This is a genomic window from Flavobacterium sp., assembly GCF_044361015.1.
Taxonomy (GTDB): Bacteria; Bacteroidota; Bacteroidia; order Flavobacteriales; family Flavobacteriaceae; genus Flavobacterium.
In genome coordinates, this window is record NZ_JBIKJL010000002.1 from 56,597 (window position 1) to 114,267 (window position 57,671).

The 57,671-nt window shown below is 32.9% G+C and carries 55 protein-coding genes and 1 tRNA gene (2 of these 56 running past the window's edge); 18 read left to right on the forward strand and 38 right to left on the reverse strand.

Annotated features, from left to right (window positions below):
• The 3 genes from gldK to topA all read right to left on the reverse strand — a co-directional run.
• Positions 1 to 76: the 5' end (the start) of a gliding motility lipoprotein GldK gene (gene gldK / locus ACIQ2Z_RS01365; RefSeq protein ID WP_396182371.1), read on the reverse strand. Its footprint begins 1,346 nt before the window's first position; only the first 76 of its 1,422 coding nucleotides appear in the window; it begins with the start codon at positions 74 to 76; its stop codon lies off the left edge, out of view.
• 204 nt (positions 77 to 280) lie between these two features.
• Positions 281 to 1,423 (reverse strand): formimidoylglutamase, encoded by a 1,143-nt coding sequence (locus tag ACIQ2Z_RS01370; RefSeq protein WP_396182372.1) that lies wholly within the window; start codon positions 1,421 to 1,423, stop codon positions 281 to 283.
• A gap of 3 nt (positions 1,424 to 1,426) precedes the next feature.
• On the reverse strand, positions 1,427 to 3,943 hold the full coding sequence (topA, locus tag ACIQ2Z_RS01375) for a type I DNA topoisomerase (RefSeq protein WP_396182373.1): 2,517 nt from the start codon (positions 3,941 to 3,943) through the stop codon (positions 1,427 to 1,429).
• 177 nt (positions 3,944 to 4,120) lie between these two features.
• On the opposite strand from topA, the gene miaB reads away from it, so the two are divergent.
• From miaB to groL, 8 genes are all read left to right on the forward strand, one after another.
• Positions 4,121 to 5,569 carry a tRNA (N6-isopentenyl adenosine(37)-C2)-methylthiotransferase MiaB gene (gene miaB / locus ACIQ2Z_RS01380; RefSeq protein ID WP_396182374.1) on the forward strand — a complete coding sequence of 483 codons (1,449 nt, stop codon included), beginning with the start codon at positions 4,121 to 4,123 and terminating at the stop codon, positions 5,567 to 5,569.
• 115 nt (positions 5,570 to 5,684) lie between these two features.
• Entirely contained in the window at positions 5,685 to 6,944 is a 1,260-nt protein-coding gene (locus ACIQ2Z_RS01385; protein WP_396182375.1) for a sigma-54 interaction domain-containing protein, read from the forward strand.
• A 6-nt stretch (positions 6,945 to 6,950) separates the two neighbouring features.
• On the forward strand, positions 6,951 to 7,457 hold the full coding sequence (locus tag ACIQ2Z_RS01390) for an LptE family protein (protein ID WP_396182376.1): 507 nt from the start codon (positions 6,951 to 6,953) through the stop codon (positions 7,455 to 7,457).
• 79 nt (positions 7,458 to 7,536) lie between these two features.
• Positions 7,537 to 8,529, forward strand: a complete 993-nt coding sequence (locus ACIQ2Z_RS01395; protein WP_396182377.1) for a tetratricopeptide repeat protein — start codon at positions 7,537 to 7,539, stop codon at positions 8,527 to 8,529.
• A gap of 2 nt (positions 8,530 to 8,531) precedes the next feature.
• Positions 8,532 to 8,879, forward strand: coding sequence for a preprotein translocase subunit SecG (gene secG / locus ACIQ2Z_RS01400; RefSeq protein WP_396182378.1), 348 nt, complete (start codon positions 8,532 to 8,534; stop codon positions 8,877 to 8,879).
• Between the two features lie 157 nt (positions 8,880 to 9,036).
• Entirely contained in the window at positions 9,037 to 9,312 is a 276-nt protein-coding gene (gene groES / locus ACIQ2Z_RS01405; RefSeq protein WP_396182379.1) for a co-chaperone GroES, read from the forward strand.
• 47 nt (positions 9,313 to 9,359) lie between these two features.
• The gene (locus ACIQ2Z_RS01410; protein WP_396182380.1) at positions 9,360 to 9,695 is read left to right on the forward strand and encodes a four helix bundle protein; all 336 of its coding nucleotides are present in this window, start codon (positions 9,360 to 9,362) and stop codon (positions 9,693 to 9,695) included.
• Between the two features lie 65 nt (positions 9,696 to 9,760).
• The gene (gene groL, locus ACIQ2Z_RS01415; protein WP_396182381.1) at positions 9,761 to 11,392 is read left to right on the forward strand and encodes a chaperonin GroEL; all 1,632 of its coding nucleotides are present in this window, start codon (positions 9,761 to 9,763) and stop codon (positions 11,390 to 11,392) included.
• A 66-nt stretch (positions 11,393 to 11,458) separates the two neighbouring features.
• On the opposite strand, the gene ACIQ2Z_RS01420 is transcribed toward groL, so the two are convergent.
• The 8 genes from ACIQ2Z_RS01420 to xrtF form a co-directional block, all read right to left on the reverse strand.
• Entirely contained in the window at positions 11,459 to 12,193 is a 735-nt protein-coding gene (locus ACIQ2Z_RS01420) for a DUF2490 domain-containing protein (protein ID WP_396182382.1), read from the reverse strand.
• 15 nt (positions 12,194 to 12,208) lie between these two features.
• Complete coding sequence (locus ACIQ2Z_RS01425) at positions 12,209 to 12,553, reverse strand: heavy-metal-associated domain-containing protein (RefSeq protein WP_396182383.1); 345 nt, start codon at positions 12,551 to 12,553, stop codon at positions 12,209 to 12,211.
• Between the two features lie 141 nt (positions 12,554 to 12,694).
• Positions 12,695 to 14,941: a TonB-dependent receptor domain-containing protein gene (locus tag ACIQ2Z_RS01430; RefSeq protein WP_396182384.1), complete on the reverse strand. Its 2,247-nt coding sequence runs from the start codon at positions 14,939 to 14,941 to the stop codon at positions 12,695 to 12,697.
• Positions 14,942 to 15,003: 62 nt separating this feature from the next.
• Positions 15,004 to 15,453, reverse strand: a complete 450-nt coding sequence (locus ACIQ2Z_RS01435) for an HYC_CC_PP family protein (RefSeq protein WP_396182385.1) — start codon at positions 15,451 to 15,453, stop codon at positions 15,004 to 15,006.
• A 21-nt stretch (positions 15,454 to 15,474) separates the two neighbouring features.
• The gene (locus ACIQ2Z_RS01440) at positions 15,475 to 16,830 is read right to left on the reverse strand and encodes an MBL fold metallo-hydrolase RNA specificity domain-containing protein (protein WP_396182386.1); all 1,356 of its coding nucleotides are present in this window, start codon (positions 16,828 to 16,830) and stop codon (positions 15,475 to 15,477) included.
• A gap of 2 nt (positions 16,831 to 16,832) precedes the next feature.
• A complete protein-coding gene (locus ACIQ2Z_RS01445) occupies positions 16,833 to 17,666 on the reverse strand; it encodes an ATP cone domain-containing protein (RefSeq protein WP_396182387.1) in 834 nt (277 codons plus the stop codon).
• A 39-nt stretch (positions 17,667 to 17,705) separates the two neighbouring features.
• Positions 17,706 to 18,149 (reverse strand): exosortase F system-associated membrane protein, encoded by a 444-nt coding sequence (locus ACIQ2Z_RS01450; protein ID WP_396182388.1) that lies wholly within the window; start codon positions 18,147 to 18,149, stop codon positions 17,706 to 17,708.
• Positions 18,130 to 18,681, reverse strand: a complete 552-nt coding sequence (gene xrtF / locus ACIQ2Z_RS01455) for an exosortase family protein XrtF (protein ID WP_396182389.1) — start codon at positions 18,679 to 18,681, stop codon at positions 18,130 to 18,132. Before xrtF ends, ACIQ2Z_RS01450 begins: the two co-directional genes overlap by 20 nt.
• 71 nt (positions 18,682 to 18,752) lie before the next feature.
• Here xrtF and ACIQ2Z_RS01460 point away from each other — a divergent pair, with 71 nt between their 5' ends.
• The 6 genes from ACIQ2Z_RS01460 (at position 18,753) to rpe (ending at position 26,328) form a co-directional block, all read left to right on the forward strand.
• Positions 18,753 to 19,208 (forward strand): GAF domain-containing protein, encoded by a 456-nt coding sequence (locus ACIQ2Z_RS01460; RefSeq protein ID WP_396182390.1) that lies wholly within the window; start codon positions 18,753 to 18,755, stop codon positions 19,206 to 19,208.
• 94 nt (positions 19,209 to 19,302) lie between these two features.
• Positions 19,303 to 19,572, forward strand: a complete 270-nt coding sequence (gene rpsO, locus ACIQ2Z_RS01465; protein WP_396182391.1) for a 30S ribosomal protein S15 — start codon at positions 19,303 to 19,305, stop codon at positions 19,570 to 19,572.
• A gap of 148 nt (positions 19,573 to 19,720) precedes the next feature.
• The gene (locus ACIQ2Z_RS01470) at positions 19,721 to 21,880 is read left to right on the forward strand and encodes a polyribonucleotide nucleotidyltransferase (RefSeq protein ID WP_396182392.1); all 2,160 of its coding nucleotides are present in this window, start codon (positions 19,721 to 19,723) and stop codon (positions 21,878 to 21,880) included.
• A gap of 141 nt (positions 21,881 to 22,021) precedes the next feature.
• Positions 22,022 to 24,439, forward strand: coding sequence for a TonB-dependent receptor domain-containing protein (locus ACIQ2Z_RS01475; RefSeq protein ID WP_396182393.1), 2,418 nt, complete (start codon positions 22,022 to 22,024; stop codon positions 24,437 to 24,439).
• Positions 24,440 to 24,516: 77 nt separating this feature from the next.
• Positions 24,517 to 25,380, forward strand: coding sequence for an RNA polymerase sigma factor RpoD/SigA (locus tag ACIQ2Z_RS01480; protein ID WP_007804760.1), 864 nt, complete (start codon positions 24,517 to 24,519; stop codon positions 25,378 to 25,380).
• 288 nt (positions 25,381 to 25,668) lie between these two features.
• Positions 25,669 to 26,328, forward strand: coding sequence for a ribulose-phosphate 3-epimerase (rpe, locus tag ACIQ2Z_RS01485; protein WP_396182394.1), 660 nt, complete (start codon positions 25,669 to 25,671; stop codon positions 26,326 to 26,328).
• Positions 26,329 to 26,349: 21 nt separating this feature from the next.
• Here the strand turns inward: rpe and ACIQ2Z_RS01490 are convergent, their stop codons facing one another.
• The 17 genes from ACIQ2Z_RS01490 to mraZ all read right to left on the reverse strand — a co-directional run bounded on the left by ACIQ2Z_RS01490 (position 26,350) and on the right by mraZ (position 44,062).
• Entirely contained in the window at positions 26,350 to 26,769 is a 420-nt protein-coding gene (locus tag ACIQ2Z_RS01490) for a CBS domain-containing protein (protein WP_396182395.1), read from the reverse strand.
• A 105-nt stretch (positions 26,770 to 26,874) separates the two neighbouring features.
• Positions 26,875 to 27,654, reverse strand: a complete 780-nt coding sequence (locus tag ACIQ2Z_RS01495) for a zinc-dependent peptidase (protein ID WP_396182396.1) — start codon at positions 27,652 to 27,654, stop codon at positions 26,875 to 26,877.
• Positions 27,655 to 27,755: 101 nt separating this feature from the next.
• A tRNA-Arg gene (locus tag ACIQ2Z_RS01500) sits at positions 27,756 to 27,829 on the reverse strand.
• Between the two features lie 41 nt (positions 27,830 to 27,870).
• Positions 27,871 to 28,320 (reverse strand): GatB/YqeY domain-containing protein, encoded by a 450-nt coding sequence (locus ACIQ2Z_RS01505; protein WP_396182397.1) that lies wholly within the window; start codon positions 28,318 to 28,320, stop codon positions 27,871 to 27,873.
• 146 nt (positions 28,321 to 28,466) lie between these two features.
• Complete coding sequence (ftsZ, locus tag ACIQ2Z_RS01510; RefSeq protein WP_396182398.1) at positions 28,467 to 30,389, reverse strand: cell division protein FtsZ; 1,923 nt, start codon at positions 30,387 to 30,389, stop codon at positions 28,467 to 28,469.
• Between the two features lie 53 nt (positions 30,390 to 30,442).
• Positions 30,443 to 31,804, reverse strand: coding sequence for a cell division protein FtsA (gene ftsA / locus ACIQ2Z_RS01515; RefSeq protein WP_396182399.1), 1,362 nt, complete (start codon positions 31,802 to 31,804; stop codon positions 30,443 to 30,445).
• A 6-nt stretch (positions 31,805 to 31,810) separates the two neighbouring features.
• Positions 31,811 to 32,536: a cell division protein FtsQ/DivIB gene (locus ACIQ2Z_RS01520; RefSeq protein WP_396182400.1), complete on the reverse strand. Its 726-nt coding sequence runs from the start codon at positions 32,534 to 32,536 to the stop codon at positions 31,811 to 31,813.
• On the reverse strand, positions 32,520 to 33,872 hold the full coding sequence (gene murC / locus ACIQ2Z_RS01525; RefSeq protein WP_396182401.1) for a UDP-N-acetylmuramate--L-alanine ligase: 1,353 nt from the start codon (positions 33,870 to 33,872) through the stop codon (positions 32,520 to 32,522). The genes ACIQ2Z_RS01520 and murC overlap by 17 nt, the downstream gene beginning before the upstream one ends.
• A gap of 18 nt (positions 33,873 to 33,890) precedes the next feature.
• Positions 33,891 to 34,994, reverse strand: coding sequence for an undecaprenyldiphospho-muramoylpentapeptide beta-N-acetylglucosaminyltransferase (gene murG, locus ACIQ2Z_RS01530; RefSeq protein WP_396182402.1), 1,104 nt, complete (start codon positions 34,992 to 34,994; stop codon positions 33,891 to 33,893).
• Between the two features lie 12 nt (positions 34,995 to 35,006).
• Positions 35,007 to 36,326: an FtsW/RodA/SpoVE family cell cycle protein gene (locus ACIQ2Z_RS01535; protein WP_396182403.1), complete on the reverse strand. Its 1,320-nt coding sequence runs from the start codon at positions 36,324 to 36,326 to the stop codon at positions 35,007 to 35,009.
• A gap of 16 nt (positions 36,327 to 36,342) precedes the next feature.
• Positions 36,343 to 37,674, reverse strand: a complete 1,332-nt coding sequence (gene murD / locus ACIQ2Z_RS01540; RefSeq protein ID WP_396182404.1) for a UDP-N-acetylmuramoyl-L-alanine--D-glutamate ligase — start codon at positions 37,672 to 37,674, stop codon at positions 36,343 to 36,345.
• 1 nt (position 37,675) lies between these two features.
• Positions 37,676 to 38,905, reverse strand: a complete 1,230-nt coding sequence (gene mraY / locus ACIQ2Z_RS01545) for a phospho-N-acetylmuramoyl-pentapeptide-transferase (protein ID WP_396182405.1) — start codon at positions 38,903 to 38,905, stop codon at positions 37,676 to 37,678.
• 7 nt (positions 38,906 to 38,912) lie between these two features.
• Positions 38,913 to 40,376 carry a UDP-N-acetylmuramoyl-L-alanyl-D-glutamate--2,6-diaminopimelate ligase gene (locus ACIQ2Z_RS01550; RefSeq protein WP_396182406.1) on the reverse strand — a complete coding sequence of 488 codons (1,464 nt, stop codon included), beginning with the start codon at positions 40,374 to 40,376 and terminating at the stop codon, positions 38,913 to 38,915.
• Positions 40,373 to 42,367, reverse strand: coding sequence for a penicillin-binding protein (locus tag ACIQ2Z_RS01555; RefSeq protein ID WP_396182407.1), 1,995 nt, complete (start codon positions 42,365 to 42,367; stop codon positions 40,373 to 40,375). Before ACIQ2Z_RS01555 ends, ACIQ2Z_RS01550 begins: the two co-directional genes overlap by 4 nt.
• Complete coding sequence (locus tag ACIQ2Z_RS01560; protein WP_396182408.1) at positions 42,358 to 42,705, reverse strand: FtsL-like putative cell division protein; 348 nt, start codon at positions 42,703 to 42,705, stop codon at positions 42,358 to 42,360. Before ACIQ2Z_RS01560 ends, ACIQ2Z_RS01555 begins: the two co-directional genes overlap by 10 nt.
• Positions 42,706 to 43,614, reverse strand: coding sequence for a 16S rRNA (cytosine(1402)-N(4))-methyltransferase RsmH (gene rsmH / locus ACIQ2Z_RS01565; RefSeq protein ID WP_396182455.1), 909 nt, complete (start codon positions 43,612 to 43,614; stop codon positions 42,706 to 42,708).
• Positions 43,589 to 44,062, reverse strand: coding sequence for a division/cell wall cluster transcriptional repressor MraZ (mraZ, locus tag ACIQ2Z_RS01570; protein ID WP_396182409.1), 474 nt, complete (start codon positions 44,060 to 44,062; stop codon positions 43,589 to 43,591). Before mraZ ends, rsmH begins: the two co-directional genes overlap by 26 nt.
• 397 nt (positions 44,063 to 44,459) lie before the next feature.
• Between mraZ and ACIQ2Z_RS01575 the strand changes: the two genes are divergently transcribed.
• Together ACIQ2Z_RS01575 and yihA are read left to right on the forward strand one after the other, a co-directional pair.
• Positions 44,460 to 45,224 (forward strand): alpha/beta fold hydrolase, encoded by a 765-nt coding sequence (locus ACIQ2Z_RS01575; RefSeq protein WP_396182410.1) that lies wholly within the window; start codon positions 44,460 to 44,462, stop codon positions 45,222 to 45,224.
• 38 nt (positions 45,225 to 45,262) lie between these two features.
• Positions 45,263 to 45,880, forward strand: a complete 618-nt coding sequence (gene yihA / locus ACIQ2Z_RS01580) for a ribosome biogenesis GTP-binding protein YihA/YsxC (protein WP_396182411.1) — start codon at positions 45,263 to 45,265, stop codon at positions 45,878 to 45,880.
• A 241-nt stretch (positions 45,881 to 46,121) separates the two neighbouring features.
• Here yihA and gldC read toward each other — a convergent pair whose 3' ends face one another.
• Both gldC and gldB read right to left on the reverse strand, forming a co-directional pair.
• A complete protein-coding gene (gldC, locus tag ACIQ2Z_RS01585) occupies positions 46,122 to 46,454 on the reverse strand; it encodes a gliding motility protein GldC (protein WP_396182412.1) in 333 nt (110 codons plus the stop codon).
• Complete coding sequence (gldB, locus tag ACIQ2Z_RS01590) at positions 46,454 to 47,410, reverse strand: gliding motility lipoprotein GldB (RefSeq protein WP_396182413.1); 957 nt, start codon at positions 47,408 to 47,410, stop codon at positions 46,454 to 46,456. Before gldB ends, gldC begins: the two co-directional genes overlap by 1 nt.
• Positions 47,411 to 47,528: 118 nt before the next feature.
• Between gldB and nadE the strand changes: the two genes are divergently transcribed.
• Both nadE and ACIQ2Z_RS01600 read left to right on the forward strand, forming a co-directional pair.
• Positions 47,529 to 48,344 carry an NAD(+) synthase gene (nadE, locus tag ACIQ2Z_RS01595; protein WP_396182414.1) on the forward strand — a complete coding sequence of 272 codons (816 nt, stop codon included), beginning with the start codon at positions 47,529 to 47,531 and terminating at the stop codon, positions 48,342 to 48,344.
• 110 nt (positions 48,345 to 48,454) lie between these two features.
• Entirely contained in the window at positions 48,455 to 49,084 is a 630-nt protein-coding gene (locus ACIQ2Z_RS01600; protein WP_290860388.1) for a response regulator transcription factor, read from the forward strand.
• Between the two features lie 66 nt (positions 49,085 to 49,150).
• Here ACIQ2Z_RS01600 and ACIQ2Z_RS01605 read toward each other — a convergent pair whose 3' ends face one another.
• The 8 genes from ACIQ2Z_RS01605 to dnaG all read right to left on the reverse strand — a co-directional run.
• Positions 49,151 to 49,333, reverse strand: a complete 183-nt coding sequence (locus ACIQ2Z_RS01605) for a hypothetical protein (protein WP_396182415.1) — start codon at positions 49,331 to 49,333, stop codon at positions 49,151 to 49,153.
• Between the two features lie 42 nt (positions 49,334 to 49,375).
• A complete protein-coding gene (locus tag ACIQ2Z_RS01610; RefSeq protein ID WP_396182416.1) occupies positions 49,376 to 50,125 on the reverse strand; it encodes a hypothetical protein in 750 nt (249 codons plus the stop codon).
• Positions 50,126 to 50,571: 446 nt separating this feature from the next.
• A complete protein-coding gene (locus ACIQ2Z_RS01615; protein ID WP_396182417.1) occupies positions 50,572 to 50,994 on the reverse strand; it encodes a hypothetical protein in 423 nt (140 codons plus the stop codon).
• Positions 50,995 to 51,113: 119 nt separating this feature from the next.
• A complete protein-coding gene (locus ACIQ2Z_RS01620) occupies positions 51,114 to 51,533 on the reverse strand; it encodes a hypothetical protein (RefSeq protein WP_396182418.1) in 420 nt (139 codons plus the stop codon).
• Positions 51,534 to 51,552: 19 nt separating this feature from the next.
• A complete protein-coding gene (locus ACIQ2Z_RS01625) occupies positions 51,553 to 53,256 on the reverse strand; it encodes a T6SS effector amidase Tae4 family protein (RefSeq protein ID WP_396182419.1) in 1,704 nt (567 codons plus the stop codon).
• 460 nt (positions 53,257 to 53,716) lie between these two features.
• Positions 53,717 to 54,049, reverse strand: a complete 333-nt coding sequence (locus tag ACIQ2Z_RS01630; protein ID WP_396182420.1) for a hypothetical protein — start codon at positions 54,047 to 54,049, stop codon at positions 53,717 to 53,719.
• A gap of 14 nt (positions 54,050 to 54,063) precedes the next feature.
• On the reverse strand, positions 54,064 to 55,656 hold the full coding sequence (locus tag ACIQ2Z_RS01635) for a hypothetical protein (protein WP_396182421.1): 1,593 nt from the start codon (positions 55,654 to 55,656) through the stop codon (positions 54,064 to 54,066).
• 167 nt (positions 55,657 to 55,823) lie between these two features.
• On the reverse strand, positions 55,824 to 57,671 hold the 3' portion of the coding sequence (gene dnaG / locus ACIQ2Z_RS01640) for a DNA primase (RefSeq protein WP_396182422.1). The gene runs 141 nt beyond the window's last position; only the last 1,848 of its 1,989 coding nucleotides appear in the window; its start codon lies off the right edge, out of view — the gene reads right to left on this strand; the stop codon is at positions 55,824 to 55,826.

The window sequence follows — 57,671 nt, forward strand, 5'->3', positions numbered from 1 at the left end:
CAAGCTCTCCTTTGTCGCTGGAACCACAACTAACCAATACAACTAAAATAGTTGATAATGCGATAAACTTCTTCATATAAATTTGGGTTATCATATACTCGAATTTTTAAGGCCGTAAACCTATTTATAATTTTTTTAAAATGCAATTATTTCTTCTACTTTTTATTTTCTAGTCAAAACTAATAAGAAACATATTATCTGAAAAGAAAAAAATCGATAAAATACATAAATTATCGACGAAAAGCGCTTTTTTATTAAATATGTAATACTTATCTTTCGTTTAAATTAAGTTCTTTCTTTGAACTTTCCACCATCTATCAGGAATTTCTTGGTCGCAAGCTCGCAAATAATCTTCATGTGTACATGGCAATAACGCATTTTTTTTAAATTTATTATTAAAATTTGTAAAAAAAGGTATTTCAATCCACCATCTTTCCGTTTTAGGACTTTTAAAAAACACAAGTTCTAAATCATCGATAGGAACTATATATTTTAAAAAAGTATTTTGATTTGGAGATTCTAAAGACCTATAATTGTATCCTTCTATAAAATACCAAATAATTTGTGCGATTAACACACTTTCATTTTTTGAATTATGCTGATTAAAAATCCCAAATGATGTTACCTTATCACTTAATCCGGCATATCGGGATAAAGCACAAATTTCTTTCCCATTAAAACCATTCGGCGTAAATATATTGAAATTTCCTGAATCTGATGATTTAACAGCTGTTAAATCTAAAGAAACTAAATCACAATCACGAAAGACCGGCTCTGCAATTGCTGGACTTGTTGAAACTTCTCCTAAACGAAAACAATCAAAATATAATTTTTCAATTAAATCTATTTCTTCTTGCGAATTAAAATAGGTTTGAAATCCTACATTACTGTAATTAAATAAATTTGTTGGTTCATTAATGATAATTTTTGAGAGGAAAGATTCGGAAGTGTTTAATACCTCCTCTTTTCCAAAATCAAATTTACTATCTATTGCTACCAAATTTACCATTTGATCTAACTGATCATAACCTCTATACATGGCATAAGTCAAGTCCTGAGAACCACCTAATATTATTGGTAAAATTTGTTTCTTAATTAATTCCGAAACTATTTTGGCAACTGCATAATAGGTGTCTTCTTGGGTATTCCCTTGCGGTATATCGCCTAAATCTATGATTGATGATTCCCAATTACCTGAAAATAAAGCATAAAATTCTTTCCTAATAAAATCTAAATCTACGTTTAAAGCATTACTATTACCGCGGTTATCCAAAACACCAATTATTGCAATTTTGGCAGTATTCAAATCCGGAAAATCTTCTTTCGTATGAAAAACAACTTTTTTACCAAGTGATTGCATGTTCAGCTTTTTTACAAAATCTAAAACGACAGCAGAAACCGGTTCTAAAAAATCAAATGCCATGAATTATCTCTTTTTAATTGTTGTCTTTTTGGTTACAGCCTTTTTAGTCGCAGTCTTTTTGGCTGATGTTTTTTTGGCGGGAGATTTTTTCTCAATTAATTCATGAACTTGCGTCAACGTCAATTTTTCAGCATCAATGTCTTTACTCAATTCGATTTTTATTTTCCCTTTAGTAATAATTGATCGACCCCAACGTGCTTTCTCTACCTTTATTCCTTCGGCTTTCCAATCATGGATTACTTTATCAATTTCTTTTTGTTGTTTATCTTCAATCAACTCATTTAAATCTGTCTGTGCTAATTTATCAAAATTGTATTTTTTACTTACATTGATAAACATCCCGTTCCATTTAATAAAAGGTCCGAAACGCCCCACTCCTTTTTGAATAGGTAATCCTTCATAGGTTCCAATAGGAGCATCAGCTTGATTTTTTTCATCAATTAACTCTTGAGCTCTTTCCAAAGAGACGTCTAATGGGTCTTCCCCTTTTGGCAAGGAAATAAATATTTTTCCGAAACGAACATAGGGTCCGAAACGACCATTATTCACTTCTAATTCTTCTCCTTTATATATACCCAAATTTTTGGGTAACAAAAACAAGTTCAATGCATCTTCTAGAGTAATCGTTCCGATGTTCTGTTCTGTCCCTAAACTGGCAAATTGTTTATTTTCATCATCGATATCACCAATCTGTGCCATTGGACCAAACTTACCTAAACGAACAGAAACCGGTTTACCTGTTTTTGGATCATTACCCAAAATTCTTTCTCCGCTTTCTCTATCCGCATTTTCTTCTACATCTAATACATTCGGATGAAAATGATTGTAAAAATCACGCATCATTTTTGTCCAATCTTCATTTCCTATAGCAATTTCATCAAAATCCTGTTCCACTTTGGCAGTAAAATTATAATCTAAAATGGTAGCAAAATTTTTAACCAAAAAGTCATTTACAATTATTCCAATATCTGTTGGCACTAATTTTCCTTTATCTGACCCACTATTTTCAGAAAGAACTACTGATTTAATGTCACTTCCTTTTAATGTTATTTGGTTGTATTTTCGTTCTTGTCCTTCAAAATTACCTTTTTCAACATAATTTCTGTTGATAATGGTAGAAATAGTTGGAGCATAGGTTGACGGACGACCAATACCAAGTTCTTCCAATTTCTTCACTAAGGAAGCTTCTGTATATCGAGCACCCGGTCTTGAAAAACGTTCTGTTGCCGTGATTGAATTATTTATCAATTTCTCATTCACTTTCATGGCGGGCAAAATTCCTTCTTGTTCTTCTTCGTCATCGTCGCTACCTTCTAAATAAACTTTTAAAAAACCTTCAAACTTGATTACTTCTCCGGTTGCAGAAAAATGTTCGGAATGATAATTCGCTTCTATTTTAACATTCGTACGTTCCAATTCGGCATCACTCATTTGAGAGGCCAAGGTTCTTTTCCAAATTAAATCATACAACCTTGCTTGATCTCTGTCAATGTTTAAGGTATGCTTCGACATATCCGTTGGACGAATAGCTTCGTGTGCCTCTTGAGCTCCTTTGGATTTATTTGTAAAGTTTCTAGGCTTACTGAATTCTTTTCCATAGGAACGTGTAATTTCAGCCTGTGCAGCAACCATAGCTTCCTGAGAAAGGTTCACACTATCCGTTCTCATATAAGTAATATGTCCGGCTTCATATAAACGTTGAGCTATTTGCATCGTAATTCCAACCGGTAAATATAATTTACGAGCGGCTTCTTGTTGCAAAGTTGAAGTTGTGAAAGGAGCTGCAGGTGTTTTTTTAGTTGGTTTAGTTTCTAATTCCGACAACTTATAAGTAGAACCAATATTTTTTTGAAGAAAATCCTCTGCTTCTTTTTTAGTCGAGAAGTTTTTGGACAACTTAGCTTTTACTATTTTTCCTGCCTCAGTTGAAAATTCAGCCGAAACACTATAGGATGCGAGGGCTTTAAAATCTTGAATTTCACGTTCCCGTTCCACAATAAGTCTCACAGAAACAGATTGCACTCTTCCGGCAGAAAGTCCCCCTTTTACTTTTTTCCAAAGTACAGGCGACAATTCGTAACCTACTAATCGATCTAAAACTCTTCGTGCCTGTTGAGCATTAACTAAATTATAATCTATTCCTCGTGGATTTTCAATTGCTTTTTGAATGGCAGATTTAGTAATTTCATGAAAAACAATACGTTTAGTTTTTTTTGGATCTAATTTTAATTCTTCGGCTAAATGCCAAGAAATAGCTTCTCCCTCGCGGTCTTCATCACTTGCTAACCAAACCATTTCAGCACTTTTAGCTAATGTTCTCAGTTTGCTTACCAACGCCTTTTTTTCTGGAGAAACTTCGTATTTAGGTCTAAAATCATTTTCGACATCAACTCCAATTTCTTTCGAAGGAAGGTCGGCAATGTGACCATAACTGGACTCAACCTGAAAATCACTTCCCAAAAATTTTTCGATGGTTTTTGCTTTTGCAGGTGACTCAACGATTACTAAATTCTTTGCCATGTACGTTTTTGTTTGGTGACAAAAGTATGGTTTTTTTTTAATTATTAATTTTTGAAAAATAAAAACCAAATTTTAACTCGTCAATACAATCAAATTTTTGTTAAACTACAACTGCCATCTTGTCAGATTTTGATTTTTAGTATTATCTTTGCTAACAGATTTTAGACAAATTTGATTATGGGGAAGACAATTGAAGAAAACAAGCAAGGTACAAGCTTAGTTTTAGAACAAAAAGAAAGCAATAAGAAAAAACTATTTATAGAAAGTTACGGTTGTGCGATGAATTTTTCGGACAGTGAAATTGTAGCTTCTATATTAAATGAACAAGGATATAATACAACTCAAAATCTTGAAGAAGCTGATTTGGTTTTAGTCAACACTTGTTCCATCCGGGATAAAGCAGAGCAAACCATTCGCAAACGATTGGAAAAATACAATGCCGTTAAAAAAATTAACCCAAGCATGAAAGTTGGCGTGTTGGGTTGCATGGCGGAACGATTAAAAAGTCAGTTTTTAGAAGAAGAAAAGATTGTAGACATGGTTGTTGGACCAGATGCCTACAAAGATATTCCTAATTTATTGAAGGAAGTAGAAGAAGGCCGAGATGCTATCAATGTAATTCTATCAAAAGATGAAACTTATGGTGATATTTCTCCAGTTCGACTCAATAGTAATGGCGTAAACGCTTTTGTTTCTATCACACGAGGTTGCGATAATATGTGTACGTTTTGTGTAGTACCATTCACTCGCGGTCGTGAACGTAGTCGAGAACCTCAAAGTATTTTACAAGAAATAAATGATTTATGGAGTAAAGGATTTAAGGAAGTTTGCCTTTTAGGTCAAAATGTTGACAGTTACCTTTGGTATGGTGGCGGACTGAAAAAAGATTATGAAAAGGCATCCGCTATGGAAAAAGCCACCGCAGTTGATTTTGCTCAATTACTGGAAATGTGTGCTATACAATTTCCTAAAATGCGTTTTCGTTTTTCTACTTCAAATCCACAAGATATGCATGAAGAAGTTTTGCATGTAATTGCAAAATACTACAATGTCTGCAACTACATTCACCTACCCGTTCAAAGCGGAAGTACAAGGATTTTGACCGCTATGAATCGTCAGCATACCCGAGAAGAATATATTGCTTTGATTGACAAGATTAAAATGATAATTCCAAATTGTTCTATTTCACAAGATATGATAACCGGATTTCCGACGGAAACAGAAGAAGATCATCAAGACACTTTATCATTAATGAAATATGTAAAATATGATTTCGGTTATATGTTTGCTTATTCTGAAAGACCGGGAACATTAGCCGCCAGAAAACTGGAAGATGATGTGCCTGAAGAATTAAAAAAACGGCGATTACAAGAAATTGTTGATTTACAACAAGAATTATCTTTGGAGAGAACAAAGCGATTTGTAGGTCAAACAGTTGAAATTTTAATTGAAAAAGAGTCTAAAAAATCATCGGCTCATTGGAGTGGAAGAAATTCTGAAAATACAGTGGCAGTTTTTCCAAAAGAAAATTACAAAGTAGGTGATTTTGTTTTGGTAAAAATAAACGATTGTACAACAGCAACTTTGATTGGTGAAGCGGTTGGATATTCTGAAGTGATGAATTAATTTTTGTTTCAGGTTTCAGGTTTCAAGTTAATACCAAAACTTGAAACCTCAAACTTGAAACCTCAAACTTGAAACCTGAAACTTGAAACCTGAAACTTGAAACCTGAAATAAAACATGGAATCCGTACAAGCAATAAAACAACGGTTTGAAATTATCGGAAATGATCCGAAACTAAATCGTGCCATTGAAAAAGCTATTCAAGTGGCTCCAACCGACATTTCAGTATTAGTTACCGGAGAAAGTGGTGTTGGAAAAGAAAGTATTCCTAAAATCATACATTCCCTCTCGCACAGAAAGCATGGCAAATATATTGCCGTAAACTGCGGGGCTATTCCGGAAGGAACTATAGACAGTGAGTTATTCGGACATGAAAAAGGCTCGTTTACCGGTGCTACAGGAGCACGCGATGGCTATTTTGAAGTAGCCGATGGTGGAACTATCTTTTTAGATGAAGTAGGCGAATTACCTTTAACCACTCAAGTACGATTACTTCGCGTTTTAGAAAATGGTGAATTTATAAAAGTCGGTTCCTCTCAAGTACAAAAAACAAATGTTCGTATAGTAGCTGCTACAAACGTAAATATGTTTGCCGCCATTGAAAAAGGAAAATTCCGTGAAGATTTATTTTACCGATTGAGCACGGTTGACATCCCTTTGCCCCCTTTACGGGAACGAAAAGAAGATATTCATTTATTATTTCGAAAATTTGCTGCTGATTTTGCTCAGAAATATAAAATGCCCGCCATTAAATTAGATGACAATGCCGTTGATTTATTGCTTAAATACCGATGGAGTGGAAACATTCGTCAGTTACGAAATATTGCAGAACAAATCTCTGTATTAGAAACAAATAGAAACATTTCTTATCAATCGTTATATTCCTATTTACCTCAGGAAGTCTCTAATTTACCGGCATTAGTAAAGGATAAAAAATCTGAAAGTGATTTTAGTAATGAACGTGAAATTTTATACAAAGTGCTTTTCGACATGAAAAGTGACTTAAACGATTTGAAAAAACTCACGTTAGAACTGATGCAAAATGGCAGTTCTAAAGTACAGGAAGCAAATAAAAATTTAATTCAAAAAATTTACGGTCAAAAAGAAGATACCGAAATCGACTTTGAAGAACCCAGAACTGATGTTATTTCGTCACAAAATCTTTCACAACAAGTTGAATTTGATGATGACGACGATCAAAACTATTTATTTGCAGAAACAGTCGAAGAAGAAGAAACATTGCGATTAGATGCAAAAGAAATTGAACTCATCAAAAAAGCCTTAGAAAGAAACAAAGGGAAACGTAAAGCGGCTGCGGATGAATTAGGAATTTCTGAACGAACATTATACCGAAAAATTAAACAGTTTGATTTGTAAAAAAATATGAAAAATTCCATTCAATTTTGTTTATTGATAATTATTTTGTTTTCCATAAACGGTTGCAAATATTATAATTTTACCGGCACAGGAAAAATTGATGCTAATACATTTCAGGTTAATTATTTTCAGAATAATGCCGAATTAATTGAACCTGGAATAGAACGAGATTTCACCTTAGCATTACAAGATTTGATTCAAAATCAAACCAATTTAAGTCTAACAAATTCGGGTGGAGATTTAATTTATGAAGGCGAAATTACCGGTTTTAGAATTTCTCCGATGACAGCTACTGCTGATCAAAAAACAGCTCAAAACCGTTTAACCATGACCGTCAACGTGCGGTTTACCAATACAAAAAAAGAAGAAGATAATTTTGAAAAACCTTTTACTTTTTTTCATGATTATCCGGCAAGTAGTCAACTGGTTGGAAGCACTTTACAAGCTGCTAAAGATGACATTTTTGAACGCATTACACAAGATATTTTTAATGCCTCTTTAGCAAAATGGTAGTTTTTAGTTTTAAATTGCCAGGTATTTTTAATTTTTTCTAACTTTGAATATAAATCTAAAAGTTAACCAATAACAAAATTTGAATTTATCCGAATACACATATCTGCTCAATAACCCGAATGCGGTAAATGAAAAACAAGCCAAGGCATTAGAAACTGTGGTTGACAATTTTCCTTTCTTTCAAAGTGCTCGTGCCTTATATTTAAAAGGCTTATACAACCAAGACAGTTATAAATACAACTTTGCATTAAAGCAAACCGCTGCTCACACAACTGATCGAAGTGTTTTATTTGACTTCATTACATCAGATGAATTTACTATCATTGAAAAAGATATTTATGAGCAAAAATTGGCTCAACTCATGGGTATTGAAGTTGTTGAAAGCAATATTGGTTATGCTATTTTCACTGAAACCAATAACGTCATTGAAATTCAGGATTTTGAAGAATCCACTTTACCGACTATAGAATTTGAACCAATTGCAGATATTGAATTTGTAAAAGTGGAAGAGCTAGAAACTAATGTAAATGATAGCGAACTTGAAGAAAAAATAATACCGGTAGAAATAGTAAATGAGGTAATTTCTGTTGACATAACAAAGGACAAGCAAATTGCTGAAGAAAAATTACAACTTGGAAAACCCATTTCGTTTACTCAAAACGAGCAACATTCTTTTCAGGAATGGTTACAATTAGCAAGTATTAATCCAATTGAGAGAAAAACTGAGGTTACAAAACCTTTATTTTCGGCAAAACCAATAGAAAAAGAAGATCAAAAAGCAGAAAATATTTCAGATAAACAAAAGAAATTAGAAATTATTGACAAGTTTATTGAAACAAATCCCAAAATAACTCCTTCACGAGAAGTTGTTGAAACACCAGTGAAATCTATCGAAATTAGTGATACAACACACTTAATGACTGAAACATTAGCTCGAGTTTATTTAGAACAAAAAAAATTTTCAAAAGCAATTCAAGCTTATGAAATATTAATTTTGAAATATCCGGAAAAAAGTATTTTCTTTGCAGACCGAATTAAAGACATTAAAATTTTACAACAAAATAATCAATAGCAATGGGATTTTCAGTTTTTTTAGTATTAATAACAGTAGTATGTTTTTTACTTATCGTAGTAATTATGGTTCAAAACCCTAAAGGTGGCGGTTTATCATCTACTTTTGGCAGTTCACAACAAATAGGTGGCGTTCAAAAAACAACCGATTTTTTAGATAAAAGCACTTGGACATTAGGCATTATCTTGATTGCATTAATTATGCTTTCAAGTTTAGCTTTTAATGATGGTGATGGAACAGTTAAAATTGACAAAAGTTCTGCACCGGCTACTACAGAAGCAGCAAAACCTGCTACTACTCCGGCACCCGTAGAATCGACACCGGCTGAAACAACACCAAAACCAGAATAATATTATTTATTTATATAGAAAAAATCCCGGTAACTCGGGATTTTTTTTTGAATCTCTTTTATTTGAATTCACTGAAAAAATGTCAGTTACTAGCAATTGGCATAATTTCTGACTAATAGTAAAGCATTAAATTTAATTAAATTAAAAATAAATATTTATGTCAGTAAACATTAAACCCCTTTCAGATCGCGTTTTAGTGGAACCGGCAGCAGCCGAAACAACCACTGCATCAGGAATTATTATTCCGGACACTGCTAAAGAGAAACCTCAACGAGGAACAGTTGTCGCTGTTGGAAACGGCAAAAAAGATTATACCATGACCGTAAAAGTTGGTGACACCGTTCTATATGGCAAATATGCCGGAACAGATTTAAAATTAGAAGGCAAAGATTTCCTAATCATGCGTGAGGATGACATCCTTGCAATAATTTAGCAATAAGCTTTAAGCAGTAAGCCTTAGTCAAAAAAAGCAATGATTAAATGAAAAACTTCAAAAATTACGAAATTTGGGATTTAAGTCACCAGTTTACACTTGATATCTATCAATTAACCTCAACTTATCCGAAAGAAGAAATTTATGGAATTATGAGTCAAATTAGAAGAGCATCGGCCTCAATTCCAACAAACATAAGTGAAGGTTGCGGAAGAGACTCAGATAAAGAATTCAATCATTTTCAAAATATAGCTTTTGGTTTTGCTAGCGAATCGGAATATCTTCTAACATTATCAAGAGATTTGAATTACATTTCTAATGAAACTTTTGAAAGTTTAGACAATCAGATAATTATAATAAAAAAAGTAAAATTTACAAATTAAAAGAAAAACTTAACAGCTAAAACTTAAGCATTAAGCTTAAATCCTATAGCATAAAGAATAAAATTATGGCAAAAGATATTAAATTTGATATAGAAGCACGTGACGGTTTAAAACGTGGTGTAGATGCATTAGCTAATGCAGTAAAAGTAACTTTAGGTCCAAAAGGACGTAATGTAACCATCAGTAAATCATTCGGAGGTCCAACAGTGACTAAAGATGGTGTAACGGTTGCCAAAGAGGTAGAATTAAAAGATCCTTTGGAAAATATGGGAGCTCAAATGGTGAAAGAAGTTGCTTCTAAAACCAACGATTTAGCCGGTGACGGAACAACTACTGCTACAGTTTTAGCTCAAGCTATCGTAAAAGAAGGTTTGAAAAACGTAGCTGCGGGTGCAAATCCAATGGATTTAAAAAGAGGAATTGACAAAGCAGTAGAAGCCATTGTCGCTGATTTAGGCAAACAAGCCAAAGAAGTTGGCAGTTCTACAGAAAAAATCAAACAAATTGCCTCTATTTCAGCAAATAATGACGAAGTAATTGGTGAGTTAATCGCTACGGCATTTGGAAAGGTAGGTAAAGAAGGAGTTATAACAGTTGAAGAAGCAAAAGGAACAGATACTTATGTGGATGTTGTGGAAGGAATGCAGTTTGACAGAGGTTATTTATCCCCGTACTTTGTTACGAACCCTGAAAAAATGAATGTAGAATTAGATAATCCATACATTTTATTATATGATAAGAAAGTTTCTTCCTTGAAAGAATTATTACCTGTTTTAGAACCGGTAGCACAATCAGGAAAACCACTTTTAATTATTGCTGAAGATGTTGATGGGGAAGCACTTTCAACCTTGGTCGTAAACAAATTACGTGGAGCCTTAAAAATTGCAGCAGTAAAAGCTCCGGGATTTGGCGACAGAAGAAAAGCCATGTTAGAAGACATCGCTATTTTAACTGGAGGAACCGTTATTGCTGAAGAAAGTGGATACACATTGGAAAATGCAACGTTGGAAATGTTGGGAACTGCTGAAAAAGTGACTATCGACAAAGACAATACTACCCTAGTGAACGGAGCAGGAAATGGTGACATGATTAAAAATCGTGTCAACCAAATCAAATCACAAATGGAAACAACCACCTCAGATTATGACCGTGAAAAATTACAAGAGCGATTAGCAAAATTAGCCGGTGGCGTTGCGGTTCTTTATGTAGGGGCTGCTTCGGAAGTAGAAATGAAAGAGAAAAAAGACCGTGTTGACGATGCTTTACACGCCACTAGAGCAGCCGTTGAAGAAGGGATTGTTGCCGGTGGTGGTGTCGCATTATTAAGAGCCAAAAATGCCTTAGCATCTTTAAAAGCGGACAATGCAGATGAAGCAACCGGAATTCAAATTGTTTCTCGTGCGGTGGAATCGCCATTGCGAACCATAGTTGAAAATGCAGGATTAGAAGGTTCTGTTGTAGTAGCAAAAGTAGCCGAAGGAAAAGGTAATTTTGGATACAATGCTAAAACTGATGAATACGTTGATATGCTAAAAGCTGGAATTATCGACCCGAAGAAAGTAACTCGTGTAGCATTAGAAAATGCCGCTTCAGTTGCCGGAATGATTTTAACGACCGAATGTGCTTTAGTCGATATTAAAGAAGAAAATGCCGGAGGTGGAATGCCAATGGGTGGCGGAATGCCGGGAATGATGTAGCTTTCTAATTACAATCCAACTATAAATAATCCGTCATGAATTTGTTCGTGGCGGATTTTTATTTTATTAAATACTCAAATTCTGAAAAATTGAAAATGAAACCGTATGATTCATAATATCATTTCCCGCACTTGTGTTGATATACTGATTCAAATAACCCAACTCAATTCTGGTTTGTTCCTTAAATTTTATTCCTAAACCGATGAAAAGTCGGTTCTGATCAAACAATTTGGAATTGATTTTATTTTTTCCAATGTTTAAGAAAACTTCCGATTGAATAACTCCATACAACGCATTATTGGAATTTTTAAAATTCATCAAATAAATCAAATTTCTATTTAAATAGCGAAATCTATTTTGATAATGTGTAGCGACGACATCAGTGTTTTCATTTTCAATTCCTAATCTATCTACAAATCGTTGTTCAAGTCGAAATCGATGATTCATTAAATTTTTATTTTCCTTCCAATTATGATTGTAAATTAGTTGTTGCCATATTCTGTTTTCATTAAAGTAATCATCAAAAGTTGGATTATATGTTGTAATGAAACCATATCCTACAGCTAAATTTACTTTAGAATTAATATGATAAACTGCCCCAACCCGAAATAAATTTTGACGACTTAATTTCAACTCATCATCTAAACGAAATTGTGCTTCTGCATGAATTCCAACTTTTTCCGACATTTTTATTTGTCCTACATATGCAAACCAATTGGCTTGATCCTCCATAGGATTTTGAGAAAATGAATGAATTGAAATTAAACCTAACAAAAGCATGGTTAACTTTTTGCAAATCATAAGACATTTTTAAATTTATTGTTTCCTTTCAAACTTACAACAGCCGTGTAAGTCATTATAAGCTTCGTCCGTTGCTTTTACTTTTTCTGTATCGTGACCTACTTTTGCCACCGCTTCATGAACTTGATCTAGTGTGGTTTTAGTCTCATCTAAAACTAAATGCAAATCTTGGTGATCGATATGCCAAACGGCAGACTTCACTCCTTTGACAGACAAGGCTGCTTTTTCGATACGTTTTTTACACATCGCACAATTACCATTTACTTCAATGTCATATTTAGCATTTTTGTTTTTCTTTTCCTGAGCATTTAGGGAAACCCCTATCATTAAAACCATTAGTGTTACAATTATATTTTTCATTTTTATATTCATTTATGTGATTACTATTTATTAATTATTTTGAAGTGTTTTGCTATTTGGCACTTTTCTGAGAACTATCATTCAGAACGCTGAACACTATAAAATAATGTACTTGCGGTGGGTATAATTTAGAACAAATAATTAATTAATTCTCCACCTCAATCCTGCATAATACATCGCTCCAAATACCGGACCATAAATCATACTACTATCAAAAAAATCACCAAAAGGGTCTGTCGCAGCAATAATGGCATTAGGTTGGCGATAATTATTCATGTTCTCACCTCCAACATAAATTTCAAAATTTGAACTGAATACTTTAGTCACCTGAGCATTTAGCGTAAAAAAAGCTGGAGCCATAGTATTCCACTGAAATTCTGACGGATTTCCGGTTGACACCGGCATACGCTGTTTCCCTAACCAATTATAGGTGGCGTCAAATTTCCATTGATTTCCATTATCCTTTGTATTTGTTTCATATGCCAAATTGGTAAAAAATCGGTGTCTAGGTTGCAATACCCGTTGATCTAATCCGATCGAGTTAGTGTTTCGAACATCATAAAATTTATAAGAATTCCTCCATTCCATATGTTTTGCTGGTGTGATATTAAAATCCAATTGCAAACTCTTGGCAAATGACTTTCCGTTTAGATTATAAAAATTTACTTGTTGTGTGGAAGCGTCTAAATCAATCACCACCTGATTTTGAAAATCGGTTCGATATAAGTCTAAACCAATCTCTGCATCTTTACCGAGAATTTTAAATTTTTGTAAAAAACTCAGCCCATAATTCCAAGCGATTTCTGGATCCAAATTATAAAATCCATTATCCCCTTGAGGCAAAGTGGGTAACACAAAAGTACGATTGGAAGCAAATAAATTTTGATTTTCCATAAATACATTGGCTAATCTTTTGCCTCTTCCTATTGACGCTCTTAGGGTTGTTTGTTCTGCCGGCTGAAATCTAATATGTGCTCTAGGGGTAAAAAAAGCTCCTAATCTGTTGCTATAATCTGCTCTACCCCCAAGCGTATAACTCAAATCATCATTATTATTGTAACTGTATTCAAAAAAAGCACCTGCACCGATATCAGTTCGAGAAAAATCATTAAATTGATATAATTCTTCAAATCGGTCCCACTGAAATGAAGCACCCGTGGTAAATTTATGTAATGTATTACTAATAATAGTGGCAAAAAGCAGATTACTGTACCAACTTTGGTGACGTACAAAATAATCTCTATTGCCATAATATCCATCCTGACGATAATCCGTGAATTGGTTTTGAAAACCGATACTTTGATAATCCATATCAGGAAAAACATACCCGACTTTTGCACTAGCTAAAAACTGACGCGTATTAATTTCAGAACCCCAAAACGGATTGACAGATCTAGGAATACTTGGATCAAACGCTACTTGACCAGATTGTTTCTCATCAATAAAAAAACGCCATTTGAATTCTGCAGAAATACCTTTTTTTCCACAAATACCATACTTCCATTGATTCATTACATTAATTTGACGCATTAATGGATTGTCTAAGAATCCATCTTTATTCATATCGTTTTTTTCATTACGGAAATTACCGTGCACCAAAACACCTGTAGCCCAATGCTCGTTTAAAATAGTGTGATAGTGCGTGTTTAGTTCATAACGACCGCCCATTGCTCCAAAAACATTGATAAAAATGGTAGGTTCTTCAACTGGTTTTAAAAACTCATAATTAATTTGCCCTGAAATACTTTCATAGCCATTGATAACGCTTCCGGCACCTTTAGTAATTTGTATACTATGAACCCAAGGGCCAGGAATATATGAAAGTCCGGAATATTGTGACCCGCCTCTTAATCCAAGAATATTTTCCTCTGTCATGGTAATATAAGGACTGGTTAGACCTAGGATCCTGATTTGTCTGGTCCCGGAAACTGCATCAGAAAAATTCACATCAATACTGGGGTTCGTTTCAAAACTCTCCGAAAGGTTACAACACGCCGCCTTGGTTAATTCCTTGGCAGTCATGGTTTGTACATTGGCTGTAGAGCCAAGATTTCTTTGAAGTGAGCTTTTCAATTTTGTGAGCGTTACTTCATCTAAAGTAGTGTCAAATTCTAAATTTTGAGTAATTGATTTGGGTTCAGTAATTGTTAAGTAAATAGTTTTAAAACCTACATAACTGATTACTAAAACCGAATTTTCGGCAGTAAAAGGAATCGAAAAATTTCCTTTGTCATCTGAAACAGCACCGATTTGTGTGTTTTGCCAATAAATATTTGCTCCTTGAAGCGGTTGATTATTATCGTATATTATTTTACCGGTTACTTTTTCTTGAGAAAAAAGCACTGTAGAAAACAATAAAAATAATGAAATTATAAGTTGTTTTTTCATTAAAAATGATTTTAAATTAAACATAATTTTTTCACTAAATTGAAATTCAGTATAATCTAAAATCAGTCGTAAAAAACAAATTGAGAATACAATTGATAAAGTGGCGGAGCATTTGCATCACAGTAATAATCGAACAATTGCTTGTTGACTAACGCTGCTCTATTTGTATAAAATGGGAATTCAAATGTTGGTAAAACAGAAACATAATCGAAATCAAATTGCAATTGTTTGATTACTACATCATCAAAATCGGCTTGAATTGTTTCATCTGAACAACAACCATCATGATTTTCTAACGAAGCTGCACAACACGATTTTTCCTCCGGATGAACGTCCATTACACAAGTTTCTTCTGTATTAAAAACTGAGGAAACTGAAGCAATCGTATCACCACAATAATGCACATTAAAAGCAAATCCGCTGGAAGAAATCAGCAGATAAAAAGCCATAATTATACTTGTGCATTTTTTGAAATTCATAGTGCAAAGGTACTTTTTATTGATTACTAGCATCCAAAAAATCTGTTAATTGAATTAAATCTCAATAACTTGACCCAAAAGCGGAACGGTTGCATCAAATCCGTATGTGTCAAAAATCTTTGTTCGCAATGCGTCTGCCGCCTCATTTTCACCATGTACTAAAAATATTTTTGCAGGCTTTTTTTCTAATTTATTAAGCCAACTAAGCAAGTCATTCTGGTCGCCATGTGCAGAAAGACCTTCCACTAAAGTTACCTGAGCTTCAACATGGTAATATTTTCCGAAGAATTTGATTTCTTTAGCTCCTTCTAATAGTTTTCTGCCTCGAGTTCCTTCCGCTTGATAGCCAACGAGCATGACCGTGTTTTCTGGTTTATCAATATATCTTTCTAAATAAGACAAAACTCTTCCGCCAGTAATCATTCCGCTTGCCGCAATTACAACCTTTGGTTTTTTATCATAAATTGCACTGATTGAATCTTCAAAATCAGTTATCATCGAGAACATTCTACACATTTCTTCGCATTCATGCGCTGCCAACTTATGCCATTGATGATTATCATTAAACACATCCAATACTTTTATTCCCATCGGTGTATCAATAATATAAGGAATGTCGGGAATTCTATTTTGTTTTTTTAATTGCCACAGTAGAAACATCAAGGTTTGGGCCCGTTCAACAGCAAAACTGGGAATAATAACATTCCCGCCTCTATCAATAGTTTGGTTGATAATCAATTCTAAATCAAAAAGCACATCATTAGTTGGATGAATTCGATTGCCATAGGTACTTTCTAAAAAAACATAATCCGCAGTAGTTGGTTTTTCCGGTGGATACATCAATACATCATCGTCTTGCCCAACATCACCGGAGAACACTAATTCTTTGCCATCAATATGTAATGAAATTGAACAAGCTCCTAAGATATGCCCAGCCTGAAAAAATTTAAAATAACAATTTTCTGTGAGTTCAATTTCAATATCTTTTTCTACTGCTCTAAAAAAAGGAATCACATTTTCAGCCTCAACAACAGTGTATAGTGGCTCTGCCGGTTCGTGTTTAGAATAATGTTCTTGGTTTGCTTTGGATGCTTCTTCCTCTTGAATTTTAGCACTATCTAATAAAATAAGTTTTGCTATTTGCTTAGTAGGACTTGTACAAAATATTTTACCGCGAAAACCTTCTTTTACTAACCTGGGTAACCATCCACAGTGATCCAAATGGCCATGTGTGAGCAATACAAAATCAATACTGGAAGAATCTACTGCTAAGGTTTCCCAATTGAGTTCTCGCAAAGCTTTTAACCCTTGAAACATACCACAATCAATCAGAATCCGAAGTTCGTTATGCTTTACAAGTGTTTTTGAACCGGTTACTGTTCCAGCACCTCCTAAAAATTGAATTTTCATGGTTATTTTATTAAATTACACAATTGATTTGCTTCAAGCAATACGTTTTTAATCCGGCTTGGACTTAACTCAATTTTAGAAAGCCAATCAGCATGTTGAATTAAATCGAGGGCGGTAATTATATCTTGAACTAATAATTTATCTTTTTCAGCCATTGTTAGAGTTGTTAAACAAGTCACAGGATAAATTTGGTTTAAATCAATTTTATTTTTTAAGCTGTTTCCTTTCGGATAATCCCAACTTAATAAACTCAACTTTGAACAATTAGCAAATTTTACAGCATCATCTGTAAATCTATTATTAGTAGTTATCCAGCAATTTTGAATGGAATAATTGTTTTTAAACAGTTGAAAATCTCTATCTTTTAAGTCATTAAATCGGGATAAAATATACATCGGAACTTTCACATCCGTTTTAGCATCTTGACTTCCATGAAATTTACATTCAACCATGGAAACACAATTTTCTTTTTTAAGCAATACATCAACTTCATGTGACACACACTTTCCTTCCAAAATGAGATTTGTTTGGGTTTGATATCCTTCACATTCAAAAACTTTAGCTATAAATTTTTCGAAGAAAAAACCTGCCGGTCCTAACGACTGAATAGCCGTTCTTAGATTATACCGAGCAGCATGAACGTTAGAAAATTTTTTTAAAAGCTGAAAGGCTAATTTGTAGATTTTTTTAGTTGGAATTCCTTCGTATAATTCTCTTTCAATTTCATGAATTACCTGAAAAACTGCTACTTCATTCGCTCCTGATTTTCGTAACGAATGAATTAATTTATCTTTATCAAAGTTGACAATTTCACCTGAAAATTTAGTGACTTTCATACCCTATTCTTTAGTCTTATAAAGATACGAAAAATTGAGCTATAATTGTTTCTTCTGAAAATAAAATGCCGGAATAAAGAGCACTAAAAACAAAGGTTGTATTAGAAATCTTCTAACATAAAAAAGTAAAAAATTACTTTGCTCGTCGAAAAAAGATAGGATACCAAAAAAGAGAAAAATTAAAATAATGAAGAAAAAAAAGTATAAAAATGAGGCAAATTTTGTAAGCTGAAAATCCTTAAACAAAAGAAAAATGATTGCCAATGAAAAGAACGTATTGAAAAAATACCTTAAAATCAAATTTGACAATAATAAGAAATTGTCATATTCAGGAAAAGGTAAATTAAGATAATCATTTTTGAAATAAACTAAAAAAGGATCATAAAAAAGTTGGGTTTCATATAATCTAATAAGTATCAAGGCAACTAAACAGAAACCAACTAACGAATAGACAATCCAATTATTAGTTTGCTTTAGTTGCATAAATTGAAAATTTATTTACCCAAACTATCCATAAAACGAAAACAACACCATATATAATAAGCGGAAAAATGACACCATGAATCAAATGTTCATATGCCGGAAATTTATACAAAGCGATTGAAATTAATGCAATTCGAATAATATTCAATACATAAATCAGAATTGAACCGAGTAACACAAAAAACAACGTTTGCTTTATTTTTCCTTTAAAAGCAATTACAAAAGCAATAAATAAAATAATGACACTGATTGCATTACATCCTTCAACTACCCGAGCCACATATTTTTCTTTGACAAAAAACTTAACAGAACTTTGCTCAAGATTATCCGCAATTTCTGAATGATAACCAAAAAATGTAGTTGTTTGTTGTGCTTGACGGGCAACAATTTTAGTTATTGCATCCACTTCAAACTGAGTTGTGTCATATTTATTAAGGTAAATTTGATACAAAAAAGTAAGAATGGCATAGCTTAAAAAGAATTTAAGCAGAAAAATCAAAAAAGGTTTATACTGTACAAGGTATTTTTTCAACACTTTATTTTTAACAAAAATATAGAATTTTGAGCAGTTGTGATCTTTTACCTTTGTAAAAAAATAATACCATGACCTTAGATGCCCTAAAACCTAAAATTACTGAAATTGTCATTCAATTTGATATTTCCACCGATGAAAAACTGGCAAATATTTGTCAATTACTTCATGATAAAGTTGATTATTACAATTGGGTTGGATTTTATTTTGCCAACCATGAAACACAAACCCTACATTTAGGACCATATGTTGGTGCTGAAACAGACCATACCGTTATTCCTTTTGGAAAAGGCATCTGTGGACAGGTAGCCGTTTCTAATCAAAATTTTGTTGTGCCGGATGTTTCCGCTCAAGACAATTATATTGCCTGTAGCTTTACGGTTAAGTCTGAAATTGTTGTCCCTCTTTTTGTTAATGGTAAAAACATAGGACAACTTGACATCGACAGTCATGTTTTAAATCCGTTCAGTGAAACTGACGAACGCTTTTTAGAATTTGTGAATGAAGAAGTTGCAAAGTTGTTTTAGAAAAAACTTGTACTTTTAAAAAATAAAATTACCTTTGCAACCGAATTAGGAAAACCCTGGTTCATACATAATAATCATTTAATATAATATTGGAATGTATTTAACTAAAGAAACAAAAGCTGAAATCTTCGCTAAACACGCAGGAAAAGCTGAAAACACAGGTTCTGCTGAGGGACAAATTGCATTGTTCACTTTCAGAATTTCACACTTAACAGAGCACTTGAAAAAAAATCGTCACGATTACAATACCGAGCGTTCATTAGTATTATTGGTAGGTAAAAGAAGAAGTCTTTTAGATTACTTAAAGAAAAAAGATATCAACAGATATCGTGAGATTATTAAAGAATTGAATATTAGAAAATAATCAATAGGAAAGAGGTGCGAAAGTGCCTCTTTTTGTTTTATAGATTTTGACAGAAAAAAGTTTGGTTTTTCATTGGGTTACACAACAACTACACACAACAACACAACAACACAACGAAACCTAATATTAATACCAAATTAGAATTTTTATGATTCCAAATGTAACAAAAGAGGTTATCGATTTAGGAGATGGTAGAACCATTTCTATCGAAACCGGAAAATTAGCAAAACAAGCAGATGGTTCTGTGGTGGTTCGTTTAGGCGATTGTATGCTTTTAGCTACAGCCGTTTCTGCCAGAACAGCAAATCCAGCAGTAGATTTTTTACCATTAACAGTAGATTATCGTGAAAAATTTGCCGCAGCAGGACGTTTCCCAGGTGGTTTTTTCAAAAGAGAAGCACGTCCGAGTGATAGTGAAGTATTAACCATGCGTTTAGTAGACCGTGTTTTACGCCCGCTTTTCCCGGATGATTATCATGCTGAAACACAAGTGATGATTCAATTAATGAGTCATGACGAAAATGTGATGCCGGATGCATTAGCAGGTTTAGCCGCTTCTGCAGCCTTAGCCGTTTCAGACATTCCTTTTTACAACTTAATCTCTGAAGTACGTGTAGCACGTGTGGATGGAAAATTCGTTATAAATCCAAGTAGAGCACAATTAGAATTGTCTGATATTGATATGATGATTGGAGCTTCTTTGGATTCAGTTGCCATGGTTGAAGGTGAAATGAAAGAAATTTCAGAAAAAGAAATGGTGGAAGCCATTAAATTTGCTCACGAAGCTATTAAAGTTCAAATTCACGCTCAATTGCGTTTACAGGAAGCTTTTGGCAAAAAAGAAATAAGAACATACGAAGGTGAGAAAGAAGACGAAGCCGTATATGCTAAAGTAAAAGCCTTTGCTTATGATAAATGCTATGCTATTGCTAAAGAAGGAACAGCAAAACACGAAAGAATAGCTCAATTTGCAACCGTAAAAGAAGAAGCAAAAGCATTATTTTCTGAAGAAGAATATGCTGAAAATGCTGACTTAGCAGGTTTAGTTGGAAAATATTTCTACAAAACCAATAAAGAGGCTGTTCGTAACGTAATCCTTGAATTAGGAATTCGTTTAGACGGAAGAAAAACAACTGAAATAAGACCAATTTGGTGTGAAACAGATTATTTACCTTCTGTTCACGGTTCTTCTTTATTTACTCGTGGAGAAACGCAAGCGTTAGCAACCGTAACTTTAGGAACCTCAAGAGAAGCCAATCAAATTGACTCGCCATCTGAACAAGGTGAAGAGAAATTCTATTTACACTATAATTTCCCTCCTTTCTCAACGGGTGAAGCAAAACCGTTAAGAGGAACTTCAAGAAGAGAAGTTGGTCACGGAAACTTAGCTCAACGTGCATTAAAAAATATGATCCCGGCTGATTGCCCTTATACTATCCGTATTGTTTCAGAAGTGTTAGAATCAAATGGTTCTTCTTCCATGGCAACTGTTTGCGCAGGAACAATGGCTTTAATGGATGCAGGTGTTCAAATGGTAAAACCGGTTTCCGGAATTGCAATGGGCTTAATCACTGATGGACAAAAATTTGCAGTTCTTTCAGATATCTTAGGTGACGAAGATCACTTAGGTGATATGGACTTTAAAGTTACCGGAACAAAAGACGGAATCACTGCTTGTCAAATGGATATCAAAATTGACGGTTTACGTTATGATATTATGGAACAAGCATTAGGCCAAGCACGTGATGGTCGTATGCATATTTTAGGTAAAATTACCGAAACCATTGCTACACCAAGAGCTGATGTTAAGAAACATGCTCCAAAAATCATTATGCGTACTATTCCGGGAGCATTTATTGGTGCTTTGATTGGACCTGGAGGAAAAGTAATTCAAGAATTGCAAAAAGCTACAGGTTGTACTATAGTTATCAATGAAGTAGACGAACAAGGTGTTGTTGAAATTCTTGGAACTGATCCGGATGGAATTGCAGCTGTATTAGCTAAAATTGATTCGATTATTTTCAAACCAACTATGGGTGAATCTTACGAAGTGAAAGTTATTAAATTATTAGATTTTGGTGCAGTGGTAGAATATACTTCAGCTCCAGGAAATGAAGTCTTACTTCACGTATCTGAATTAGCTTGGGAACGTACAGAAAATGTAACTGATGTTGTTAAAATGGGTGATGTTTTTGAAGTAAAATATTTAGGAATAGACCCAAAAACAAGAAAAGAGAAAGTGTCAAGAAAAGCACTTTTGCCTAGACCTTCAAGAGAAGAAAATAAAATTGTTCCGAAAAAGGATTAATTTTTTTTTACTATATTAACCAACCCGATTCAAAAACTGAATCGGGTTTTTTTTATAATTTAATTTGTAATTTATCTACTACAAAGCATTGTGGTCTTAACATTTATTTTATATTTGCAGTAGAGCGATTCAAAAAAAAGTATGAGATTTTCAATTTCGAGAATTTTTATAATAATTAATCTATTATTATTAACAACTGTTTCCGGTCAGGAGTTTTCCGTTTCCGGTACCTTAGTCGATGAAAATAAAGTTGCCATTGAATCTTCAGAAGTTATCCTTTTAAAAGATGGAAACATCATCAGTTCAACTTTAACTGATTCCAAAGGAACTTTTAATTTAAAAAGTACAAAAGGAACCTATTCCCTTCGTTTTTATTTTGTAGGCTCAGTCATTTATCAAACGGACTTTATTTTAGACAAAAATATTTCCTTGGGCACATTGACATCCTTTGATAATGCCAACCAATTAAAAGAGGTAGAAGTCACCTCCAAGAAAAAAATAATTGAAAACAAAGTTGATCGTACCGTTTTTAATGTTGAAAACAGTGTTCGGGCTTCCGGAAGTGACGGGCTAGAATTACTAAAAAGTACACCTGGCGTTGCTGTCTCTGCTAATGCTATTGGGATTGTTGGAAAAAGTACGGTAAGTGTAATGATTGACGAAAGAATTATCAATCTGAGCGGAGATGAACTGAACAATTATTTGCGAAGCATCAATTCTGATAACATTAAAAGTATTGAAGTAATTACCACTCCGCCTGCAAAATATGATGCCCAAGGGAATAGTGGATTAATCAATATCAAATTGAAGAAAATTCAAGAAGAATCTTGGTCCAGTACTATTCGGGCAAATTATATTCAAACTACTTATCCATCTATTTCATCTGCTATTAACTTTACTTATAACAAAAATAAATTGAGCTTATTTACCGATTTTGCAAAAAGAGAAGGCTATGATAAAATTGTAGAGAACACAGACACTTACTATGAAAATGAAACATGGGATGGAGCGACAAAACGAAAAGAAAAAGCGGACATTTACAGAGGAATACTTGGTTTTGATTATAAATTATCTGAAAATGCCAAAATTGGGGCAAAATATGTTGGCCTATTTGATAAACCGGATATGACCGACAGTAATACCTCTAAAGTTTTTGATAAAGTCACCGGTAATTTGATTTCTACATTCGAAACAACAGGGAGTAATGATTCCAAAAATATGAATAATACCTTTAACGCCTATTATATCCAAAAGCTAGACACGTTAGGAAAACAATTCACTGTTGATTTAGATTATTTTAATTATGAAGATACTAAAATCAGAGACTTTACTACACAAAACTTCAATCCAACAAACAATCCTATAGGCCCGGCGACTATCGCTCAAAATTCAGGTATTCAAAATATTGAAAATTATAGTGGAAAATTTGATTTTGATTTACCAACAAAATGGGCAACTTATGGTTTTGGCGGAAAATTAAGTTGGATAAAAAACAAAAGTGATATAAGCTATTATGACTTATCAACCGGTGTTCCGTTATTGGACATTAGTCAGACTAATGTTTATGATTACACAGAAAATACTCAAGCAGCCTATATTAATTTTTCTAAAACATTAAGTTCAAAATGGCAAACACAAATTGGTTTGCGTTATGAAAATACACAAGTAGTCGGTATCACAACTTCACCTGATGTTACTCAAAATCAAGAAAATAAATTTGATTACAGCAAGCTTTTCCCTTCTGCTTACCTTTTATATATACCTAATGAAAACAATAGTTTTTCAATTAATTACAGCAAAAGAATTGACCGACCTGTTTTTTGGGATCTAAATCCATTTAAATGGTATTTAAGTTCTTTTATTATCGTAGAAGGCAACCCATATCTACAACCCTCTTTTACAGATAATTTTGAAATTAATTACAGTTATAAAGAAAATTTAACTTTCAAAATTTATTATTCATCCACAACTGATGGAAATCTCCAAATTCCATTTATAGATTTAAATACGGATCCACAAACCATTCGTTATCAAAGAGGCAACTTTTATGACAAAGATCAATATGGAGCTACAATCACCTATTTATATAATACTTTTGAATGGTGGGAAAGTTCTAATACTCTGAATGGTAATTACAATGCAACCACATTCAATCAAGAACTCCCAACTGCGGTTCAAAACGGATTCTTGTATGTTTTTTACACCAACAATACTTTTACCTTGAATAAAAATAAATCATTTTTTGCCGAGTTAAATTATGAATACCACAGTCCGAGAAAAGATTTATTTTATGAGGCCACGCAATATTCAAAACTTGATGCCGGATTACGTTATTCCATCAAGGAAAAAGGTTGGAGTTTCATTTTATTAGGAACCGATATTTTCAGAACATATATGGCCTATATCTCTACAGAAATAAATAACACTCCACAAAGACGTTCACTTTACCAAGATGAACGTATGTTACGAGTAGGAATTACTTATAAATTCGGAAATAAAAAACTCGCTGTGAACCAACGAGAATCGGGCAACGAAGAAGTTCAAGATCGATTAAAATAATTTTTTTGCGATATTTTGTAACTTTTTATGAATGCTTTGCGTATAATTATTCGAACCTATTATTCAAATAGAATTAAATGAGACAACTCAAAATCACAAAGCAGGTAACGAATCGTGAAACTGCATCCCTTGACAAATACTTACAAGAAATTGGAAAAGTTGATTTAATTACAGCCGATGAAGAGGTTGAATTAGCACAACGTATCAAAGCAGGTGACCAACGAGCTTTAGAAAAATTAACTAAAGCAAACTTACGTTTCGTTGTATCGGTTGCTAAACAATACCAAAACCAAGGATTAACCTTGCCGGATTTAATAAACGAAGGAAATTTAGGGCTTATTAAAGCAGCTCAACGTTTTGATGAAACGCGTGGATTTAAATTCATTTCCTATGCCGTTTGGTGGATTCGTCAATCGATTTTACAAGCTTTGGCAGAACAATCACGTATTGTACGTTTACCGTTGAACAAGATTGGTTCAATCAATAAAATCAACAAAATGTACGCTTTATTAGAGCAATCTAACGAAAGACCACCTTCTGCTGAAGAAATTGCAAAAGAACTTGACATGACTGTCAATGATGTAAAAGAGTCCATGAAAAACTCCGGTCGTCATTTATCCATGGATGCTCCGCTAGTGGAAGGTGAAGATTCCAACTTATACGACGTTTTACGCTCAGGAGAATCACCAAATCCGGATAGAGAATTGATTCACGAATCACTTCGTACGGAAATTGAACGTTCGCTAGAAACCCTTACACCAAGAGAAGCAGACGTAGTCCGTTTGTATTTTGGATTAGGTGATCAACATCCGATGACGTTAGAAGAAATTGGCGAAACATTTGATTTAACACGTGAGCGTGTTCGTCAAATTAAAGAAAAAGCTATTCGCAGATTAAAACATACTTCAAGAAGTAAAATATTAAAAACATACCTTGGTTAACCTATAAAAAGTAACAACAGTTAATAACTGTTCGTTTTTTGATTGATGATTGAAACTCCGGCTGATTACCGGAGTTTTGCTTTTTTAGGGCAAGCAAAACCCACGGTCAGTTCGCTACGCTCGGGTTTCCGGAGTTTTGCTTTTTTAGGGCAAGCAAAACCCACGGTCAGTTCGCTACGCTCGGGTTTCCGGAGTTTTGCTTTTTTAGGGCAAGCAAAACTTTTAGTCCTTTAAACTTTTAAACTTTTAAACTAAAATCTATCTTTGCAACCAACAACACCACTCAAAATGAAAAACACGCTTATTGCCCCATCTGTCCTAGCAGCCGATTTTGCCAACCTACAACGCGATATTGAAATGATTAATTCCAGTAAAGCCGATTGGTTTCACATCGACATTATGGATGGTGTTTTTGTACCCAACATTTCTTTCGGAATGCCGGTTTTAGAAGCCATTTCAAAACATGCCAAAAAAACAATCGACGTTCATTTAATGATTATCGATCCGGATCGTTATATTAAAACTTTTGCTCAACTTGGTTCAACCAACCTTACTGTCCATTACGAAGCTTGCACACACTTGCATCGAACACTTCAAGCCATCAAGGCGGAGGGAATGAAAACAGGAGTTGCTTTGAATCCGCACACGCCGGTTAGCTTATTAGAAGACATTATTAAAGATATTGATTTAGTTTGTTTGATGAGTGTAAATCCAGGATTTGGCGGACAATCATTTATAGAGCATACCTATACTAAAGTAAAGCAGCTAAAAGAAATTATTTTACGCAATAACGCTTCAACTCTAATTGAAATTGATGGTGGTGTTACCAATAAAAATGCGCAACAATTAGCAGAAGCGGGTGCAGATGTTTTAGTAGCCGGTAATTATATATTTAAAGCCCAAAATCCAATTGAAATAATTAAAGATTTAAAGAAGATTACACAGTAATTTTTCAGGCGTTTATTTTTCTTAATATTGGTCGATTAAATATTTGATAATATCTGTTGTAGTTACAATACCGACTAATAATTCCCCTTCAACTATAGGAAGTGCGTGAAATTCATTCGTTGCTAATATTTCAGCCACTTGTTTAATTGTTGTATCAGGACTTACGGTGACTAATTTTTTAGCCATCACTTGTTCAACGGTAAACATATTATAAACCGTTACATCAACAACTTCGTCTTCGTCATCAACTGCATCAACAAAGGAAATACGAAGCAAATCAGTATAACTTAGCATTCCAATAATTTTGTTGCTATCTACGACCGGAATATGACGGATATGGTGTTTCTTGAATAGCATTTCAGCCTTTGTCAAATCATCTGAAAGATTTAACTTAATCACATTTTTGGACATTATTGTCGATACAGGAACTTGCTTTTTCATTTCAATAACTTTTAATATATTAAAACAAATTTCACCTCTTTTTAGCTATAATAAGATGACGACTATCAGTAAAAAATTGAATTTATTTTAGTATATTGTGGGTAATTAAAAATTTATCATTTTTCTTACTTTTTGAAACAATTCCGGAAATTCAATTTCAAATTGTTCCGGAGTTTCAAAAAAATGTTCCAGCAAAACGGCTATAAACTCAAAAGAATTCGTGTAAGCATAAATTCTAAAATAATTGGAGGTAATTAGTTTTGTCCGAATTTCCGGTTTGGCAGTATAAGAAATGATTTGTTTATAAGTTTCAGCAAAAATTATGGCACTAACATCCGAAGATTTCAACCCGTGAAGATGATAAGCATGAGCAAATTCATGCAAGCCTAAATTTAAATTATCATTATCATGTTCATAACCTGCTAGAAAATCTTCCCACGAAAACACAATGGCTTTCATTCTTGGGTTAAATTCACCTTTGTGCCATACTTCGTTTACCATAGAATAATATGATTCTGGGTAAATAATAATTTTATCAAAAACCTTAACCAGATAATTTCGCATCCCAAAAGATAATTTAATGGCAGTAGCCGCTATTAAAATTTTCATTTCAGTTGATATTTCAATACCTTCTTTTGGGATAAATTGATAGTTCTGTATAAAAGTAGCTACACGATGTTCAAAATATTTTTTCTTTCGAGGAGATAAATTTGAATAATAGTGAAAATTAGCATTCAATATTTCAAGCTCAAAAGGTTTTAATTTTTTTGGAATAGGGTAAAAATGAATAAACAACGGTTTTCCATAAAAATAGACATAGACAGGTTCTATTGCTTTTCCAACAAAAACACCAAAAAAAACAGATAGAAGAATAAAAGGATTCAATACTTATATTTTATTTTTAAATATAGATAAAAACTACTTCTTATCCGTAATTTCAAAATGAAAATAAAAAAACACCCAAAAATTATTCGGGTGTTTCAAGGTGACCTCGGAGGGGTTCGAACCCCCAACCATCAGAGCCGAAATCTGATATTCTATCCAGTTGAACTACGAGGCCAATGATTGCATCTTCGATGTGCGAAGCTACAATAAAATATATTATGCTAAAAGTTTTTTTACAATTGTTGAAATCGTTTTACCATCAGCACTACCTCCTAATTGTTTTGACGCAATTCCCATTAACTGCCCCATAGAAGCCATTCCGGAAAACCCATTATCAGCAATGATTTGAGCAACTACAACTTCTACTTCATTTTCGCTTAATTGTTTTGGCAAAAACTTTTCGATTACGGCAGACTGAAGTAATTCCGGTTCTGCTAAATCTTGTCTTCCTTGTTGAACATAAATTGCCGCACTGTCTTTACGTTGTTTTACTAAACGCTGTAATAGTTTAATTTCATCTTCCTGTGCTAATTCATCATTTGCTCCACCTTCAGTTAAAGCTAACAAAATAGCTGATTTAACTGCTCTTAACGACTCTAAAGCGATTGTGTCTTTTGCTCGCATTGCATTTTTAATTTCCTCGTTTATTTGGCTTTGTAAACTCATAGTAGTTGTTTTTTTATATAACTATTTATAAAAAGAAATTCTTAATCTATTATCTAAGATTCTTGTTTTAATGGATCGCAAAGATAAAAAAATAACCCGAAAATTAGATTCTAATTTCCGGGTTAAATTACGCTTGTTTGAGTTAGTTAATCCACATTATCATGAAGAAATGAATTGTTAGAACGCAACTGGGTATCGTCGTTGCTATCTGTTCCTAAAGACATCCTGGATTGATTATTTAAAGGTGCATTTGTTGGTAAATCTACACCCATTCTTTTGTATGCCGGTACTTTTTCCATTTCATCTAAACGAGATGAATTGGTATGGAATTTATAATTAAATTCTTTTAGTTTTTTTCTTCTATCATCCGCACGCATTTTTAATGTTTCTTCGATGGTCATTTCCGTTGGATTTATTTCATCGAAGGAAGAAGAAAAAGCAATAGGAGTCTCCACTTTTTTTACAGTAATATTCATTTCTTCATTAACCGGCTCCTCAACAACATTAACCACCGGTTTAGAGTTAAGAAGTTCTGCTTCAACTTCCATGTATTCTTCTAATGAATACCGAATTACACCGGTCTCATTTACTTCAGTCATTGGGATGACTTGCATAGGTTCATTTACAATAATTTCGTTTGTGGCAGTAGGATTGAGGTCAAAAAGGATGGTTTTTTCAGATTCTATAGGTTGATTGATTCCTAAATCAAACGAAAGTGTCACTTGTTCTTTTTCAACAATTACAAACTCAGGATCTTTCACTATAATTTCGCGAACTTCGGGTGTTGTTGCAAACAATTGATTTTCTGTAAAAGGAGCTACAATTTCATAGGTTATTTCAATGTTTTTGATTAACTCAGAAGTAGGAATCAAGTCTGATACCATTTTTGGTTCTACGACTTCCATTTCATCAATTAATTCAAAAACTATTTTATCTTCAATATTACTAGAAGGTGTTTCTTTTTCAATCACAAAATCTAAAATTGGCGAAACCACTTTTTGTGATAAATCAATCGTGTTGGTTTGGTTTTCTTCTAAAGAATGTATGATTTTTTTAGGCTCAGCATTCACGATTTCTTTTTGTTGTTCCACATTAAAACCCGTTGCAATGATTGTTACAGCGATAGAATCTCCTAAAGATTCATCTTCACCAACCCCCATTATAATATTTGCATTGTGTCCGGCTTCAGCTTGAATATGATCATTAATCTCCCCTATCTCGTCAATTGTAATTTCAGAAGAGCCGGAAACGATAAGCAACAATACGTTTTTAGCCCCTGTAATTTTATTATCATTCAACAAAGGAGAATCTAATGCAGAAACAATAGCGTCTTTAGCTCTGTTTTCTCCTTCAGCAGTTGCAGAACCCATTATTGCTGTTCCGCTGTTAGACAGAACCGTTTTAGCATCTTTCAAGTCAATATTTTGTGTATAGTGGTGCGTAATTACCTCAGCTATACCACGAGAAGCAGTCGCTAAAACTTCATCCGCTTTAGAGAATCCGGCTTTAAAGCCAAGATTTCCATACACTTCTCTCAATTTATTATTATTGATAACGATAAGTGAATCAACTTGTTTTCTTAAACGCTCCACTCCTGACATGGCTTGTTCTGAACGAACTTTGCCTTCAAATTGAAATGGAATTGTTACAATACCAACCGTTAAAATATCTTTTTCTTTAGCCATTTGAGCAATTACCGGAGCAGCTCCTGTACCTGTTCCACCACCCATTCCTGCCGTGATGAAAATCATTTTGGTATTGCTGTCCAATAATTTATCAATGTCTTCCATGCTTTCTAAGGCAGATTGTTGTCCTACCTCAGGATTAGCTCCGGCCCCTAATCCTTCTGTCAGGTTTACACCCAATTGAATTTTATTTGGCACAGGGCTATTTTGAAGAGCTTGTGAGTCGGTATTACAAACTACAAAATCTACTCCTTTAATCCCTTGTTTAAACATGTGGTTAATGGCATTACTTCCGCCACCACCTACACCAATTACTTTAATTACATTTGATTGGTTTTTAGGTAAATCAAATGAAATACTTCCAAAATCTGAGTTGCTTATCATACTATTTGGTTTTTCTAATTCATTTATTTTTAAAACTTTACAGAACTTAGGTTCTATTCTGCATTGTCTAAAAATTCTTTAATCTTTTCTACATATTTATCAAAGAAAGAACCTCTGATTTTATTCTCGGTACTTTCATTTTTTTGCTCCGTTGTTTTTGGGGCTTCTGCAATGGGCTCGACTTTAGGTGCTTCTATTTTAGCCTCTTTGTCTTTCGATTGCTCCATTTCAGACATTAAAACAGCACTTTTTGTATTATTATTAATGCTATTCATCATTAATCCAACAGCAGTAGCATATAATGGACTAGACATTTCTTCATCGGAATTTCCGGCTAAATGTTCATTAGGATAACCTATTCGGGTATCCATTCCGGTAATGTATTCTACTAATTGTTTGATATGCTTCAATTGTGAACCACCTCCGGTCAAAACGATTCCGGCAATCAATTTCTTTTTAGGATCATCGTGTCCGTATGATTTAATTTCATCAAAAACCTGTTCAATAATTTCTACCACGCGGGCATTAATTATTTTAGAAAGATTTTTAAGCGAAATCTCTTTGGGTTCACGGCCTCTTAATCCGGGAATAGAAACAATTTCATTGTCTTTATTTTCACCAGGCCAGGCAGAGCCAAATTTTACTTTTAATAATTCTGCTTGTTTTTCAATAATTGAACAACCTTCTTTGATATCATCCGTAATTACATTTCCACCGAATGGAATTACAGCTGTGTGCCGAATGATGCCATCTTTAAAAATAGCTAAATCGGTTGTTCCGCCGCCAATATCAATTAAAGCCACCCCGGCTTCTTTTTCTTCTTGACTCAAAACAGCATCAGAAGAGGCTAATGGTTCCAATGTTAAACCGGATAATTCAATTCCGGCACTTTGGATACATCTTCCTACATTTCTGATTGAAGCAGCGTGACCAACGACCACGTGAAAACTGCTTTCTAATCGTCCACCATACATTCCGATAGGTTCTTTAATTTCAGACTGACCGTCAATTTTAAATTCTTGTGGTAAAACATGAATAATTTCTTCCCCGGGTAACATGGCCAATTTGTGCACTTGATTGATTAACTGCTCAATATCCTTACCGCAAATTACCTCTTCCGGATTACTACGACTGATATAATCACTGTGCTGAATACTTCGAATGTGTTGACCAGCAATTCCAACCACGACATCTTTTATCATGTAGCCTGAATTTTCTTCTGCTTCCGCTACAGCGGTTTGAATAGATTGGATAGTTTGCGTAATATTATTGACAACTCCTCTGTGAACACCCAAACTTTTGGATTTTCCCACACCTAAGATTTCGAGTTTACCATACTCGTTTTTACGGCCAATCATGGCCACAATTTTTGTGGTACCAATGTCTAAACCTACTGCGATGTTTTCGTTTTTCATGTGATTCTATTTTGTGCAAACTACCTGTTGCGTGAACTTCAGATTAATATTTTTGTAACTGTAAATCGAACTATCTAAAACTGCTTTTTGTAAAAATGCTTTATAATTTTTGAATTTTCGCTCCATGTTGATGGTTTTTCCAAATTCAATGTCATATTCAAAATTTCTATTCTTCATAATTAAGCTTCCACTCGGCATAATTTGTATTCCAATGATATTTTTTTTCAAAAACTCATCGTTGTGGATTATTCGAAATAATTCGTCTAATTTTTTACTGTTATTTACATTTATTTCCCCTGAAACCAGCGGTACACGTGCCGTGTGAATACTTGACAATGTCATCTTAGTGCCCTTGTAGTCAATGTAGTAGGAATCATGACTTTCAAACACTCTGGCTACCGGTGTTTTTTGTATAACAACAGCTTTTAAATTCCCATCAATACTCACAAAAACCTCTGCATTTTCAACCATTTCGTGTTGGTTGATGGCATTCTCCAAATTATTCAAATCTAAAGCAACTTTCTGTATACTGGAAGCATCTTTTTTATTTTCTATTAACAATTTATTAACCGTTTCGTGCGTAACAAAAAGTTGTTCCCCGTCTAAAAATTCTACCGTTGCTTTTTGCAATTTTCGATTCTCATTTCTTTTTGACATGAAAGAATACAAAAAGCAAACTACCAGTAAAATCAACAGCAAGCGAATATTTGTCCAACTAAAATACTTTTTCATTCAATCGTTCTTTTAATGGTTTAACCAGTTCACCTATATCTCCTGCTCCGATAGTGACAATCACAGTAGCTGTACTTTTCAAAACTTCATCAATCAATTCATTTTTTAAGACTAATTTTTTATTGGAATTCTCAATCTTTGACAACAACCAAGCAGAAGTAATCCCTTCCATTGGTAATTCTCTAGCAGGATAAATATCCAACAAAATAACTTCATCAAAATGCGAGAGACTTTTTGCAAAATCATCTGCAAAATCTTTCGTTCTACTGAACAAATGCGGCTGGAAAACAGCTAACACATTCTGTTGGGGATACAATTCTCTTACGGCTTGGTGAACCGCATTTATTTCAGTAGGATGATGAGCATAATCATCAATAAAAACCAATTTTTCTTGTTTAATCTGATAGGAAAATCTACGTTTAATTCCTTTAAATGTTCCCAAGGCTCTGACGATACTATTGGATGGGGAACCATAGGTTATAGCCATCGCCAAAGCCATGAGTGCATTCATTAAATTATGTCTTCCCGGTAAATTGAATTGTATATTTTTAATCGTTTCTAATGGTGTTTTAACATCAAAAACGTAAGCACTATTTTCTACTCTAATATTAAATGCTGTAAAATCTGCTTCTACATTAATAGCAATTTTGATTCCTTCCAATGGTAAATTTTTAGGAATGAACAGCAGGTTTTTATTCTCTACTTTATCAGCAAATTCGACAAAAGTTGCTTCGATAGAAGCTTTATCACCGTAAATATCTAAATGATCAGCATCCATTGAGGTAATACAAGCCATATCAGGATACAACTGTAAAAACGAACGATCAAATTCATCAGCTTCAACAACTGTGACTGTTTTTCCGTTCCCAATTAGGTTTGAATTATAATTTTCAACAATTCCACCTAAAAAAGCGGTTACGTCAACCCCAGATTCATAAAGAATATGTCCTAAAATACTGGAAGTAGTTGTTTTTCCATGTGTCCCTGCTACAGCAAAACAATAAGTATCTTTAGTAATTATCCCTAAAACTTCAGCTCTTTTTTTTATAGAATAATCGCGTTCAATAAAATAAATCCATTCCGAATGAGTAATTGGAATAGCCGGAGTGATAATAACCAACGTATTTTCAACATAAAAATCAGATGGAATCAAACTAATGTTATCTTCAAAATGAATCTGCATTCCTAACAATTGTAATTCTTTGGTTAACTCCGTTTCCGTCTTGTCATATCCGGCAACTTTTTTACCTAAGCAATTAAAATAGCGAGCAAGGGCACTCATTCCGATGCCTCCGATTCCGATAAAATAAACATTATTGATTTGATTTAGATTCATATAACTCATCCTAAAATTTTAGGATTTTATCATTTTAATTAAATTAATTATTTCATTTACAATCTCTTTTGTTGCATTAGGCTTGGCTAATTTTTTGATTTGAGTCCCCAATTCATTTTGAAGTTTCTCATTTGAAATCAAATTAGAAAAAGTGGATTGAAATTTTTCATCTAATTCATATTCCTTTAAAAGAATTGCACCTTTTTTCTCGACTATAGCATTTGCATTTTTTGTTTGATGATCTTCAGCAACGTTTGGTGACGGAATAAAAATAACCGGCTTACCTACCAAACAAAGCTCTGAAACTGATGATGCTCCGGCTCTGGAAACAATCACATCTGCCGCAGCATAAACCAAATCCATTCTATCAATAAACGATACTATCTTTACATTTTTCTGTTCATTAAAATGACTATATTCCTCAAAATACAATTTGCCACATTGCCAAATTACCTGTATGTTTTGACTTATTATAAAATCTAATTCTTTTGCGATAAGCTGATTAATTCTTCGAGCTCCTAAACTTCCTCCTAAAACTAATAGCGTTTTTTTAGTAGCATCAAGCGAAAAATAGGTCAACGCATCAACTTTTTTATTATCGATGGAAATCAAATCCTGACGAACAGGGTTACCTGTCAACTTAATTTTATTCTTTGGAAAATATTTTTCTAAATTTTGATAAGCCACACAGATTACAGAAGCTTTATTGCTCAACAATTTATTTGTTATTCCGGGAAAAGAATTCTGTTCTTGAATGACCGTTGGAATTCCCATTCCGGAAGCTGCTTTTAACAATGGTCCTGAAGCAAAACCACCTGTTCCAATTACCACATCCGGCTTAAACGATTTCAAAATACTTCTTGATTTCAACAAACTATCGATGACTTTTAAAGGAAACATTAAATTTTGCAGCGTCAGTTTTCGTCGGAAACCTGCAATCCATAAGCCTTTAATCTGGTAACCGGCTTGAGGCACTTTTTGCATTTCCATTTTGTCTTTGGCTCCTACAAAAAGAATTTCACAATCAGGAAACTGAACTCTCAATTCATTTGCAATAGCAATGGCCGGGTAGATATGTCCACCGGTTCCGCCACCACTAACAATGAATTTTAAATTTGTCATTTTATTTAATTACTAAGATTCTAAAGCATTTAGCTTCTTCATTTTATTTTTTTTCAATACTGCATTCATTGGATTCTCTTCAACCGAACAATCTTCAGAAATTGACTCTTCATCTTCATTAATTTGTTTGTCTATCATTTTTTGAAGAGCAACTTCCCGCTTTGCCTTTTCTACATTTTCAGCAGCAATTTCTTCTTCCTTTTTGGTAACATTCAAGATAATCCCAACCGCTAAACAAGTTACCCAAATAGAACTACCGCCACTACTGATAAGCGGCAATGTTTGCCCTGTTGTTGGTAATAATTCAACCGCAACACCCATGTTAATCAATGCTTGAAAAACAATGGGAAAGCCTAGTCCGACTACCACTAATTTTCCAAATAAAGTATTGGCGTTATGGGCTGCTACAATAAACCGGAGAAATAATAACAAGTAAATCAACAAAATAGCTAAACCTCCGAACAGACCAAATTCTTCCACTATAATTGCAAAAATAAAATCGGAGGAAGATTGTGGTAAGAAATTTTTCTGAATACTTTTACCTGGCCCTAATCCATAAACACCACCAGATGCGATAGCTGTTTTTGCTCGTTCAATTTGATAAACTTCATCTAAATCTGTAACATCATCTTTTACGAAACGTTCAATTCTAGCTTCCCAAGTATTTACACGCGTTGTCAATGGATTTGGAAATGCTTTTGCTATTAAAACAAACAAGGTTAAGGCTACAAGACCAATTCCTAAAACTGTGGCAATATATTTTAAAGGATATTTACCTATAAAAACCAACATCAAAATCATTGCAAATATCAAAGCGGCTGTTGAAAAGTTAGCCGGCAAAATAAACATTAATGTAATACCAACCGGTAGCCATAAATCAATAAAAGAGGATTTAAATGTAATAGGTTCTTCTCTTGTTTTAGACAAATAACGTGCTACAAAAATCATCAATACAATAAAAGCAAATGCTGAAGGTTGGAATGAAATTCCAACAAAAGGAACTTGAATCCAACGACTGGCATTTGCACCAGCTATTACTGTTCCCTTAAATAATGTGTAAGCCAAAAGCACCCAAATAAAGGGCAAAACTATGCGGGATATACTTCTAAAATAGTGATATGGAATTTTATGAACACGATAAATAATATAGAAACCGAGAGCTACATGAACCAAATGTTTCACTAAATAACTAACTGTATTTCCGGTTCCTTTTCCAGCATAAGCCAAATTACTGCTTGCACTAAAAACCGGCATAAAAGAAAAAAGAGCCAATAGAGCAACCAGTGCCCAAATGACTTTATCTCCTTTTAAACTTTTGATTAATGAAAGCATTGTTCTTTATCTAATTTTATAAATTTCTAACAGCTTGTTTAAATTGTCTTCCTCTGTCTTCGTAATTTTCAAATAAATCAAAACTGGCACAGGCCGGTGATAATAAGACGGTATCTCCTTTTTCAGTTAGAAGTTGAGCTGTTCTTACTGCATCATTCATGGAAGAAACCTCTACCATCACATCAACAACATTTCCAAAAGCATCAATAATTTTTTTATTATCTTCACCCAAACAGATAATTGCTTTCACTTTTTCACGAACCATTGCCATCAATTCAGCATAGTCATTTCCTTTATCAACCCCCCCAACAATCCAAACGGTTGGTGTTTTCATACTATCTAAAGCAAAAAAAGTTGCATTTACATTCGTTGCTTTGCTATCATTAACATATTGCACATTTTGAATTTTCAAAACACGTTCTAATCGGTGTTCAACTCCTTGAAAATTAGACAAACTTTCTCTAATGGTTTGCTTTCTGATTCGCATCAATTGAGCAACTGAAGTGGCAGCCATAGCATTTTTCATGTTATGTTTCCCCTCCAGAGCCATTGTTTTGGTTTCCATTGTAAATTCTTCTTCGTTAATGTACATTTCCATAGTGTCGTTGTTTATAAATCCTCCTATCTCATCCTTTTTTGTCAGTGAAAAAGGAATTAATTTTGCTTTTGTTTTGTTGTTTTGTAACCAATTATTAATTGCTTCATCGTCGGCATCATAAATCAAATAATCCTCTTCCGTTTGATTCATTGTAATTCTGAATTTAGAAGCAATGTAATTTTCATACTTATAATCATATCGATCTAAATGATCTGGGCTGATGTTTGTTATTATTGCAATATGTGGCTTGTAATTGATAATTCCATCCAGTTGAAAACTACTTAATTCCAACACATATACATCAAAATCTTCATCAGCCACTTGCCAGGCAAAGCTTTTCCCAATATTTCCTGCTAATCCAACATTTAAACCTCCTGATTTTAGGAGATGGTAAGTAATCATTGTTGTTGTTGTTTTACCGTTACTTCCTGTAATTCCAATTGTTATAGCCTTGGTAAATTGAGATGCAAATTCAATTTCAGAAATTACTGGTATTTGTTTTTCATGTAATTTTTTTACTATTGCAACTTTGTCAGCAATCCCCGGACTTTTCATAACTACATTGGCATTTAAAATCAACTCTTCCGAATGTTTTTCATCTTCCCAAGCAATATCATTTAATACCAGAACTTCTTTGTAATTTTCTTTAATCTTTCCAAAGTCAGACAGAAAAACATCATATCCTTTTTTCTTTCCTAAAATGGCGGTTCCTACCCCACTTTCTCCTCCACCTAAAACAACTAATCGCATACTATCGTAGTTTTAGGGTTACAATGGATAGAATGGCTAACAATATTCCCACAATCCAAAAACGGGTTACTATCTTACTTTCATGGTATCCTTTTTTCTGATAATGATGATGTAAAGGTGACATCAGAAATATTCTTTTTCCTTCACCAAATTTCTTCTTGGTATACTTAAAATAACTGACTTGTAAAACCACTGATAAATTTTCTGCTAAGAAGATTCCACAGATTACGGGAATTAAAAGCTCTTTTCGAATAGCGATTGCAATTACAGCAATAATTCCACCGATGGTTAAACTTCCGGTATCGCCCATAAAAACTGCTGCCGGATAACTGTTGTACCACAAAAACCCGATGAGAGACCCCACAAAAGCAGAAATGAAAACTGTCATTTCACCCGAATTTGGAATATACATAATATTCAGGTAATTAGAGAAAATAATATTCCCGGAAACGAATGTAAAAATTCCTAAAGTGAGCACAGAAATAGCGGACGTTCCGGCTGCGAGGCCATCAATTCCATCCGTTAAATTAGCTCCGTTTGAAACTGCTGTGATTATAAAAATGACGATAGGTATAAAAATTAACCATGCCCAAGTTTCATATCCATCGCCTAAAAAAGACAACATAACTGCATAATCAAATTCATTATTTTTAAAAAACGGGATAGTTGTGGCCGTTGATTTTTCTTCTAAAGGGACTGCAGACAGAACTGTTTCAGTAGTTTGTTGCAATATATTAGTTCGTTGAGTGTCTTTTCGAACGGTAACACCAGGGTGGAAATAAAGTACAGATCCAACTATTAATCCTAATCCGACTTGTCCTATTACTTTAAACCTTCCTTTTAAACCTTCCTTGTCTTTTTTGAAAATTTTGATATAATCGTCTATAAAACCGATTGTTCCCATCCACAGCGTGGTCACAACCAATAAAACAATATAAATATTGTCTAATTTGGCAAGTAAAAATACCGGAACTAAAGTGGCCAAAATTATGATTAATCCACCCATTGTTGGTGTACCTGCTTTTTGCGTTTGACCTTCTAAACCAAGTTCACGAACTGTTTCCCCAACTTGCTGGTTTCTTAAAAATTCAATGATTCTTTTACCGAAAATAGTTGACAATAAAAGAGACAATAAAACCGCCAATCCAGAACGAAATGTAATGTATTGAAACACTCCTGTTCCCGGAACGTCGAGTGATTTGTCTAAATAATCAAATAAATAATACAGCATACCGGTTCTATTTGTTTTGTTCGTCTAACATTTCTTTAACTATTTTCATATCGTCAAAATGATGACGCACTCCTTTTATTTCCTGATACGTTTCATGTCCTTTTCCGGCAATTAAGATAATGTCGTTAGGTTGAGCTAATTGACAAGCAGTTTTAATCGCTTGTTTTCTATCTAAAATTGAAAGTGTTTTGCGGTGATTTTGAGGCTCCACTCCTTTTTCCATTTCCAATAAAATTAATGTTGGATCTTCACTTCTTGGATTATCAGAAGTAAGGATAACTTTATCGCTCAAAGAAGTGGCAATTTTTGCCATAATCGGACGTTTAGTTTTATCTCTATCGCCTCCGCACCCAACAATTGTGATTAATTGCTCATTTTTGGTTCGAATATCGTTGATAGTTCCTAAAACATTTTCTAACGCATCAGGTGTGTGGGCATAGTCAACAATAGCTGTGATTTTGCTGTCAGAGACAATAAATTGAAATCTACCGGAAACGCTTTCTAATTCCGATAACAACCGTAAAACTTCCAAAGTATCAAGGCCTAATTCTACAGCAGTACCGAAGATAGCCAATAAATTATAGGCATTAAAAGTTCCTACTAACTTGACCCAAACCTCATTCCCATTTATTTTTAACAACAATCCGTTTAGTTGATTTTCTAAAATTGTTGCCTTGTAATCAGCATATGATTTTAAAGCGTAAGTGAGTTTTTTTGCTTTTGTATTCTGCAACATTAAAGTGCCATTCTTGTCATCAGAATTGGACAAGACAAAAGCAGTTTTTGGTAAAAAATCAAAAAAAGACTTTTTTACATCACGATATTCTGCAAAAGAGCTATGGTAATCCAAATGATCATGCGAAAGATTGGTGAAAATACCGCCGGTAAAATGCAGAGCTTCTGTGCGTTTTTGATGTATGCCGTGTGAACTCACTTCCATGAAACAATATTCAACTCCTATTTGTTTCATTTCATTCAAATAATGATTGATAGTCAATGAATCCGGAGTAGTATGTGTAGCAGGATATTCCGTTTCATCCACCAAAATCTTCACTGTTGAAAGCAAACCTACTTTAAAACCGGCTTTTTTAAATAATTGATATAATAAAGAGGCAATAGTTGTTTTTCCATTTGTTCCAGTAATACCAACTAATTTTAAATTTTGTGATGGATTATCATAAAAATTAGCCGCTAAAAAAGCAAGTGCTAAATTGGTATCTTTTACCAGAATATAAGTTACTCCATTAACAATAAGTTCAGGAAAAGTATCACACACAATTACGGAGGCTCCTTGATTCAATGCTTTTTCAATAAAATCATGTCCGTTTGAAATTGTCCCTCTAATAGCCACAAAGACATCATTTAATTCCACTTTTCTGGAATCAAATTCGATTTTATTGATAATAGCTTCCGTTGAACCTTTCACTGCTTCAATGTTAACTTTATATAATATGTCTTTTAGCGTGATCACGATAATTCTAAAATAATTGTTGTATTATTTAATAAGGGTTGCCCGGGTTGTATGGATTGTCTTTTTACTTTTCCTATTCCGATAACTTTTACTTTTACTTTCAAATTTTCCAAAAGTGCAACAGCATCCATTCCCGGCATTCCATGAACATTAGGAATAGTTTGCATATTTTTTGATGAGTTTGTAAAATAGGTTTCATAATTTTGATCCTGAACCAGATTACTTTTCTCTAAGTTTTTGATTTCATTGGTGGAAGGAACATCGGTGTAAACTTTTTGAGCAATTCTTTTAAATACCGGTCCAGAAACTTCAGCGCCATAATATCCTTTCGATTTACTTGGTTTATGCACCACAACAATACACGAGTATTTTGGTTGATCTGCAGGAAAATAACCAACAAATGAGGAAGCATAATACAAATTCACTTTGTCTGAATACCCCATCTGAGCCGTTCCGGTTTTCCCGGCCATTGAAAAATCTTTGGAATACAATTTAGAACCAGTTCCCTTTTTAACAACATTTTCTAAAACAGCTTTTAATTTATTAATCGTTTCTTGTGAAGCTATTTTTGGATTAATCACTTCTTTATCAAACTTTTTAATGGTTTTATTCCATTCTTTAATTTCTTTAACAAAAAGAGGTTTGACCATTTCACCGTTATTAGCCACCGCATTATAAAGCGTTAACGTTTGAAGCGGTGTCATGGAAACTCCATACCCGTAAGCCATCCAAGGCAAGGTTGTACCATACCAATTTTTTGCTCCAGGTTGTGGAACAATTGGTTTGCCTTCACCTTTTATTTGTAAACCAAGTGGCTCGTGGAGTTTCATCCGTTTTATGTGATCTACAAATTTTTGAGGATTGCTTTTATAATTGTTATAAACCGCTTGAACTAAAACGGTATTGGATGATAATTCGAATGCTCTTCCAAGTGAAATTTTACCATAACCCCCTTTTTTAGAATCACTTACTTTTCTGTTGTAAAAAGATAATTCTCCCCCTCTTGAATCATAAACACTACTGGTATCGGCCAATTTATCTTCAAAAAGAGCAATTAAATCAATCAATTTGAAGGTTGATCCCGGCTCATGTGATTCGATAACAGCATAATTAACAGTTTCGGTGTAATTCCCATCTTTGTCTCTTCCTAAATTAGATATGGCTTTTACTTCGCCGGTTTTGGTCTCCATTACCACTACACAACCGTGCTCTGCTTCGTAATATTCTAACTGCTTCAACAAGGCATGATGAGCAATATCTTGAATATAAACATCGATGGTAGAAATAATATCATAGCCATCTTGTGGTTCTACTTCATTTTCATCACGAATAGGCTTCCACTGTCCTTTGGCCATTTTTTGCATCAACCGCTTACCGTCTTTCCCTGTCAAATAATCTTTAAAAGCCCATTCAATTCCTTTTCCATCCGGTTTTCCATCCGGTTTAATTCTTTCGTAACCAATAGTTCTTTCTGCTATTAACCCTATTGGATACTCACGAATGGTTCTTTGTTCAGTAATAATTCCACCTTTATAAGCTCCTTTGTTAAACAATGGAAAGCTTTTTATCTTCATGTATTGCGTATAACTCAAATTTCGGGCAACCAAATAATACCTGTTTTTATCCGCCCTAGCTCTCAGCAATTCCGTTTTATAAAATTGGTTGGGTTTTCCTAAAAGTTTGGCTAAAGAATCACAAAGCGGTTGCAAATTTTTATCAAAATCTACTTTATTTGGAGCGATTGCATCAAATCGAACTTTGTAATTTGGAATAGAAGTTGCCAACAAACTACCATCTGAAGAGTATATATTTCCTTTATTAGCTTGAATAACAAAATTTTTAACACTTCTTTCTTTCGCTAATTTTCGATAATATTCTCCTTCTACCCATTGGATATTAGTCAATTTAACAGTAATAGCGATTGCCAACACTAGAATGGCAAATGCTACTAAATAAATTCTGTAAGAGATATGTTTATCTTCTACTGCCATATTTTTTCTGTCAAGGTTTTCTCATTAGGTTTAGCTACTTTTATTTTTGTTGGGGGCACTGTGGAGGGAAAAATTCCTTTTTCTTCCATTTTTTTGGATATGGTGCTTTCCATTTTTAATTTCATTAATTCAGATCGTCGGTCAACGAACTCGGAACGCAATTCCTTCACTTCCTTACTCATTTTAACAATTTGAAATATTTTTTTTTCATACCAATGTATGTTGGCAATCATAATCATGGCTAAAGCAATTAGAAAAACAATGAATTTCCAGTTTTTAGCTGCATCTTCATTGATTAGAAATTTTGCTTTTAGTATGTCATAAATTCCGGCTTTCATTTATTTCTTTTCAGCTAATCGCAACTTTGCACTTCGGGCTCTGTTGTTGATTTTTATTTCTTTGTTATCAGGTACTATCAATTTACCGACGGCCTTAAAGGGAACAGAAAAATTTCCAAAAAAATCACGTTCCGGTTCTCCTTCAAAAAGACCATTCTTCATAAATCGTTTCACTAATCTGTCTTCTAACGAATGGTAGGAAATGACACTCAATCTCCCTTCCGGCTTCAAAACATCTAATGCTTGAACTAAAAACTCTTTCAACACTTCCATTTCCTGATTCACTTCGATACGGATTGCTTGATAAATTTGTGCTAATATTTTATGACTTTTGTGAGCCGGTAAAAACCTTGACAATATTTGTTTAAGCTGTTCTGTATTTTTTATAGGAGAATCTTTTCTGGCATTTACGATGGCATTTGCAATAGCTCCGGCATTAGACAATTCTCCAAACTCCTTAAATATTTTTTTTAATCGAACTTCTTCGTATTCATTGACCACTGTAAATGCATTTAAGCTATCTTTTTGATTCATTCGCATATCGAGTTCCGCATCAAATCGGGTTGAAAAACCACGCTCAGCTACATCAAATTGATGAGAAGAAACGCCTAAATCTGCTAAAATTCCATCCACTTCTTTCACACCATAAAAACGCAAGAACCGCTTAATATTTCTGAAATTCTCATTAATCAACTTAAAACGTTCATCCGGTAGAGCATTGGCTAACGCATCTTCATCCTGATCGAAGGCAAACAGTTTTCCATTAGGCCCAAGATGATTTAAAATTTCTTTAGAATGGCCTCCACCACCAAAAGTCACATCGACATAAATACCATCAGGCTTAATATTCAAACCCTCTACGGATGCTAGTAACAGAACCGGATTATGATATTCCATTGTCATCGTTATTTACATTCCCCATAACATCTTCAGCCAAATCAGCAAAATCAATAGTTGCATCATCAATTGATTTTTCATATAAATCTTTATCCCAAATCTCCACAATATTTACAGCCGATGACAACACAATATCTTTCGATACAGAAGCAAAAACAACCAAATCTTTTGGAACCAAAAGCCTTCCCAAAGCATCAATTTCAACGATTTTTACTCCAGCAGTAAACCTTCGGATAAAATCATTATTCTTTTTTACAAAACGATTAAGCTTGTTCACTTTATTCATCAAAACATTCCATTCCGCCATGGGATACAATTCTAAACAAGGCTGAAAAACAGAGCGTTTCAATACAAAACCATCTTGCAATGAAGAAGCCAATTGCTTTTTTAAAGGAGCCGGCAAAAGTAGCCTTCCTTTAGCATCAACTTTACATTCATATGTTCCTACAATGGTATTCAACGGGTTACGGTTTTCGTGGTTTGATAGCAAATATAAAAAGTTTTTACCACAATTTACCACAAAATACCACTTTGTTAATAAGTTTTACCACTTCGTTACCCCTTACATTTAAAAATCATTTGCTGAATTTTTACATTTTATTTAACAATCCCTTTAGAAATATTAGGTTTGCAATAAAAAATATAACGTATTAACAAAAAGAACATGCTTATATCCTCTTTTTTAGTAGAGAGGATTGCCTTTTTTATCTATACAAAATTGTTGATAATTAGAATTTTAGAAACTCCTATTTATTTTTTGACAGATCAACCTAAATTCCTCGCAAATAAACTTTCGTATACTTCTTTTTTATAGATAAAATCATATATTTGTGAGAAATAGAAAGAGTTCATTTTAAATGGAACAACGTTTTAAAAAAGAGGAAAAGTATACTTATTTTGAATCGGGAGAAGGTATTCCGATAATTGTTTTGCATGGTCTTATGGGAGGATTAAGTAATTTTGGCGGAGTGGCTGATTTTTTTCCGAAACAAGGGTACAAAGTTGTGATTCCTGAACTTCCTTTATACACTCAAAACATTTTAAAAACCAATGTAAAAGCCTTTGCAAGATTTGTAAAAGATTTCATCACTTTCAAAGGATTTGACAAAGTCATTTTATTAGGCAATTCCTTGGGTGGACATGTCGCTTTATACCATACAAAAATGTATCCTGAAAAAGTTATTGGCATGGTACTAACCGGAAGTAGTGGATTATATGAAAGTGCCATGGGTGATACTTATCCAAAACGTGGAGATTATGAATACATTAAACTAAAAACTCAAGGTGTTTTTTATGACCCGGAAATGGCCACTAAAGAAGTAGTTGATGAAGTATTTAATATTGTTAACGACCGTATTAAAGTAATCAAAACACTTACAATTGCTAAAAGTGCTATTCGTCATAATATGGCAAAAGATTTGCCTAAAATGACTATTCCAACTTGCCTTATTTGGGGTAAAAATGACAAAGTAACCCCGCCGGAAGTTGCAGAAGAATTTCATAAATTACTTCCAAATTCAGATTTATATTGGGTAGATAAATGTGGTCATGCCGCTATGATGGAACATCCAACTGAATTTAACCGGATATTATTAGAATGGTTGCAAAAAGCTAAATTTTAAAAAGTCCGAATGGACTTTTTTGTTTTTAAATTAATTCTATGAAAATTACAACAGCCGAATTTATCATCAGTAATTCTGAAGTAAGCAAATGTCCGAAAGACCCTTTGCCGGAATATGCTTTTATTGGTCGTTCCAATGTTGGAAAATCATCTTTGATTAACATGCTTACCAATCAGAAAAGCTTGGCAAAAACCTCTTCAAAACCAGGAAAAACTCAGCTTATTAATCATTTTAAAATCAATAATAATTGGTTTTTGGTTGATTTACCCGGTTATGGTTATGCTAAAGTTTCCAAAAAATCAAAAGATGTATTTCAGAAATTTGTAACTGATTATTTTGAGAAAAGAGAACAATTGGTTTGTGCTTTTGTACTAATAGACATCCGACTCGAGGCTCAAAAAATCGATTTAGAATTTATCACTTATTTGGGCGTAACGGAAGTTCCTTTTTGCATCATTTTTACCAAAGCAGATAAAATAGGAAAAACAAGAATTCAATCGCATATCACGGCTTACAGAAAACAAGTTTTAGCCAGTGGCTGGGAAGAAATGCCACAACATTTTGTAACCTCTGCAACTGAAATGACTGGTAAAGAAGAATTACTTTCTTTTATTGACAATATCAATCAAGAAATATTTAAAAACAATTTGTTATAAAAAAAGGTTAGCAAATGCAAACCTTTTTTATGAAGAATAAGTATATCTTAATTATGCGTTTTTAATTCTAATTTGAAAAATCCGGCATCTTCCATAATATTTCCAACCTCATCATTTTGAAGTGGAAGAACTATCATCATCACTACAACTTATTATTCCAAATAGTACAAAAGCTATTGCAAATTTTGTAATTTTTTTCAAAAATAAATGTTTCATTTTTGTTGAGCGGCAAATCTACTCTTTATTTTTTCAATTCCAGTTTTTCAGCAAAATAATCACAAAAATCACGCATGGTATCACCCATTTTATCCTCTCCGGTAGCTTTTTGCAAAGAATCAGCCATTGCCAAAAGTGTATGATGAAAAAAAACTTTCATTTCATCTACAGGCATTTCTTTTGTCCATAAATCGATTCGCAAAGATTCTTTAGATTTAGCATCCCAAACCGATAACATAATTGCTTTTGTTTCTTGGTTTACAATGCCTCCGTCTTTGGCAGTCCAATGCATTTTTTCAGGGATTTTATTATCGTCTAATTCAATATCAAATTTGATTTCGTATTTACTATTTGCCATTATTTTTTTGGTTTATATTTTGAACGTGTGAATATTTCTTTGGCATCCATCGCCATTAAATCCGCTAAAGACACTTCATTATTTTTCATAAAAGAACGCACAATTTGCCATCCAATCCAAACTCCGGTTCTTCCTGGAGATTCATTATCAATTTCGAGATAAAATTTAGAAAAAGGTGCCGGTGCAATAAATCGCTGAATTAATTTACTGTCAGAATCATATAAAAGATTGTCTTCGATAAAATAACGCCAAATTTCATTTTCATTTTCTTCACACCAAATTTGTTGTTCTTTTGAGTAACCCATTTTATCAAAATCTTCAACATTCGGAAGCAATAAATCTTTTAAATATTGCTCTTTTCCAAAATAAATCATTTGAGCTAAAAAGCTTTTATCTCTAGGTTGGGCAATTACTCGGGTTGAAAAATCAGTAACTATGTCAGGCATAATTTGAGAACGTTCGAATGTTTGTCTGAAATAATCAGGGAATTCATAAAATTTATGCTCCTTCCCCAAATATAAATCCAATGAAATAATTAATAACGAATCGGTATAAATAACTTTGTTTTGATAATCCATTTCAGAAATCACTGTGGTAATTTTTTGAGGTAATTTTTGAGTTGGAAAGTAATATTTTATATGACGGAAAACGTCTTCAATTTCAGTCTGAACCGGTTGAAAGTTGGCGTATTCTTTTTGAACTTCATCATACAACTCACGGTACAACGGATTTTTAATTTTATTAATAAAAATACTGTCCGGATATTGTGTTGGGAAAAAAGCAACATATTTTTTCCTCATTTGTTGAAAATCAGATATCGGTGTTTCATAAAACACTTTATCAAAACGTTCAATGGTCAAGCTAAGCGGAATTTCTTCAACCTCTTTTTCAACTATTGATTTTTTATCACATGAAATGAAGAAAATGAGCAAGGCAATTAAAAGATATTTTTTCATTCTATGAGTTGCATTATGATAAGATTAATTCGTCCTGAAAAATCAAATGGTTTTTATTATTTTTACATACTAATTTTGGTTTGCAAATATACAGCACCAAATGGTATAACTTAAAAATATGACAAAAAAAAATACTTCTCTACACGTGGAAAAAGTGAATGAGCACATTGTGCAATGGTTAAAAAACTATGCTTTAAACGCAAAAGTAAACGGATTTGTTGTGGGAGTTTCCGGCGGAATAGACAGTGCTGTTACTTCCACTCTTTGTGCTCAAACCGGATTAAAGACTTTGTGCGTGGAATTACCCATTCATCAAGCAGCATCACATGTGAGTCGAAAAAAGGAACACATAGCTCAATTAAAAAAGCGTTTTTCAAATGTTGACAGCATTTGTATTGATTTAACAGAAACCTTTGAGCTCTTTAAAAAAACGGTTCCTTTTTCAGAAAACGAAGCAAAATTTAATTTATCTCTTGCTAATACCAGAGCAAGATTACGGATGACAACCCTATATTATTTAGCAGGTATTCATGGTTTGTTAGTGGCCGGAACCGGAAATAAAGTAGAAGATTTCGGCGTTGGTTTTTACACAAAATACGGTGATGGCGGAGTAGATTTAAGTCCGATTGCAGATTTAATGAAATCAGAGGTATATGCTTTAGGACACTATTTAAAAGTTCCGGATTCCGTTTTAAATGCTGCTCCAACCGATGGATTATTTGGAGATCACAGAAGTGACGAAGACCAATTAGGAGCCAGTTATGACGAATTAGAACAAGCCATGAATGCTGTTGAAGCAGGAAAAACGGCCGCTGATTTTAAAGGAAGAGATTTAGAGGTTTTTAACATCTATAATCGGCTAAATTCTGCTAATAAACACAAAATGAATTCTATACCGGTATGCAAAATTCCCAATGAATTAAGACAAATCTAAAATTTTTCTTAATTTTTTTTGTCAGAAATACATTCCATTAGAAAAAAATGTAGTATCTTTAACTGCCCTAAATAATTGATAATCATTTTTCAACCAAAATACCACTTAATATGATTAAAGTTTGTTTAGCCGATAACCAACCCGTTGTACATTTCGGGGTGAAATCGTACTTTAAAGACCATGCAGAAATAAGTGTTGTAGGCCACGTTGGTAATTACAACATGATTTTAGACATGCTTAAAATTAAACCTGTCGATATCTTAGTTTTAGATTTAGAGTTAGAGGGTTTAACCAGTATTAATCTGGTCAAATACATTTTAAAAGAATTTCCGAGCACAAAAATTATTATCTTCAGCAATTTATCTGAAAATATTTATGCTCCAAACTCTTTAAAAGCAGGTGTTTCTGCTTATTTACACAAAACATCCAAATTAGAAACCCTTGGCAATGTAATTGTGAAAGTTCATAATGGAGCCATTATATTTAATGATACCATTAAGAAAAATCTAGCTTTAATTGCTAAGCAAAATAAAAGTGAACGTCTGTATCGCAAACTTTCTAACCGTGAAATTGAAGTTCTCCGCTTTTTAAGCGATGGTAAAAAGAACAACGAAATCTCTAAAATTTTAGGATTGAATGAAAAAACAATCAGTACCTATAAATTGCGATTGCTCACTAAATTGAATGTGACTAACTTGGTTGACTTAGTTAACAAAGCAAAAACACTGGAGATTGTATAAAAATACTTAGAAAAATGTCTCAAAAGTTATTATTTTGGGGCATTTTTTAATTTTAAAAATTGGTATCTACTTTAAATCGAATTTATCAATAATATACATTTTTTTAATGCCATTCATTTCTTCGATAGATTCTGAAATTTCCAATGGATAATATTTTTGAAGTATAGTTTTATACTTTAGAACCGGATGATAAAGTGATTTAATGTTTTCGGTAACCCATAATTCTTTTGTTTGCTTTTTTGAATTCACAAAAGAAATTTTGAATTTTTACATCTAATTCATCTTTGAAAATTATTTCAAAACTAATTTTTCTAGTTCATACTTAATGACAGATCCTTTTAAAACCTTATTAGATTCTTCTATTTCCAACGGATAGTATTTGTCTAAAATAATTTTGTACCAAACTATAGGATGAAAAGAACATTTTATTCTATCAGTTACATACATTGTATATTCTGTTGTTAGGTTTCGCAAAAATTCGGGCATTTCTTCATCATCTACATTATCCTGTGCTATTACAAGAATTTTAAAACACTCAATATCGTGAATAATTTTCTTTTCATTTCTAAATTCATTAATTGTCAACTCTTTGTCATTTTTATATTTATAAGGAGTATTGTTATAATAAGCAGTTGTTGAATCAATTTTTGCCAAGTAATGAAATGTGCTTTTATTTGTATTGATTATTCTGTAATCACCATCAATTTTGTTATTTATGGTTACGTAGGATACTATTAAAGAATCCTGAAATTTAAAATGATTGAATTCATTGTTAGAAATAAACATTTCAGAAGACATCATTTCTAAAAAAGGATTCAAAGAATCTATTTTTTGATTCATTTCTTCTAGATTAATATCTTGATTTTGTTCTTTGACTTCTTCTGTTATAGAATTCTTTAATTCAACGATTAATTTTTCATTAAAATCTTTCATCGATTTACTTAACAAATCTTTATCATTTGTTGTTGATTTTTTAAAAACAACTTCTTTTATTTCAATAGGTTTATCTTTTAAAATTTCTTTTTGGGGATTACAAAACAAAAAAAGGTTAGTTAATATAAGTAAAAAAAGTAGTTTTATTAAAGTTTGATAATTATATTTTTTCATGTTTAAAAGTATTTTCCATAAACTTGTTCTCTTTCTCTTCCCGGAGCTAATTGCAAAAAGATTTTTTTCATGATAAATATAGTAATTGGTTAATAAATCTTTGTTTGGCGGTTATCATTTATCATAAAATGTAACTCTTGACAATTTTATGATTTTATTTTACACAAATCAATCCCTACAAATGGGGATTTTTTATTATAATTTAAAAATAATAAATTTTTGGTTTAACTCTACTATTCAGCACAAAAAAATCCTGAAGCAAAAACTTCAGGATTAGTTTGATTTTATCAGCATGACCAATTATTTGTCCTTGACTTATTACCATGGAATATATTCCTTTCAAATTTAAATTCATTTTATAAAACAAAAGCAATTTGAAATTAATAACCAACAGTACCTTTTTCTCTATACTCAGATTTGGCAATTGAATCTAAATATTTGCTGTTATAAAGTTTTAAACAATGTGATAAATAATAATTTTGACCTTCTTTATAGTCATCAAATTTATACTCTACTTCACCTATTTTTTTACAATGTTCAAATGCTATTTTTTTTGAATTTTTATAGCTCTCTAAATGTAAATTAAAATCATCATAACTATTAAATAATTCCTTTTTAGAAATTATCTTAATTAACGAGTCACCATAAGAACATTTCAAACAATTAAATAAAACACTTTCCTTAAATATAAAAACATAATTTTCCTCTTCTTTTTGAACTTGATTTTTTTCGGTTATAATGTTTTTATTTAAGCTTTTACACGAAAATAAAAATATACAAATTAAAAATGATACTTTTTTCATATGTGATCTAATTTAAAACCCAAATATCTATTCTTTGAAAATTTGGCATTTGATAATTACAACCTCCTAAACAATCCGCACAGGGTCGTAAAATATCAGGATGATCAATAATTTGTTCTTTACCTCTTACTATGGAAAATTTTATATGCATTATTCGCTATTGAATCAAGTTCTTTACTTTTATAGTAATTTAGACAATTGAATAAAATAAAATTTTTCGTTTTCAATTTTTCTTCTCCTGAGTCTATTTTAATATATACATCAGGCATATCACTAATGATTTTTTTTCCTTTCTCTCTTGCATTATCTATGGTTGAAAAATCTAAATCAGAATTTGGATTAAACAAATCTTTCTCCTTCAAAATGATTCTTAAACTATCATTACCCACACCTTCTTTAATACATCCATAAAATACTTCATATTTGTAACTGTTTATCCAAAAATCTTTTGATTTATAATCATATGAAAAACAATCTCGCTTATTTGAGCTACATGAACAAGTAAGTAGAATTACTAAAATAATATTATATATTTTCATTTTAAATAAAGTTTAATTATTATTCTAAAACCCATATGTCAATAAAATCTATTGGTGCAGGAGGTGTGTCCAGAAAATGACAACCAAAAACACATAAACCGTCTTGAATTAAATCAGCATGACCAGAGGCCCATTGAGGATTAGTGGAAACCATTGAATAAATTCCCTTTAAACCAGAGACTAAGCCAGGAAAATTTATACCATTTTCTCCTCCTTCACTACCATCAATATGAATATGATTTTCATTATAAGGAGCAGAAATTGTTGCTGGATTTGTGCCAAATGTTTTCTTCATCCACTTATTCAATGCTTTGGCATTTAAAAAGTAATACATCTCGTCATTTCCTTGAATTGTCCCAGGATTATTTGCAGTTGTAGTAATTTGCGGGATTGTTATTCCAGAATAATTTAATGCTCTTGAAACTTTTAACGCACAATACCCTCGAGATAGACTTGGATAATCATTATAAGCTTGTTGTACTGCTCCTCCAACTATTAGCACCAAATCTGCACCGTTATCTCTAGGATATGCCAAATCAAAATCATCCCATGTTGGCAAGTCTTGCTGAGGGAAACTTAAATTTGGATTCTCCCAAAAAGTTGCGTCATAAAAAAAATCCTGACCCTCCCTTGGAGTAAAAAACCAATTAATCATTCTTTCAGATGTATAAATTGTAGGGTTTTGAATGGCTAAAACAATCAACTCCCTAGCAAAATCTTGATTGCCACCTTGATTTACAAACTCTTCTATCAAATCCTTTATTTCATCTGACGCACCTTGAGGATAAGGTTTTGTTAGCCAATTTTTTAAATCTGTAGGCAAATTAAACACAAAATTCATAAATGCAGAAGAAGGCTCAATTATTCCAATACCGTCAGCTGGTGGACAAGGGTCTCCATCACCTGTGTCTCCATCTGACTCGGTGTTATAATTTTCATTTTTCCCTGTCTTATACAATTGTACAAATGCTCCATTACACGAATCTACTAAATATGTCGCTCCTTTAAAAGGTCCATTACACCCAGCATAGCTTCCATCATGTCCACCTCCCCCGTTACATTGTATTATTACAATCAACCATCCACAGTCAAACTGTTCTCCTCCTCCACCTCCCGGGGTATCATTACCGTTATTAAATCCACCCCCTGACACAGGATTACTGTCATTAATACTAGAATCATTAGGTATTGTAGAAGTCTCTGATCCACCATTTTGGATATCATCCCCTGGATCAATTGTAACCTCTGGACATGGAAAAGAATTTGTTATTACTGTACTATTAATTGTCCCTTTAAACTGTGCGATACTTTTAATTTTATTATAATAATCCTCTTTAAAATCTTCTGCCATGGTAAATTCTAAAAGAGTCACACTTTCTTTTTCTTCAAAAACAGAATAAACTAGATTGAAAAATTTACTGTCTGAACTTAAACTGGAATTTACTAAATAGGTATAATTTGTTACTCCATAATCATTGGTAATTTCAAGCACTTTAGTCAAATCTACTTCACCAATTGCAGTACTTAACGTTGTGAAATCATACGAATCATTTTTACCAAATGGTTTGTTAAGTTTTGAAGCTAACTTGGAGGAAATATGTCGAGATTGTTTACTATCTAAATACCTAACTTGTTTTTTGGTAACAGGAAGTTCTTTGCCAAATTGTTTTAAAACAACTTCCTCTGTTTGGCAGGAAATAACCAAAGAAAAAATAGAGAGCAAAAAAAGAAAAAATATTTTTGTAGTGAAATTTCTCATGTGCTGTAAATGTAAAAATTAAAAATAATATTTTGATTAATCTTGTTAAAATTGCAAAAAAACATTCTCACAATTTTTCTGATTAAATCAACATAATTTTAACGGTTATGGAAAATAAAAAATCCTGAAGCAAAAACTTCAGGATTAGTTTGATTTGGTATTATTTTAACCTCTGAAAAAATATTAGTCATCGTTTTAACTTTTTTACGATTATGATTACTGAAATTATCAACAAAAACAATATTGCTAAATAAAAATAACTTATCAAATATTATGTTTCATATAAATTTAGAGTGAAAAACAAATCTTCATTAAAAAACAAATACAATGATAATAAACAAGTAACAAAAAATAAAAAAATTAATTTTTTTATAACTTTCATTTTATAGAGCATTCAAACAATCACTAAAAAATTATTATTTATTTAATCTCTAACTATTTTAGGACTATTTTTATCATTCCTCTTTTTGAGTTTTTCTATTTTAATCCCTTTACATTTACACTTTTTAATTTTATACATTAGTTCTCTTGATACATAATAAAACTTTTTATTATCAGTATTTCGAATTAAATATATTTCTTCTTCGTGCAAATTAATTTTTGCAATATATTTTCCATTGACATAATCCGTTATTTTTCCGTCAATTAATCTATCTTTAACTTTATCACAATCTATAATACTATCTTTTGATACTAAAGTTTGACTATAAAGGCTGATACAACCTATAGTAAAAATTATAAACAAAATTTTCTTCATCAATTCAAGTTTGATTAATTAGCTTTTATAAATACTACATCATGATTTTCATCAAATTCAAAATAGCCTCCTTGGTAGATAGCTTCAAACAATTCTCCTAAATCTTCATCATTATTTCCTTGCATCAAACCATCAAAATTAAAATCTTCAAAATGTACAAGTTCATGTAAACAAACACTAAAAACTATCAGCCCATTTAACAATTGAACTTGAGAATCATTTTCTCCATTTTGATTTGTTAGATTTTCCAAATATTGTACCAAATCTATGTCAATAAATATTTTATCAGGATATAAAGGATTGAACATACCTTTGTATTGAGTTCCATCAGGTGCATTTCCTAATTGGACTACATTAATTTCAGCCCCTCTTCCCCATGTTAGATGTTCTATTATGGTTGAATTTGATTGACCTGTCAAATCAGAGATAGTATTAATCAAATTATTATCATTTCTTAAGTATTCCATGTAATCTTTAACAAGTGATGTAAAATTAGGATATAGTGTTGCGTAATTACTATTAGGAGGATATTTGAAAAAAGGTTTGGAGGAAATTAAAGTTCCTTGTAGGGCTGAATCAATCAACTCCTCCGCAAATGCTAAATCCGCATTAGCAGAATTTACATAATTCTCAATCATATCTTTAATTTCATCTGACGCACCTTGAGGATAAGGTTTTGTTAGCCAATTTTTTAAATCTGTAGGCAAATTAAACACAAAATTCATAAATGCAGAAGAAGGCTCAATTATTCCAATACCGTCAGCTGGTGGACAAGGGTCTCCATCACCTGTGTCTCCATCTGACTCGGTGTTATAATTTTCATTTTTCCCTGTCTTATACAATTGTACAAATGCTCCATTACACGAATCTACTAAATATGTCGCTCCTTTAAAAGGTCCATTACACCCAGCATAGCTTCCATCATGTCCACCTCCCCCGTTACATTGTATTATTACAATCAACCATCCACAGTCAAACTGTTCTCCTCCTCCACCTCCCGGGGTATCATTACCGTTATTAAATCCACCCCCTGACACAGGATTACTGTCATTAATACTAGAATCATTAGGTATTGTAGAAGTCTCTGATCCACCATTTTGGATATCATCCCCTGGATCAATTGTAACCTCTGGACATGGAAAAGAATTTGTTATTACTGTACTATTAATTGTCCCTTTAAACTGTGCGATACTTTTAATTTTATTATAATAATCCTCTTTAAAATCTTCTGCCATGGTAAATTCTAAAAGAGTCACACTTTCTTTTTCTTCAAAAACAGAATAAACTAGATTGAAAAATTTACTGTCTGAACTTAAACTGGAATTTACTAAATAGGTATAATTTGTTACTCCATAATCATTGGTAATTTCAAGCACTTTAGTCAAATCTACTTCACCAATTGCAGTACTTAACGTTGTGAAATCATACGAATCATTTTTACCAAATGGTTTGTTAAGTTTTGAAGCTAACTTGGAGGAAATATGTCGAGATTGTTTACTATCTAAATACCTAACTTGTTTTTTGGTAACAGGAAGTTCTTTGCCAAACTGTTTTAAAACAACTTCCTCTGTTTGGCAGGAAATAACCAAAGAAAAAATAGAGAGCAAAAAAAGAAAAAATATTTTTGTAGTGAAATTCTCATGTGCTGTAAATGTAAAAATTAAAAATAATATTTTGATTAATCCTGTTAAAATTGCAAAAAAACATTCTCACAATTTTTCTGATTAAATCAACATAATTTTAACTTTTAATTTTAATAAAAATAATCTTTTTACTAGGTATAATCCGACCGCATTCGACCGATTCGGCGGGTGATGCTTACTTTAAGCTTATTGTAATCATTAATCATGGTGATGATTTCTTCCGTTGAAAGTTCCGGAGTTTCTTCTTGCATTTGCAGCATTAATTCCCGATTCAATTTATTAATAAGGTATTCTCTGAAAGTTATAATCGTTTCAGAAACCAATCGGGAAAGTATTTCTAAATCATCTTTTTCTTTTACAAAAACCTGTTTTTTATCAATCCAACCATGCAATTGGTATTTTTCGTCATTCATTACTATATCTGTAACAATTTCGGCATGTTCCGGAAGCAAGTTATTGAGGTAATGATTTTTATCTAATGTTTCATTTTGATGATATTGAGAAACTAAATCAACATAAATGGCATTGAAAACAGGATTTGCCAATTCAATTTCATCTTCTTGTAAACTTAAATAAATCCGTTCATAAATTTTGTGCTTTACTTTTTCAATAGTTTCAATTTCTTTTCCGTTTTCATCAAATTGAATAAAGACATTTTCAAAATCCACTTCATGATGACCATACAATAACAAAATTTCAAGAATCGTTTTTTCTAATAACGTGATTATATCTACTTTGGAAAGTACTGCTGCTGTTTCATTCTTGACAACTTCAAATACTTTTTGTTCCTGTTTGAATTTTTTATTGGCTTCTGATAAATCTTTTTGAGCCATTTGAGCTAAAGTACTGAACAGCACTTCTTCTGAAATATCCATAATTCGGGCACATTCCTGGATATAAATCTCTTTTTTAATTCGATCCGGAATTTTAGAAATGCTTGTCACCATATCCCTAATCAAATCCGCTTTTTTGATTGGGTCATTTTTGGCATCCTTCATTAACAAAGACGCTTTGAACTGAATAAAGTCTTTTGAATTTTCTTCTAAATACTTTGCCAATTCTTCATAAGGTGTTTTTTTGGCAAAACTATCCGGGTCATCCCCATCAGGAAAAGTACAAACTTTTACGTTCATCCCTTCTTCCAAAATCAAATCGATTCCACGAATAGAAGCTCGTAAACCCGCAGCATCACCATCAAAAAGGACAGTAATATTTTTTGTTAACCGATTAATTAATCGAATTTGATTTGGTGTTAATGCCGTTCCTGATGAAGAAACTACGTTTTCAATTCCGGCTTGATGCATTTGAATAACATCGGTATAACCTTCCACCAAAAAACAATTGTCGAGTTTTGCGATGGATTGTTTGGCATGAAAAATTCCGTAAAGTACATTACTCTTATGGTAAATTTCACTTTCGGGAGAATTCAGATATTTGGCGACTTTTTTATCATTCGTCAAAATTCGACCACCAAAACCAAGCACTCTTCCCGACATACTTTGAATGGGGAACATAACACGACCTTTGAATCGGTCAAATTGCTTGTCTTCACCAACAATGGTGAGTCCGGTTTTTTCAAGAAATTCTAATTTATAGGCTTTTCCGAGAGCTTCTTTTGTCAAAGCATCCCACGTATTTGGTGAATACCCTAAATTGAATTTTTTGATAGTTTCATTTGAAAAACCACGTTCTTTAAAATAAGACAAACCAATTGCCTTTCCCTCTTCTTCTTCCCACAAAACATGTTGAAAATACTTACTCGCAAATTCAGAAACCAAATACATGCTCTCTTTTTCATTGGCAACCAACTTATCTTCGTCGCTTGAAACCGTTTCTTCAATTTCGATATTGTACTTTTTTGCTAAATAACGAATGGCTTCCGGAAACGAAAAATGTTCGTGTTCCATCAAAAAAGTAACTGAATTTCCGCCTTTTCCGGTGCTAAAATCTTTCCAAATCTGCTTTACCGGGGAAACCAT

Bases quoted from the DNA above. Each gene is read 5' to 3' on its own strand.
- ACIQ2Z_RS01370 (WP_396182372.1), bottom strand. From the start codon at position 1,423: ATGGCATTTGATTTTTTAGAACCGGTTTCTGCTGTCGTTTTAGATTTT.
- topA (WP_396182373.1), bottom strand. From the start codon at position 3,943: ATGGCAAAGAATTTAGTAATCGTTGAGTCACCTGCAAAAGCAAAAACC.
- miaB (WP_396182374.1), top strand. From the start codon at position 4,121: ATGGGGAAGACAATTGAAGAAAACAAGCAAGGTACAAGCTTAGTTTTA.
- ACIQ2Z_RS01385 (WP_396182375.1), top strand. From the start codon at position 5,685: ATGGAATCCGTACAAGCAATAAAACAACGGTTTGAAATTATCGGAAAT.
- ACIQ2Z_RS01390 (WP_396182376.1), top strand. From the start codon at position 6,951: ATGAAAAATTCCATTCAATTTTGTTTATTGATAATTATTTTGTTTTCC.
- secG (WP_396182378.1), top strand. From the start codon at position 8,532: ATGGGATTTTCAGTTTTTTTAGTATTAATAACAGTAGTATGTTTTTTA.
- groES (WP_396182379.1), top strand. From the start codon at position 9,037: ATGTCAGTAAACATTAAACCCCTTTCAGATCGCGTTTTAGTGGAACCG.
- ACIQ2Z_RS01410 (WP_396182380.1), top strand. From the start codon at position 9,360: ATGAAAAACTTCAAAAATTACGAAATTTGGGATTTAAGTCACCAGTTT.
- groL (WP_396182381.1), top strand. From the start codon at position 9,761: ATGGCAAAAGATATTAAATTTGATATAGAAGCACGTGACGGTTTAAAA.
- ACIQ2Z_RS01420 (WP_396182382.1), bottom strand. From the start codon at position 12,193: ATGATTTGCAAAAAGTTAACCATGCTTTTGTTAGGTTTAATTTCAATT.
- ACIQ2Z_RS01425 (WP_396182383.1), bottom strand. From the start codon at position 12,553: ATGAAAAATATAATTGTAACACTAATGGTTTTAATGATAGGGGTTTCC.
- ACIQ2Z_RS01430 (WP_396182384.1), bottom strand. From the start codon at position 14,941: ATGAAAAAACAACTTATAATTTCATTATTTTTATTGTTTTCTACAGTG.
- ACIQ2Z_RS01435 (WP_396182385.1), bottom strand. From the start codon at position 15,453: ATGCTAGTAATCAATAAAAAGTACCTTTGCACTATGAATTTCAAAAAA.
- ACIQ2Z_RS01440 (WP_396182386.1), bottom strand. From the start codon at position 16,830: ATGAAAATTCAATTTTTAGGAGGTGCTGGAACAGTAACCGGTTCAAAA.
- ACIQ2Z_RS01445 (WP_396182387.1), bottom strand. From the start codon at position 17,666: ATGAAAGTCACTAAATTTTCAGGTGAAATTGTCAACTTTGATAAAGAT.
- ACIQ2Z_RS01450 (WP_396182388.1), bottom strand. From the start codon at position 18,149: ATGCAACTAAAGCAAACTAATAATTGGATTGTCTATTCGTTAGTTGGT.
- ACIQ2Z_RS01460 (WP_396182390.1), top strand. From the start codon at position 18,753: ATGACCTTAGATGCCCTAAAACCTAAAATTACTGAAATTGTCATTCAA.
- rpsO (WP_396182391.1), top strand. From the start codon at position 19,303: ATGTATTTAACTAAAGAAACAAAAGCTGAAATCTTCGCTAAACACGCA.
- ACIQ2Z_RS01470 (WP_396182392.1), top strand. From the start codon at position 19,721: ATGATTCCAAATGTAACAAAAGAGGTTATCGATTTAGGAGATGGTAGA.
- ACIQ2Z_RS01475 (WP_396182393.1), top strand. From the start codon at position 22,022: ATGAGATTTTCAATTTCGAGAATTTTTATAATAATTAATCTATTATTA.
- ACIQ2Z_RS01480 (WP_007804760.1), top strand. From the start codon at position 24,517: ATGAGACAACTCAAAATCACAAAGCAGGTAACGAATCGTGAAACTGCA.
- rpe (WP_396182394.1), top strand. From the start codon at position 25,669: ATGAAAAACACGCTTATTGCCCCATCTGTCCTAGCAGCCGATTTTGCC.
- ACIQ2Z_RS01490 (WP_396182395.1), bottom strand. From the start codon at position 26,769: ATGAAAAAGCAAGTTCCTGTATCGACAATAATGTCCAAAAATGTGATT.
- ACIQ2Z_RS01505 (WP_396182397.1), bottom strand. From the start codon at position 28,320: ATGAGTTTACAAAGCCAAATAAACGAGGAAATTAAAAATGCAATGCGA.
- ftsZ (WP_396182398.1), bottom strand. From the start codon at position 30,389: ATGATAAGCAACTCAGATTTTGGAAGTATTTCATTTGATTTACCTAAA.
- ftsA (WP_396182399.1), bottom strand. From the start codon at position 31,804: ATGAAAAACGAAAACATCGCAGTAGGTTTAGACATTGGTACCACAAAA.
- ACIQ2Z_RS01520 (WP_396182400.1), bottom strand. From the start codon at position 32,536: ATGAAAAAGTATTTTAGTTGGACAAATATTCGCTTGCTGTTGATTTTA.
- murC (WP_396182401.1), bottom strand. From the start codon at position 33,872: ATGAATCTAAATCAAATCAATAATGTTTATTTTATCGGAATCGGAGGC.
- murG (WP_396182402.1), bottom strand. From the start codon at position 34,994: ATGACAAATTTAAAATTCATTGTTAGTGGTGGCGGAACCGGTGGACAT.
- ACIQ2Z_RS01535 (WP_396182403.1), bottom strand. From the start codon at position 36,326: ATGCTTTCATTAATCAAAAGTTTAAAAGGAGATAAAGTCATTTGGGCA.
- murD (WP_396182404.1), bottom strand. From the start codon at position 37,674: ATGCGATTAGTTGTTTTAGGTGGAGGAGAAAGTGGGGTAGGAACCGCC.
- mraY (WP_396182405.1), bottom strand. From the start codon at position 38,905: ATGCTGTATTATTTATTTGATTATTTAGACAAATCACTCGACGTTCCG.
- ACIQ2Z_RS01555 (WP_396182407.1), bottom strand. From the start codon at position 42,367: ATGGCAGTAGAAGATAAACATATCTCTTACAGAATTTATTTAGTAGCA.
- ACIQ2Z_RS01560 (WP_396182408.1), bottom strand. From the start codon at position 42,705: ATGAAAGCCGGAATTTATGACATACTAAAAGCAAAATTTCTAATCAAT.
- ACIQ2Z_RS01575 (WP_396182410.1), top strand. From the start codon at position 44,460: ATGGAACAACGTTTTAAAAAAGAGGAAAAGTATACTTATTTTGAATCG.
- yihA (WP_396182411.1), top strand. From the start codon at position 45,263: ATGAAAATTACAACAGCCGAATTTATCATCAGTAATTCTGAAGTAAGC.
- gldC (WP_396182412.1), bottom strand. From the start codon at position 46,454: ATGGCAAATAGTAAATACGAAATCAAATTTGATATTGAATTAGACGAT.
- gldB (WP_396182413.1), bottom strand. From the start codon at position 47,410: ATGAAAAAATATCTTTTAATTGCCTTGCTCATTTTCTTCATTTCATGT.
- nadE (WP_396182414.1), top strand. From the start codon at position 47,529: ATGACAAAAAAAAATACTTCTCTACACGTGGAAAAAGTGAATGAGCAC.
- ACIQ2Z_RS01600 (WP_290860388.1), top strand. From the start codon at position 48,455: ATGATTAAAGTTTGTTTAGCCGATAACCAACCCGTTGTACATTTCGGG.
- ACIQ2Z_RS01615 (WP_396182417.1), bottom strand. From the start codon at position 50,994: ATGAAAAAAGTATCATTTTTAATTTGTATATTTTTATTTTCGTGTAAA.
- ACIQ2Z_RS01620 (WP_396182418.1), bottom strand. From the start codon at position 51,533: ATGAAAATATATAATATTATTTTAGTAATTCTACTTACTTGTTCATGT.
- ACIQ2Z_RS01630 (WP_396182420.1), bottom strand. From the start codon at position 54,049: ATGAAGAAAATTTTGTTTATAATTTTTACTATAGGTTGTATCAGCCTT.